Origin of the sequence: Flectobacillus sp. BAB-3569 (genome assembly GCF_002270355.1) — a bacterium.
Lineage (GTDB): Bacteria > Bacteroidota > Bacteroidia > Cytophagales > Spirosomataceae > Flectobacillus > Flectobacillus roseus.
In genome coordinates, this window is sequence record NZ_NJFZ01000013.1 from 115,344 (window position 1) to 161,267 (window position 45,924).

The 45,924-nt window shown below is 37.4% G+C and carries 32 protein-coding genes (1 of these 32 cut by a window edge); 9 read left to right on the forward strand and 23 right to left on the reverse strand.

The annotated features are described in order from the left end of the window. Both BWI92_RS13805 and BWI92_RS13810 read right to left on the reverse strand, forming a co-directional pair. On the reverse strand, positions 1-578 hold the 5' portion of the coding sequence (locus tag BWI92_RS13805) for a sialate O-acetylesterase (protein WP_095163876.1). The gene continues 298 nt to the left of window position 1, outside the view; 578 of the gene's 876 nt are visible here — the first part of the coding sequence; it begins with the start codon at positions 576-578; its stop codon lies off the left edge, out of view. Between the two features lie 101 nt (positions 579-679). Then, positions 680-2,611, reverse strand: a complete 1,932-nt coding sequence (locus BWI92_RS13810) for a family 43 glycosylhydrolase (RefSeq protein WP_095163843.1) — start codon at positions 2,609-2,611, stop codon at positions 680-682. Positions 2,612-3,394: 783 nt separating this feature from the next. Between BWI92_RS13810 and BWI92_RS13815 the strand changes: the two genes are divergently transcribed. The 3 genes from BWI92_RS13815 to BWI92_RS13825 all read left to right on the forward strand — a co-directional run bounded on the left by BWI92_RS13815 (position 3,395) and on the right by BWI92_RS13825 (position 8,090). Then, positions 3,395-3,991, forward strand: a complete 597-nt coding sequence (locus BWI92_RS13815; protein ID WP_095163844.1) for a redoxin domain-containing protein — start codon at positions 3,395-3,397, stop codon at positions 3,989-3,991. A 410-nt stretch (positions 3,992-4,401) separates the two neighbouring features. Further along, positions 4,402-5,115, forward strand: a complete 714-nt coding sequence (locus BWI92_RS13820; RefSeq protein WP_229363095.1) for a sulfite exporter TauE/SafE family protein — start codon at positions 4,402-4,404, stop codon at positions 5,113-5,115. A gap of 410 nt (positions 5,116-5,525) precedes the next feature. Beyond that, entirely contained in the window at positions 5,526-8,090 is a 2,565-nt protein-coding gene (locus tag BWI92_RS13825; protein WP_095163846.1) for a TonB-dependent receptor, read from the forward strand. Between the two features lie 124 nt (positions 8,091-8,214). Here BWI92_RS13825 and BWI92_RS13830 read toward each other — a convergent pair whose 3' ends face one another. The 7 genes from BWI92_RS13830 to BWI92_RS13860 form a co-directional block, all read right to left on the reverse strand. Further along, complete coding sequence (locus tag BWI92_RS13830) at positions 8,215-9,492, reverse strand: PAS domain-containing sensor histidine kinase (protein ID WP_095163847.1); 1,278 nt, start codon at positions 9,490-9,492, stop codon at positions 8,215-8,217. 40 nt (positions 9,493-9,532) lie between these two features. Beyond that, a complete protein-coding gene (locus BWI92_RS13835; protein WP_095163848.1) occupies positions 9,533-10,903 on the reverse strand; it encodes a sigma-54 dependent transcriptional regulator in 1,371 nt (456 codons plus the stop codon). 104 nt (positions 10,904-11,007) lie between these two features. After that, complete coding sequence (locus BWI92_RS13840; protein ID WP_095163849.1) at positions 11,008-12,159, reverse strand: ABC transporter permease; 1,152 nt, start codon at positions 12,157-12,159, stop codon at positions 11,008-11,010. A gap of 40 nt (positions 12,160-12,199) precedes the next feature. Continuing rightward, positions 12,200-13,444 (reverse strand): ABC transporter permease, encoded by a 1,245-nt coding sequence (locus BWI92_RS13845; RefSeq protein ID WP_095163850.1) that lies wholly within the window; start codon positions 13,442-13,444, stop codon positions 12,200-12,202. A 202-nt stretch (positions 13,445-13,646) separates the two neighbouring features. Further along, entirely contained in the window at positions 13,647-14,309 is a 663-nt protein-coding gene (locus BWI92_RS13850; RefSeq protein ID WP_095163851.1) for an ABC transporter ATP-binding protein, read from the reverse strand. A gap of 47 nt (positions 14,310-14,356) precedes the next feature. Next, a complete protein-coding gene (locus BWI92_RS13855; RefSeq protein ID WP_095163852.1) occupies positions 14,357-15,796 on the reverse strand; it encodes a TolC family protein in 1,440 nt (479 codons plus the stop codon). Beyond that, complete coding sequence (locus tag BWI92_RS13860; RefSeq protein ID WP_095163853.1) at positions 15,793-17,043, reverse strand: efflux RND transporter periplasmic adaptor subunit; 1,251 nt, start codon at positions 17,041-17,043, stop codon at positions 15,793-15,795. Before BWI92_RS13860 ends, BWI92_RS13855 begins: the two co-directional genes overlap by 4 nt. 335 nt (positions 17,044-17,378) lie before the next feature. Between BWI92_RS13860 and BWI92_RS13865 the strand changes: the two genes are divergently transcribed. The 4 genes from BWI92_RS13865 to BWI92_RS13880 all read left to right on the forward strand — a co-directional run bounded on the left by BWI92_RS13865 (position 17,379) and on the right by BWI92_RS13880 (position 20,811). After that, positions 17,379-17,999, forward strand: a complete 621-nt coding sequence (locus BWI92_RS13865; protein WP_095163854.1) for a recombinase family protein — start codon at positions 17,379-17,381, stop codon at positions 17,997-17,999. 285 nt (positions 18,000-18,284) lie between these two features. Next, positions 18,285-18,974: a response regulator transcription factor gene (locus BWI92_RS13870; protein WP_095163855.1), complete on the forward strand. Its 690-nt coding sequence runs from the start codon at positions 18,285-18,287 to the stop codon at positions 18,972-18,974. 2 nt (positions 18,975-18,976) lie between these two features. Continuing rightward, a complete protein-coding gene (locus BWI92_RS13875) occupies positions 18,977-20,350 on the forward strand; it encodes a HAMP domain-containing sensor histidine kinase (RefSeq protein WP_095163856.1) in 1,374 nt (457 codons plus the stop codon). 92 nt (positions 20,351-20,442) lie between these two features. Then, a complete protein-coding gene (locus BWI92_RS13880) occupies positions 20,443-20,811 on the forward strand; it encodes a hypothetical protein (protein ID WP_095163857.1) in 369 nt (122 codons plus the stop codon). A gap of 674 nt (positions 20,812-21,485) precedes the next feature. Here BWI92_RS13880 and BWI92_RS13885 read toward each other — a convergent pair. Beyond that, positions 21,486-22,217, reverse strand: a complete 732-nt coding sequence (locus BWI92_RS13885) for an NrtR DNA-binding winged helix domain-containing protein (protein ID WP_095163858.1) — start codon at positions 22,215-22,217, stop codon at positions 21,486-21,488. A gap of 103 nt (positions 22,218-22,320) precedes the next feature. On the opposite strand from BWI92_RS13885, the gene BWI92_RS13890 reads away from it, so the two are divergent. After that, a complete protein-coding gene (locus BWI92_RS13890) occupies positions 22,321-23,949 on the forward strand; it encodes a carboxylesterase/lipase family protein (RefSeq protein ID WP_095163859.1) in 1,629 nt (542 codons plus the stop codon). Between the two features lie 198 nt (positions 23,950-24,147). Here the strand turns inward: BWI92_RS13890 and BWI92_RS13895 are convergent, their stop codons facing one another. From BWI92_RS13895 to uxuA, 10 genes are all read right to left on the reverse strand, one after another. Then, positions 24,148-25,119, reverse strand: coding sequence for a hypothetical protein (locus tag BWI92_RS13895; RefSeq protein ID WP_095163860.1), 972 nt, complete (start codon positions 25,117-25,119; stop codon positions 24,148-24,150). A gap of 8 nt (positions 25,120-25,127) precedes the next feature. Continuing rightward, positions 25,128-26,105 (reverse strand): ParA family protein, encoded by a 978-nt coding sequence (locus tag BWI92_RS13900; protein ID WP_095163861.1) that lies wholly within the window; start codon positions 26,103-26,105, stop codon positions 25,128-25,130. Positions 26,106-26,155: 50 nt separating this feature from the next. Continuing rightward, a complete protein-coding gene (locus BWI92_RS13905; protein ID WP_095163862.1) occupies positions 26,156-27,616 on the reverse strand; it encodes a replication initiation protein in 1,461 nt (486 codons plus the stop codon). A gap of 1,439 nt (positions 27,617-29,055) precedes the next feature. Further along, positions 29,056-29,886, reverse strand: coding sequence for an endonuclease/exonuclease/phosphatase family protein (locus BWI92_RS13910; RefSeq protein WP_095163863.1), 831 nt, complete (start codon positions 29,884-29,886; stop codon positions 29,056-29,058). 69 nt (positions 29,887-29,955) lie between these two features. Then, on the reverse strand, positions 29,956-32,373 hold the full coding sequence (locus BWI92_RS13915) for an outer membrane beta-barrel family protein (RefSeq protein ID WP_095163864.1): 2,418 nt from the start codon (positions 32,371-32,373) through the stop codon (positions 29,956-29,958). 444 nt (positions 32,374-32,817) lie between these two features. Continuing rightward, positions 32,818-33,861 (reverse strand): glycoside hydrolase family 43 protein, encoded by a 1,044-nt coding sequence (locus tag BWI92_RS13920; protein ID WP_095163865.1) that lies wholly within the window; start codon positions 33,859-33,861, stop codon positions 32,818-32,820. Positions 33,862-33,944: 83 nt separating this feature from the next. Then, positions 33,945-34,697 (reverse strand): SDR family NAD(P)-dependent oxidoreductase, encoded by a 753-nt coding sequence (locus tag BWI92_RS13925; protein ID WP_095163866.1) that lies wholly within the window; start codon positions 34,695-34,697, stop codon positions 33,945-33,947. Positions 34,698-34,844: 147 nt separating this feature from the next. After that, positions 34,845-36,689 (reverse strand): alpha-glucuronidase family glycosyl hydrolase, encoded by a 1,845-nt coding sequence (locus BWI92_RS13930; RefSeq protein ID WP_310588904.1) that lies wholly within the window; start codon positions 36,687-36,689, stop codon positions 34,845-34,847. Next, positions 36,686-36,958 carry an alpha-glucuronidase family glycosyl hydrolase gene (locus BWI92_RS28680; RefSeq protein ID WP_310588903.1) on the reverse strand — a complete coding sequence of 91 codons (273 nt, stop codon included), beginning with the start codon at positions 36,956-36,958 and terminating at the stop codon, positions 36,686-36,688. Before BWI92_RS28680 ends, BWI92_RS13930 begins: the two co-directional genes overlap by 4 nt. Positions 36,959-37,074: 116 nt before the next feature. Next, positions 37,075-38,268, reverse strand: coding sequence for a mannonate dehydratase (gene uxuA, locus BWI92_RS13935; protein ID WP_229363097.1), 1,194 nt, complete (start codon positions 38,266-38,268; stop codon positions 37,075-37,077). Positions 38,269-38,660: 392 nt separating this feature from the next. On the opposite strand from uxuA, the gene BWI92_RS13940 reads away from it, so the two are divergent. Continuing rightward, complete coding sequence (locus BWI92_RS13940) at positions 38,661-39,812, forward strand: LacI family DNA-binding transcriptional regulator (RefSeq protein ID WP_095163868.1); 1,152 nt, start codon at positions 38,661-38,663, stop codon at positions 39,810-39,812. Positions 39,813-39,994: 182 nt separating this feature from the next. Here the strand turns inward: BWI92_RS13940 and BWI92_RS13945 are convergent, their stop codons facing one another. The 3 genes from BWI92_RS13945 to BWI92_RS13955 form a co-directional block, all read right to left on the reverse strand. Next, complete coding sequence (locus BWI92_RS13945) at positions 39,995-43,132, reverse strand: efflux RND transporter permease subunit (protein WP_095163869.1); 3,138 nt, start codon at positions 43,130-43,132, stop codon at positions 39,995-39,997. A 294-nt stretch (positions 43,133-43,426) separates the two neighbouring features. Continuing rightward, positions 43,427-44,560, reverse strand: coding sequence for an efflux RND transporter periplasmic adaptor subunit (locus BWI92_RS13950; protein WP_229363100.1), 1,134 nt, complete (start codon positions 44,558-44,560; stop codon positions 43,427-43,429). Between the two features lie 54 nt (positions 44,561-44,614). Continuing rightward, positions 44,615-45,924: TolC family protein (locus BWI92_RS13955; protein ID WP_141234780.1), on the reverse strand; the 1,310-nt coding region annotated here is incomplete at its 5' end.

Here is a 45,924-nt window from a genome sequence, read left to right on the forward strand (position 1 = left end):
TCATACACAATTTTAACTTTCTTTGTCCAAGTAGTATCATTCGTATTCGATTCCCCTTGATGTAACAAAATGCCTTTGATAACACCTTCTTTTTGTGCCAATTTCGCCATTTCTACCAATCTTCTGTAAGGATTTCCGTCATACTCCTTAATCATATTTTTCATCCAATTCGGAGCCACAGTTGCTACGTAAGAATCAGTTTTATCTTTATCAAAAAGTTCTATTTTACAGCCTCCAATAGATACATTTATTACCCCAACATTGACAGATGATGGCAAGTATTCTAACATGGTTCTTCCAAAATAATCAACTGGGGTCAACCCTGTATTGCAACGACAAAGCGGTGGTACTGCGGTGTACCATTGTCCCATTTTCCTGTTTAGATTTGGACAATCCAAAGCTTCCAATACCTTAAATCTTGGATTGACTCCAACGGTATCTTGTGGCTCAAACTTGGCATTTCCTTCCATATTTGATTGTCCTAAACTGAGGTAAATATGAAAATTAGGGTTTTGAGCAAAAGTTTTACCCAACACACAAACCATACATAATAAGATAAAAGCAATTTTCTTGTTCATAGTCATAAGTTGTTATTAGTTATTGCTTCAGTTGCAATACTGTTTAAAAAAGAAGTTCAAGACCTCGTCTTGAACTAGTAATAAGTAAGTAATTGGCTGAGCTAAGGTAAAAACTGAAGGGAGTTTATCTGCAAATCATGAGATTTACCTACAGGGAATTTTACAAAAATATCATGATGTCCAGCTATCGACTTAAGGCTTTTACGCACACTATTTTTACTGGCTGAATATGGGATTTTTGCCACTAATTTACCAGTTTTCAAATCATCTACCCAAAGCTCTACGACACCATCTGTTTTTGCATTGTATTGGATTTCAATTCCTTTAGCATTCTTTTTTTGGATGCCCAAATCCACGCCTGAAATCATTAGCCAACCACCGTTCTCAGAAGTATTAGTCACAGATTCTTGGTTGATTTTTTCGACTCCATAGAAATTACTCATCCCTACAGTAGGCAATTTTGAAAAACCATCTTTACAAATAAACCAATCAAAATCAGCACTTTGGTGTTCAGTAAATAATCCTATACTTGTCCCAACCCATGAGTTATAATTAGGTTGTACTTTATCCAAATTCTGTACCTGAATGGCATTTCCAACAGCTGTCCAACTGTTTCCATCACCACTGGCATACGCCTTTAGTTCATGAAGGTTTCTTTCGATTTTTAGCCAAACTACCTCGCCAAAGTTATTAGGAATACTCTGTGTATTGTTTTCAAAACTAAAGATAATCTTCTTGCCATTTTCAAATCCACTGTATAGTCGAACAATGACCGTTTGAGCACCATTGCTTAGATATAATCCTGCTTTTTCATTTTCGTTCTGGGCCTTAAAATCGAGCTTTGTAACCGCTGAGTAATAGTGATCTGTTTCTTTTTGCACAATACTTGTACGCAGTGAGTCTGGTGATAGCCTCAACCAACCTTTTCGAGCAGTTAAATTGTATAAATCTGCATGCTTCTTTTTCAAAAAATGCCAATTCAGAGAAAGATTCTTTGTCTCAAAATCATCCGAAGCCACGCTACGCCATGCAATACCCGATTTGGGTAAATTTGGTTTAGCAATAGGCTCGGTAGTTGGTGCCATACCCCACGGACGGTCACCTTCCCAAATAACAGGATAAAGCGCTGTTTGGCGACCAGTACCCGACCAATCATCTTGTCCATATTTTTCATAGCTTTGCCCAATAGTCCACCAAGTTCCATCGGCTAGTTGTACTGGTGCGGCAATATGATTAGGTCTTCTAAAGCCAACTTTATCATCAGTAATAGGTTTAAAAAATTCACCAAGACGCTCCCACTGCGTCGAATCACTCGTTAGTGACTTCCCCCTAAGTACATATTGTCCTCCCGAAACATCTCCTGCTGGGAAATAATAGTAATAACCATTGCGCTTACACATTACTGGTCCCTCTGCCCAACTATATTGGAGTTTGGCATTAACCCAATCAAGGTCAATTACAGAAGAGGTTAGTTGTCCATCTTTTCCTAGCTCCTGTAAACGGTTTGTTTTTTGACCGTTCTTAATGACCATATAAGGTTTTCCATCATCGTCTACAAAAATAGAATTATCATAACCCAATGGACCAGTTTTTGGATTTGACTTTACTTGAACTGGCTCTGACCAAGGACCCAAGGGAGAATCTGCCTTGCTAAACCATTGTCCATTGGCTGAAAAATAAATCCAGTAAGAACCATAGAAATAAGTAATAGCCCCTTGCCAAGTACCTGCCGAAGGGCGGTCGGTTACCCAATGCGCTTTTTGCGGGGGCAACACCCTGCTAATAACACGCCAATGTACCAAGTCTTTAGAGTGATAAATAGGCATATACGGTGTAAAATGAAAGCTTGAACCGCAATGATAGAAATCATCTCCAACTTTCAACAAAGTCGGATCTGGGTGATCACCAGGCAATACGGGGTTGACATAGGTTTTTACTTCGTGATAAAAGGAATTGTCATTTTGTGAAAAAGTAGGTGTAATTCCACCAAGAATTAATCCAATGAGTAATGTAACGAAGCTTAATTTTTTCATTTGTTATTTTATTAAAAACGTTTTAACAAGCGAGCATCATCTACATCCTTTACAATTGACAAAGCTTGACCATACCCTTACAAGGAGGCATGTTCAATGACATCATCTCTATTTATTTTCATAGTTATAGGCATGTAATTTTCAGTTAAAAGGTCTTCGCTTGAGGTTGTAAAATAAGTTGATGACTAAAAATTAGATTAGCACATTTTACTCGTTTTGTGTACTTAATGTTTAACACCATAAAAAAATACCCCAATTCTACCAAATGACACAAAAAGGTCAGAGTTTGGCAAGCATCACAATATGCGACTTACAAGATAAAATGTAGCAAGTAATGTTACTATCAAAGCCACATACAACTGGCTATCTATTATAATTTTTTTCAGCACTGATATTCAATATTTAGAAATGTTCATCTATTAGAGTAGAGTTGTACTTGTTTGTTTAAATGACTAGAAGACTTAGAAATACTATGAAGGAAACTATTTCTAAAGTTTGAATCTAATATTCACAAGCTATTCCAAGCTATTAACATTAGCTACTAAGCTCGGCTATTGGAAAAGTACAAACTCAACTCCAACAATCTATTGCTCTTCATTTAAACTTCTCACCTTCCTGAAACCTTCGAATAATAATGTCTACATTCGTATCATACTATAATACTCAAAAATTCATTTTGCATAATTCCTAGAATATAAAATCATAAGAAAAACAAATTTGTGTAGTTTTTACGAATAAAAATCTTTTATATTTATCTACTAAAACTATAGATTAAATATTAATATGATTCATTTCATCAAAACACGAAAAACACAACTCAACAAACTACTATCGAAAATATTAGGAGCAAGTAAGCAATTTCCATCATTCCATTTTACCAAAGAAAATGGAGATTGGAGTATTGATTTTCCTGAAGACAAACAACAATTTAGTCTCGAAGAAATTGCTCAAGGCAAGCCAATCTTGATTACTTATTATGTGCCAGAGTGGAAGGAATATGCCGAACAACAACTTTGGCTATTACAAAAATCTGTTAGACGATTGTCAGAGCTTGGCGTTCAAATACTTACGATTACCAACTTGAGTATTCCTAAAATAAAAGAACTAAAAAGCAGTGAAAAGCTCAACTTTTCTATCTATCATGATGATAATCAAGAGATTGCAAAAGCTATTGGGTTGTTGTCAGAACAAACGCCTTGTACTCATTTTTATGCGGGTATCTCCGAAAATATACCCCTACCAGCAAGCTTTTTAGTATTACCTAATGGGCTTATTATTCATCACTTTATCGATATCGAACTAAAATCCTATCTATCTTATAAAGAAATCGAGGTTTTTGTGAACAATTACAAGAATTTTGAATTTTCTTACAAATATTAGTCTATAAAGTATATAGATTTAATATTTATAATAATATTTTTGCACAACCAAACAGATTATATCAACTGACGCTGTAATGGGGTCCTTTGTTTGAACTAATGGTAGTCTATTTAATCAATCTAATGCAGCTAAGGGTGAAAGCGATGCTTTCACTCTTTCTTTAAAGCTCATAAATGTTTAAATGACTCTAGATATATAAATTGAATTCTTTGGAGTTTATTATTCTAACACTAGAACCCAAAAACAATCGTGCAAAAAATTCTTTCAAATCGCGCCGTATGGTATATCGCCCCTACAGTATTACTATTCAGTAGTTTTATTGTATTGATATATAGTGGAAATATCCATTTTCATGGTCTGCCATTCAAGATGGTTTTAACAGTGATTTCGGATTCTATGTACTTGTGGGATTGGGGGCACAATTAGTAGATGGAACTTTAGGAATGGCTTATGGTGTAACTTCTACTTCATTTCTATTGAGTTTAGGGGTGCCACCTGCCGTAAGTAGTACGAGCGTACACGTAGCCGAAATGTTTACAACAGGTGCTTCTGCCATTTCACATTTCAAGTTTGGTAATATCAACAAAAAGTTATTTCGCAACTTATTAATTCCGGGCGTATTAGCCTCTGTTACAGGTGCTTATTTACTGACCGATTTCATTGATGGAAATGTCATAAAACCTTACATTTCTATTTACATGATTATTTTGGGAATTATTATTATCAGAAAAGCACTTCAAAAAAATATTGTAAAACAACGTACGAAGCGTTTGGGATTGTTGGCTGTCTTCGGTGGTTTTATGGATTCTATTGGTGGTGGTGGTTGGGGACCAATCGTAACTTCATCGCTCTTGGGTAGAGGTCGCGACCCACGCTATACCATCGGTTCGGTTAACGCAGCAGAGTTTGCCGTTTCATTTGCCAGCGGTATTACTTTCTTACTTTTTGAAGGCGTCAATTCTTGGCAGGTAGTGTTGGGGTTGATTGTCGGTGGTACAATTGCCTCTCCACTAGGAGCAATTTTTGTTAACAAGGTAAAACGCAAACCTATGATGATTTTGGTTGGAACCTTAGTTATCATCATTAGCTTAAGAACAATTACCAAAGGTTTTCATCTAATCTAAATTTAAAACTGATATAAGTTTTAGGCTGTAAGCATTAAGCGAAAAAATTTCTATTTTGTCACTTTTGCTCTTTTAGCTTAAAGCACATTGCCTAAGGCATAAAACGGAGTAGTTCACTAGAATACTCCTTTTATTTTACCATAAAAGTATACAAATATCATATACTAAATAGACTTATAAAAATAAATTAACTATGTATTCTAAACCAAATGTATCACATTCAAATGCTTGTTTATCAATCCATTTGAATCAAATAGAAAGGCAGTATTTATTTTGTTGAAGCATAAAAAAGACCAAGAGGCGGCAACCTCATTGGTCTAGTTCAACTAAAGTAATCTCTATCACAGGATTTTGACAGCGAGCTTGGAACCGAGCTGTCGAGATATTTTTTAATTAAACAGTTAAATTTAATGAAAAAACTTTTATTTGTCATTATCGCCGTGGTGGCGGTAAGTGTATCGCATATTGTATCTGCTCAAAACAAACCAATTATCAATGCTACAGTATCAGGCAAAATTGTAGATTCAAAAACGAATGAACCACTCGTTGGTGCAGCCGTACAAATCAAAGGAACAACCAATGGTTCCACAACCGACGTAAACGGTGATTTCTCATTGATTACAGGTCAAAAACTTCCTTTCTCAGTGATTATTTCTTTCGTAGGTTATTTGAAAAAAGAAGTAGTTATCACAGCAGATAAAGCTGAAATCAAATTGGATGAAGATGTAAGTCAATTGGCAGATGTAGTAGTATATTCTCGTCGTCGCCAAGAGGCCGTTCAGGATATTCCTATTCCTATCGCGGTAATCCGTGGTGCAGCGGCAGAAGATGCAGGCGCATTTAACGTAAACCGTTTAAAGGAATTAGTACCAACAGTTCAACTTTATGCCTCAAATGCAAGAAATACAACCTTGAATATCAGAGGATTAGGCTCAACTTTCGGTTTAACAAATGATGGTATTGACCCGGGTGTTGGTTTTTATGTAGATGGTGTGTACTATGCTCGTCCAGCAGCTACAGCATTAGACTTTGTTGACATTGAGCGTGTTGAGGTTTTGCGTGGACCACAAGGAACCTTGTTTGGTAAAAACACTACAGCGGGTGCATTCAATATTACAACTCGTGAAGCTAGCTTTACGCCAAGTGCAAGTTTTGAATTGAGCTATGGTAACTACGGGTATATCCAAGCTAAAGGTTCTATTTCTGGACCAATCAACAAGCAATTGGCAGCAAGACTATCTTTTTCAGGTACACAAAGAGACGGTCTTCTTTACAATACAAAGACACAACAAAACATGAACGATATTAACAACTTAGGTACTAGAGGCCAGTTGTTATATACGCCTTCAGAAAAAGTAAAAATCACCTTGATTGGTGACTATACAGCTCAAAAACCTAACGGTTACGGCTGGCCAGTGGCTGGTGTAGTGACGACAAAACGCGCAGCCTATCGTCAATTCAACGCAATTATTGCTGATTTGAACTATAAATTACCTTATTCAAGTGCGTTTGAAAGAGTGTTAGATTTGGATACTCCTTCAAAAGCAGACAACAGTTTAGGTGGTGTATCTGCCAATGCAGATATTAAAATTGGTAACGGTACTTTGACTTCGACGACAGCATGGCGTTTTTGGAAATGGGTACCTTTGAATGACCGTGATTATACAGGTTTGCCAATTTTCACTATTTCTTCGGGTAATTCAGTACACGACCAATGGTCTCAAGAGTTACGTTACTCAGGAAAAGTTGCTGACAATTTGAGTGGTGTGATTGGCGTGTTTGGTTTATGGCAAGATTTGAAATCAGACCCTGTTCAAACAGAAGAAGCTGGTTCGGCACAATGGCGTTTTGCTCAAAGCTCAACAAGTGCGCTTTGGAAAACACCAGGCTTATTTGATAACTTCGGTATTCGTACAACTAACCGTATCCAAAGCACAAGTTTGGCAGCATTTGCTCAAGTAGACTGGGCGATAAACGATAAATTGCACGTATTGCCAGGTTTGCGTTACAATTATGACAAAAAGGTAGCCAACTACAAAAGAGAAACTTACGGTGGTTTGCAAACGACGGATGCGGCTTTATTAGCCTTGAAAAATGCAGTATATACCAATCAAGCATTTAATACAGATGTAAGTGAAAGTAATGTTTCAGGTCAGTTGACCTTACAATATAAAGCCTCTAAAAATATCAACGCTTACGGTACATACGCCATCAGTTACAAACCAGTAGGTATTAATATTGGTGGTTTGCCAACGGCAAATGGTCAAATCCTACTAGATCTAGCAAAAGTAAAGCCAGAAGGTGTAACTCACTATGAATTAGGCGTTAAAACTCGTCCTACAGCCAATTCATTCTTGAACATTGTTGTGTTTAATGACGATATTAAGGATTACCAAACACAAGTACAAACACCAGAACCAGGTGTAAACAGAGGTTATTTGGCTAATGCAGAGAAGGTTAGAGTGAGAGGTGTTGAAGTGGAAGGAAATGTAAGATTAACACACTTTACCTTCAACGGCTCGATTGCTTATACAGATGGTAAATACGTTTCATTCACAAATGCTCCAGTACCTTTGGAAGAAGTAGGTGGTACTCTAGCTTTTAAAGATGTTTCGGGAGGTGATCTTCCAGGTATTTCAAAATGGACAGGTTCATTTGGTGCTGAAGCTACAACTAAAGGTGTATTCTTTGGATTGAAAGGTAACTATTTCGTAGCGGCTGACGTTTATTTCCGTTCGAAATTCTCTTCAAGTCCATCACCTTCTCAGTATTTGAACATTGAAGGGTATTCATTATTGAATGGTCGTTTAGGTTTCAGAGCATCAAACGGTATCTCTATCTATGTTTGGGGAAGAAACCTTGCTAACACCGACTATTACGAGCAATTACTAGCAGCACCAGGTAGTGCAGGGCAATACGCAGGTATCCTTGTCGACCCTCGCACGTATGGCGTAACATTGAGATACTCGTTCTAGGTATTTAGTGAGTTAGTGAATGGTGAGTTAGTGAATTTTGAATTATTAACTAATGAAGACGCAAAGTATTGCGTTTCTACTGATAAGGAAAAAATCATCATTCACCAATTCACAACTAACTAATTCACTCAATACTAAAGCACGTCCAGCCGTCTTCATGGGTTTTTAGGGAGAATTGAAAATGATGATTCATTAATATTTCACGACATAACATGAGTCCAATTCCTTGTCCATCAGGTTTATTACTAAAGAATGGCGTGAATAATAAATGGGCTTGTTCGGGCGGAATGGGTATTCCATTATTTTTTATTTGTATTCCCTTTTCTGACAAAGTCACGATAATCTGATTTCCAGAATCACAAGCTTCAATTGCATTTTTTAATACATTCACCAGTACTTGCTCAATTTGCCCACGGTCAATCATCATCCATTTTTCTTTTTCTGGCGCTTTCCAAATCAACTCTATTCCTTTTTCGCTAGCACGACTTCTCCAGAGTTCCACCATATTTTCTAAGACTTCATTCAACGATTGTCTTTCGAGATGGGGCTGTGGCAAACGAACAACATCAGCAAACCTTCGCATAAACACACACAGTCGCTCGTTGCGGTCATACGCTACTTCTAAAGCATGTAGCAAATGAGGTTCCTCAACCATCTGTTGCGCTACATTCAAAATCGAGTTTACTGCTCCTATCGAATTATTTACCTCATGTGCCATCATTCTGATTACCTTGCCATAAGCCTTCTTTTCTGTAGCCAAAATTTCTGAAGTAAGTTCTTCAATCATCAAAAATGGTCTTGAAAATCCTTTATCCATAAAAAATGAACGCTGAATTTTGAACGTCGACAAGCCATTAATCTGAACAGTTTTTGATTCACCATCTTGCAATTCTTGTAAGGCATTCACAATTGGGTGACCAAGTACCGAAAGAGATTGATGAATAAATTGACCTTCTGAAATACCAAATAAATATTGTGCTTTAGGATTGATTTTCAATAAATTTCCATCAAAATCCAACACCAATATGGCAATTGGAGACGCTTGAATAAGTTTTTCTAGGAAAAAATGCTGTTCCGTTAACTGTATTCGTTCTGTCCTGAGCTGCACAATCATCTGGTTATATACTTCCACAAGCTGATCTAGCTCAGGCGTACCCGTAGGACGAAGTTTGATTGAAAAATCCTGATCACGCATAGCCTCAGTACCCATCAACAATAACTTAAAAGGTCGGTGAATAGCTTGGTAAAGTGCAACAGAAATTATCAATGAAAGTAACACAAGCACTTCCGAAATGATAAAGTACAATTTATTGGCAGATAAAACCTTAAAGGCTAACAACATGATAATGGCATGAAGAAAGCCCAAGTAAAGCAAATATCTTACTCGTAACGAAATACGCATCAGCTAAAGAAGTTGAAAAGGCTGTAATAGATTTTTTAAATTACTCTTCCGAATAAGGAATACCAAATTTTTCTAACCTACGATACAATGCAAACCGTGTAATACCCAACGACCGAGCTACTCGACTTATATTATTTTGATGGAAAGACATCGCTTTTCGTATCATCAAAAGCTCCATTTCTTCTAGTGTCAGTGTTCCTACTTCAGGAAACGCATTTTTGGGTGCAGAGTTAACCTGTGTGATGTTTTTCTGAAAATCGCTTATTTCCAACTGGTCATTTGGACTTAACAAAATCGTTTTTTCAACCAGATTTTTCAACTGACGAATATTCCCTGGCAACACCAATGTTTGTAACCATTGTAGGGCTTTTGATGAAATCTTAAGTTGCGGTCTTTCGTAAATAACTTTCAGATTATCAGCAAAATACATAGCTAAAGAAGCAATATCAGTAGGACGCTCTCGCAAAGCAGGGAGCTTAACAGAAATCAGGTTGATACGATAAAATAAGTCTTCTCTGAAAGTACCTTGAGCTACCATTTCTTCCAAATTGCGATTAGTTGCACAAATCACCCGAACGTCGACGGTTTTGGATTTACTACTTCCTAATGGCTCAAAGGTTCTATCTTGTAATACCCGCAGCAATTTTACCTGACTTGATAAATCTAAATCTCCAATTTCATCTAAAAATAAAGTACCACGATTAGCTAGTTCAAAACGTCCAATTCTGTCCGACTTGGCATCTGTAAATGCCCCACGCACGTGTCCAAAAAGTTCACTTTCAAACAGCGTAGCAGATATTCCTCCCAAATTTACTTTGACAAATGGGCGAATTCTTCTTTTACTATTTTGGTGAATAGCCTCAGCAATCAACTCTTTTCCTGTACCACTTTCGCCAGTTATCAGAACAGGAGCGTCAGTTGGCGCTACTCTTCCGATAGTTTCGAGAATAGATAAAAGTTGCGAATCTTCACCGACAATATGCTCAAAATCGAATTTTTGGTCTAACTTTTTTCGGGTAGAAATACTTTCCGTTTTTTCCTCTAAATCTAAAATCGTTCTGACAGATTGGAGTAAATGGTCATTTTTCCAAGGTTTGGTCAAGAAATCTTTTGCTCCTAATTTCATCCCCTCTACAGCCAAATCGATTGTCCCCCAGCCCGTTAGCAAAATAATCAAAACCTCAGGAAATTCGGCACGAAGCATTTTTAAGGCCTTCATTCCTTCCTCGCCAGAAGTTTCGATAGAAAAGTTAAGATCAAGAATAACTAAAACAGGTTTAAAAATAGGAATCAACTCCCTAGCCACAGCAGGAGAATCACAGGTTTTTACCTGAAATCCCGCCTGCTGTAGAAGGAGTTGTAAAGAGGTTTGAACAGCAAAATCGTCGTCGATGATGAGTATTTTATTCATTGAAAAGGTAAAAATTAGTATATAAGTTGTCAGGCATTAGGCAAAGAGTTTTAAATTATTTAGATATATTTTGCTTAATGCCCACAGCTGATAGCCTATTGCTGTTACGATTCGTGTAATACAATGGCTGGTTGGATTTTGGCAGCCTGTCGACTTGGATAAAAAGCACAAATCGTGACTAATCCGTATATAATTAAAATCGCCAAAACAATCGCCACCCAATATACTCCTGAAGCCAAATCAAAAACTTTCAGTGTGGGAAATTGTACGGCAAAGAGCAAGCCCACCAGTATAGCAAAGGTAGCAATAACCCACATTTCGGCAACAAACTGCTTTTGAATATCTGTCTCGGTAGCTCCCATCGCACGACGCACGCCAATTTCTTCACGGCGTTTGGCAATGTTTACTTTTAGTATTCCGAAAAGTCCCATAGCCACATTGAGCAACAAAAACCCTGCAATAATTGTAAATACAATCATTGGTACCAAGGCAAGATTATGTTGGTTTTGTCGCTGGTCTGTTAAATAACTCACTTCCACAGTCCAACCTACCAACATACTTCCGAGGTCTTTTACCAATTTTGCCTCAAAATTAGCGTCGGTTCCAGATTTGAGTTTTAAAACAATTTTTCCTTCCTCAGAGCGTGGCCACATCAATTGGAAGAAAGCAGGCTCATTTTTGGTAAACTCGCCTTTTGCTTTAAAATTATCAATTACACCAACCACAACTTTATTATCATCTAGCGTTTTTCCGATGGGATTTTCAGTGCCAAAAAGTGCATCAGCAGTCTTTTGATTAATCACCACAGGCTTATTTTTTGCCACAGAATCAGAGGATTGATACCAGCGCCCAGATTTCATTTTTATGTCAAAAACGTCTTCAAAATTTTCATCTGTGTAATAAATATCTGACAACGTACTAGTCTTTTTACGACTAATAGAACTATTCATTTGACTAAAAGAAAAAGGCGAATTAGAAGACATTTGACTTACTTTTTCTACCTCAGGATAAGCTTTTATTCTTTGTAAAACTTGAGCAAGCTTTTCCGCAGTCTGTACCGTATCTTGGTTACGAGACAAATCTATTGCCCACACTTGCTCATATTCAAAACCTAAGGATTCTCTATAATTATCAAGGTTAAAGGTTACCAAAGACATTACTCCGAATAGCACCATAAAAGATGCCCAAATTTCGATAATCAAAAGGAGATGACTTCCTTTTCGATTCCATATTAGTTTAATTAAATGCTGTATCATGATGTTTGAGTTTTGAGGATGATTTCGGTTTTATTAAAATCTATTGTCTTTTAAGTGCATCTATGACTTTCATTTTAGCCATTCTAAAAGCAGGTGCTACTCCAGAAAGTAAACCAAACACCAAACACACTAACAGACTTACTCCAAAAACAGGCAAATTGATGGTTAAATCAGAATACAGAATCAAGCCACTTCTATTAAACAAATAAATTCCGACACTTGTAATAATCAAGGCAATAGCTCCGCCAATAAATGTGATAAAGATGTTTTCGACAATAAACTGAAACGCCAATGTACGAGTTGGTGCGCCAAAGGCCTTACGTACACCTATTTCGGATGCTCTTTCCAAAATTCTACTTACATTGAGATTGACCAAGTTGATAGCAGGTAATCCCATGAGCATCAACAATACCAAACCTACTACTATATAAAATTTATTACCTATTTCTTGATGAAAAACACCATACAACATTGTATCCGTATAGGTTTGAGCATGGGTATCAATAATGGTGTACTTAGTATTTCCTATATTTATAGGTACTGGAATTTTGGATACATTATTATCAAACTCAGATTTTATTTCTGGAAAATCAGAAGAGCTATTTGCCTCTATAATTGCGACAAAAGTGCCTTGTAAGCCTGTTCTTTGATAATTGCTTTTGGGTAAATTATAAGGAAAAAACATATCCGAAAACGTCAGAATACGAGTAACTGGACCAGCTTTCACCACGCCAATTACCTTATATTTTTCATTATCGACTTCAACCATTTTTCCAATAACAGACTCAGATGAGCTATCAAAAAATTGTTCTCTCATTGCATCCGTAATAACAACCACATGGTCGCCATTGGCAATATTGGTTTGATTGAAGGGCTTTCCTTCCAAAAATTCATAATTCGTTATTTCCCAAAAATTAGTATCGCAATATTTTGTACTAACCTTTATCCGCTTGCCATTGATGTAGGAATTGGCAGAGGTAATCATGGAAGAAACACTTGTTCGCTTGGGGGTTTTGAGTGTTTCTATGTATTTTTTGTAAAAATCATAAGAGATAGGCCCTCCCATCTGAGAAGTTCTCGCAGAATCTTCCAAGAACAAATTCATGATATACAATGATTTATCACGATTTTGCTCTGGATAGTGGCTTCCTACCAAATGGTCAAGAAAAGAAGTAATCATCATCAACACCGTAAGGGTAATACTTATCCCAAACAAGGTAATGAAAGTATAGAAAGGATGCCTTAACAACACTTTCCATGCAATTTTGATATAGTTGAGTAACATATTTTTTGCGTTTTAAAAAGTATAACTTGATTTTAGTCTAAAGAATATTGGAGTACAAACTGCTATGTTTTTAAATAGAAAATCTAACCCCAACTATTGAATAAAGGATGGGATTGTGGTAAAAAAAGCATGTCAATACTTAATTAAAGTATTGATTATTAAAATTTTACACTCACAATTCAGCACTCAAAACTCAACACTCTTAATAAACTTGTGTTCCATCAAACAAACGAATCAAACGATGGGTTTTCTTTGCCATACTTTCGTCGTGCGTTACCATCACAATGGTGCAACCTTCGGCGTTGAGCTGTAGAAGAATATTCAAGATTTCGTTACCCATCGCACTATCCAAGTTACCCGTAGGTTCATCCGCCAAGATAATATCTGGCTTGCCTACAATGGCACGTGCAATAGCCACACGCTGTTTTTGTCCACCTGAAAGTTGATTCGGGAAGTGCTTCATACGATTGCTCAAGCCTACTTTTTCGAGTGCTTCTCGAGCGGCCTCTCTTCTGAATTGGGCAGAAGAGTTACGGTATAAAAGCGGAATTTCTACATTATCAAGCACAGACAAATCATTAATCAAATGAAAACTTTGGAAAATAAAACCAATTTTTTGATTGCGAAGGCTCGCTAAGGCTTTGTCTGTATATTGTTCAACATGCTTTTGATCGATGAGAATATCGCCTTTAGTAGGCTCATCCAAAAGCCCCATGATATTGAGCAAGGTACTCTTTCCGCAACCCGACGGACCCATAATGGAGACAAATTCTCCCTTCTTAATATCAATGTTGATGTTATTTAAGGCTAATGTTTCGATGGTACTCGTCTGGTACACTTTTTCGATGTTGTTTAATGTAATCATAGAGGATTTGTTGTTTAATGTCCTAAGAATAAATAGGCTTAGGTCGGTTATTTGACTAATAATTTTTGATTGAGTTCAAAATCGTATAATGTGTAAAGTCTTAGCTTGAAATAGGCTTGCCAATAGTCTCTCAAAGCCTGAATATAGTCACGTTTGGCACGGTCTTTTTCTTGTAAAGCAATCCCTAAATCTGTAATGCTTAAGTCACTAAGGATAAATCGATCTTGTGCAATCTGGTAACGATTTGTAGCAATATCATCGGTTTCCTTGGTCAGAGTTACTTGCTTTTGGAGCATTTCGAACAAAGTTACTTGGGTATAAATTTCTTGTTGAAATGTAAGTTTGTCTTGTTCTACACTTTGCTGAGCATATTGCAAGTTAGCTTTTGCCGTTTCAACTCTTGCCTTAGAGCGCCCCCAGTCCATTATAGGGAGGGTAAACTGAATTTCTACAAACTGTCTATCCTGTGGTTTTTTGTAAACATCCAAAGGCGTATCTCCCCTATTGGATAAGCCTAAGGCTAAATTCAAATTGGCATTCAAACCATTTTCCTTTTTAGCTTTTTCCATATCTCGTTCCGCTTCTAGCATTCTTCTTCTAAAAGCAATAGCATCCGAGCGATTTCCCAAAGCTTCTGATAAAGCTTTTTTTTCATCTACCTCAAACAAACGAATCTGAGCAGGAATCAACAAATCAAACGATGCTTCGTCGCGATAGCCAATAAATGTTTTGAGTTTCAGACGAGCTACTTCTGCTTGCTGTTTGGCAGAAGCTAAATCCTTTTGAGCATTCAATACAGATAGACGAATTTGTAATAAATCATTTTCAGATATTTTGCCGAGACTCAACCGCTGTTCGGCAATCTTCATGAGCACCTCATTATTTTCAAGATTCTTGTGAGCAATTTGCAAATTTACCTGCGCCAATAACAAGTCAAAATAATACTCTGAGGTCGCCAAGGAGATTTTCTCCATATTTTCAATTAACTGTTGTTCACTTTCGGCGTATTTGAGTGGTTCTATTAGTTTGTCCCATTTCATCAAATTAAATCGAAAAAGGGGTTGGTTCAAACCAAAAGCCAGAGGAACACCATTGTAAAGTGTCAATTTATTTTGAAAATCATCGAATCGTTGTAATTGATTCTGAACATAAATCACACCACCTGTTTTGGCAATACTTTGGCTCAAGGACAAAGTCAGCGTTGAGTTGTTGTTGGAAACAGACTGAAAAGCAATGGCTCCATCGGGTTGTTGTACTTGAATAAACGAGCGAGTAAAACTAGGTAATGTGCCTCCTAGGCTTAACTGTGGCTTATAATCTGCCAAAAAGGTTTTGTATTGCCAATAATTCGTGGCCTTTTGCGTATGAGCTTGGGTCGCAGAAATGGATTTTTCTCTTGCTAATAAAATCGCACCATCCAAACTCAAGGCTGGTTGTTGAGCCCAAGTATTCCAACTAATCAGCCATAAAAAAAGTATCTTTCTCATGGTTCAATCTGAATTTGGTCTAGGTGTTTGTATTGACTCATATCGGTAATAATCACTTTTTCGCCAGGTTTTAGTCCTTGTTTTATTTCTACAAAATCAAAATTACTTAACCCCGTTTCGATTTCTCTTCGTCTGGCAGTTTTCGAATTTTCTAGTACAAAAACAGGCAGTTTTCTTTTTCCATTAAATGCTGGACCATTAGCAATTCTAATCACATGAGATACCTTTTGAGTAATAACATATACTTCCACTTTCATATTGGGTCTTAGCAAAGCACTTCGATTGTCGTCTAGGCTGATCGCAAATTGTATCACGCCATTCGAAACAGCTGGTTTGATTTGCACAACCATTCCTCTCAAAGCTTGATCGTTGATTCTCACGATTACTGGTAAGCCTATTTTGAGTTGCTCCGCATAGACATCCGAACACGAGCCTTCCACTCTAAAACTTCCCAAATCTGCAAGTTTTGCTAGCATTTCGCCCTCATTGACAGCCGTACCAATTTTGTCATTTACCCAAGTCAATACACCCGCACGGTCGGCAACGATATCTGCCATTTTAATTTTGTGCTTCAATTCTTGCAAGTTTTTTTCTTCGATGGAAGCTTGTAATGTGTAGTCTTTTAGATTGGCACCAACCGATTTTTTGTTATATCCCAACTCATTTTCCAATTGAGATTTTTCCAGTTCTGCAATTCTCAAGGCATTTTCGGCTTTTGTTACATCTTCTTGTGTGCGACCTCCTACTTTCTGGAGTCGTTTGGTATCTTCAAGTTCTGCTTTCAGACGGTTAATATTGAGCTGTTTGACTTTATCGTTGATGTCAGAATCGAAAATCTTTTTATTCAAATCCATCTTCAATTTCTCTATACTATTTTGTTTGAGCGCCAACTGGTCTTTAAGTTTTTCTAGCTCTATCATCGTCAAGGATTTATCCAACTCCACAATGGGTTGCCCTTTCTGAATTTTGGCACCCACCGTAAAATATACCTGCTTCACACTAGCCTTGATAGGTGTAGTAATGATTTGCTCAAAAGCAGGAATCACTTCTCCTGTAGCGGTTAAGGTGTTCTCAACATCTCCCATTTCAGTAGTAGCAATCCGAATTTTATTGGCCTTAATAGATGATTGTAAAGTATTGTTTAAAAAGTACACCGCAATACCCAAACCACCTGCAAGGAGTGCCACGGTAGTCCAACGTTTGTATTGCTTACGCTTGACTAGGTCTTTAGAGATTTCTTTGTCCATAATTGTAATGATTATTTGTATATAGTGATTCCAAACACAATGCCAAAGCATAAGCACCTAAAAATCAATAGATTACAATAGGGCATGAATATAAAAACTGTGCGATTTCGAACACCTTGTGCGGATATGAACGTAGGTGAGTATATGTTCAGGACAAAAAAAGGAAAGCTGAGTATTCAGAACAGAAATTGACTATATTTACCAAAATGATTTACCTGATTTGGGTAGAAAAATCTGACTTCAGAAAACTTTAGCAAACAAAAACTCAATGGATAAATTTTTGTTGAAAGATTATCCTCTTTCAATCAGAGCTTTATCAAGATACTTTATACAATATGAAAATCGGTTATGCACGTGTAAGTACACAAGAACAAACGCTCGACCTACAAATTGATGCATTAAAAAAATATGGCTGTGAAAATATTTTTACAGACAAAGTTTCTGGTCTGAAGGCACACAAACCAGAGTTTGAAGAAATGATGAAATTTGTTCGAGAAGGAGATACGGTTGTAATCTGGAAACTCGATCGTTTGGGGCGGTCGACCAAGCATTTGATTGATTTGGTAGCAGAGTTGGAAAGACGTAAAATCAACCTTGTTTCACTCAATGACCCTATTGATACTACTTCACCAAGTGGAATTTTAGTGTTCCAAATTTTCTGTGCATTAGCAGAACACGAAAGAAATATCATTGTGCAAAGAACGAAAGCAGGATTGGCTTCGGCGCGTGCCCGTGGACGCATGGGTGGTCGTCCCAAAGGTTTGTTGCCTAAATACCAAGATATTGCTCCTGCCGTAAAAGAACTTTATGATGCTCAAAAACTTTCGACTACGCAAATTATGAAGTTCTTCAAAATTGGAAGTCGTCGTACTTTTTACAAAATTTTGGCACATGCAGGGGTTAAGGTTCAGGGCTTTACCAAAAAACGAACTCGTCGCAAAGAAGATCCTCAATAATCTAATCTCGTTCTAATGCACTTTATACCAATGTATTAAAGCCTCTGCCTTACTTTTGTATTCAAGTAATTAGGGTTGGGATTAAGATTTAGGAAATTAAGCCATTAGTACATTTTCATGCATCAGTTATAGTCTCAAACTCATGGCTTAATTCCTAAACTTCTTTGACAATACAGGTTTAAGTCTTTTACGCATCGAAAATTTGACGGGTTTGGTCTTTATTGTTTAACCCTCAAACCAAAATAAACAGACGAAACAAAACCAATTACTGATTAAAATTATCTCATGGAGAAACAGCACATTTTGATTGTAGAGGATGAGCAGAAGGTCGCTAATTTCATCAAAAAAGGATTAGAAACTCAGTCCTTTGAAGCATTAATCGCCGAGGATGGTCAAACTGCCATCGACACTTTTTCGAAACATACATTTGATTTAGTAATACTTGATATAGGCCTGCCAGGGATAAGTGGTCTTGAAGTTTGTGCCAAAATTAGAGAATCTAATACCCAAGTTCCCATTTTGATGCTCACAGCTTTAGGAAGTATGGCAGACAAACTTAGTGGTTTTGAGGTTGGTACAGACGACTATCTAGTGAAACCATTTGACTTTATGGAACTATTGGTTCGAGTGAAAGCACTTCTTAAACGAAGTACACCAAGCCTCACTCAGCCCAACGAAATTTTAAAAGTAGCTGATTTAGAACTTGACTTAGCTCAAAAATTAGCCTTTCGCGGTGGTAGACAAATAGAATTAACCGCCAAAGAATATAGCTTGCTCGAATATCTGATGCGTAATCGTGGTCGTGTAATCTCAAAAGTTGACATTGCCGAAAACGTTTGGGATATCAATTTTGATACAGGTACCAACTTTATTGAAGTATATATCAATTACCTCAGAAATAAAGTGGACAAAGGCTTCGAAAACAAGCTCATTCACACAGTTGTAGGTATGGGATATGTTCTAAAAGCAAAATAGTTATGACGATTCGCACTCGACTCATCGTGATGTTTAGTAGCATTGTGGTGGCTTTGCTCGTTCTTTTTAGCACTTTTTTATATTGGGAAGAAGAATTACATCGACAAACAGTATTCAGTAATCGTCTTAAACATGAGGGACTTACTTCTGCTGAAGCACTTTTTGGTAACGAAAAACTAAGTCCTCAGTTATTAAAGTTATTAGATAAAAACCAAATGACAGTTCTCGATAAAGAAGAGGTAGTCATTTTTGATAAAAATAAAAAAATTCTTTACGAAAGTGGTACAGACTACTTTGATATTCCTGCTGAGCGCTTAGATGAAGTTATTAAAAATGATGAAATCTATTGGCAGGTAGGTCAAGGTGAGATCTTTGGATTTCGATACCATGTAGGAACAAAAGAATTACTGATTTTTTCGTCGGCAGTAGATGTTTATGGTCTTAGCAAACAGCGAAATTTAGCCATCATGCTCATCACAGGATGCTTATTGACAACATTAGTGGTGTTTTTGGCAGGATGGTTTTTTGCAGGACGAGCACTACAACCTATCAATCGTATTATCAAACAACTTGATACTATTACAGCATCAAACATGGATTTGCGATTGGATGAAGGAAATAGGACTGACGAAATTGCACAATTGTCTCTGCGTTTTAACCAGATGTTGGAGCGTTTGCAAGAAGCATTTCGTCTACAGAAATCATTTGTGGCACACGCCTCACATGAATTAAGAACGCCTCTAACAGCTATTACAGGACAAATTCAGGTGTCTTTATTGGCAAATGATTCTCCTGAAGAGTTAAAAGCGATGATACAGTCAGTTTTGGAAGACGTTCAACAACTCAACAAACTGGCAAACGGTCTTTTAGATATTGCTGGCATGGATTCTAATCAAACGCCACTCAAACACAATTTGGTTAATTTGACCGAATTACTTTGGGGTGTTCGTCAGGAGCTAAGCGAAAAAAAGCCAGAATATGAGGTCTTATTATTGTTAGAACAAGAAAAAGATTTCATGCCTGAGCTTTATGCACACGAAGCCCTGCTATACACTGCGCTAATTAATTTAATTGAAAATGGTGCTAAGTTTTCAGATAATAATACCGTTAGCGTGAAAATAGAGTGTATCGAAAATGGAGCGCGTGTAACTATTCATAATTCAGGCAAACCAATTCCTGAAAATGAAATTCTAGAAATTTTTGAACCATTCAAACGAGGCTCTAATTCAAGAAATACCCCTGGGCATGGTGTTGGTTTGTCTTTAGTAAAAAAAATAGTAGAACTACATCAGGGTCAAATCACCGTACAATCTGCCGAAAATATTGGCACAACTTTCACGGTGATATTACCTTACAAAGCTCAAACAAAAATCTAATTTCGTTCTAAGCTGAGTCTGAAGTTATCCTAATGTCGAGGTTGCATCTTTGTATCAGAAACAAAAACAAAGAACCATTAAACAATCTCGTCATGAAAACTTGGATATATGCACTCGCTTTAATTTTAACTGCCAACTTAGCAGCAGAAGCACAAAATACTTGGACCAGCGACCCTGGTTATAGTACACACAACTACAAACACCCAAATAAAGCTGCGGCTGCCAAAAAACAAGCCGAAAAAAATCATAACACAGCCTTTGTGATTGTTGGAAAAACAAACAGAGATTACAAAAAAGTTGCTAATGAAGCTATAGAGAAAAAACTCTTGCTTGATTATGGTAAAAATCCCGAAGAATTAGCCAATGTAAAAAACTATAAAATGCCACATACAAACACTACCAACTCTGCTTCGGTTGAGAATGGGCTTGCGGTAAAAGCAGAGGGGGTAGATAAAAACTAAAATCATTGTATAGAGTTAGTTGATTTAAAGGCTTGTTGGTGCTGCAAAGTATTTCGACAAGCCTTTTTCCTCAATATCATTTATACAAATCCACTAGCAATATTGATTTTTATCTCATTAAAAGATGCTAATTAACCTGTTCAGTATAGTTCTGCACCCATTTTAAACAATATTATTGATAGAAAGTTCACTTAAATGATACCAGTGGTTAAATCTAAACCTCGGTGACATATCACGAATTACGAAACTAAAAATATTCATATTAAATTGTTGGTAAAAAGCACTGTTAGACCGCTTGGCTCGAAACAGTGCATCTTTTTTATACCCACTTCAAACCAACTTTATTCGGCTGTATTTTTCCAACAAATTTTCTGAATGCTATATCTTCTTGTGAGAGGCATATATTTGAACAGGGTAAAACCATCATAAAAAAAGAAGGTGACCTAATTGCTTAAGTCACCTTTTTTCCGACTTCGCTTGAAGTCTAGAATTACTAACCCGATATTAACGAATTACTCTGAGGCATTTGTTCTCATTGAGAACTTCATGATCCTAATAAACCTATCTTTGACAGTACAAAGATGGAAAATCTATTTTATATATTTTTATTTATATTTTTCAGCATTATCATAAATAAAATTTATAATAAAACTAATATCTTGTATGACAAACTATTAAGCATCCTTTTTGAAACTATATACAAAAGGTGCTTTATGGGATTTGCCCGAAAACTGCTTTTCATGTCTATTCAAAATCCCTTTTGCTAACATAGAACGCTGAAAAGTTGTTCTTCTAATTTCTTGTCCTAGGATTGATTCATAGACAGTTTGTAATTCTTTCATCGTAAACCTTTCAGGTAAAAGATTCATTCCCACCAGTTTTTTATCTAAATTATCTCTCAGCGTCTCAAGTGCCTTTGCTACAATCATAGTGTGATCTTGCATAAGCGTAGGAAGTTGGTCGATATTATACCAGCAACAACTATCCGACAATTCATCTGGTTGTGGATTTACGCTTTCATAATTTATCAGGGCATAATATCCTACCGAAATAAACCTATCTAATAGCCAGCAATCCTCTACAGGATTATGTCCTCCCCCTTTCATAATCATTTCCATCGTCTCAGGGATATATCTTTCGAGACTTCCAAATACATGAAACTGCTCCAAATAAATATTGTCTAAGCCTGTACGCTCTCGAAGACCACGACGAACTGCATCGTCAAGACTCTCGTTGATTTTGACAAAACCGCCGGGTAAGGCAAACAATTTTGTATTATGATATTCAGAAATTAAAATCTTTAACTGTTTTCCATCAAATCCAAAAATGACTGAATCATAGGCAATATGAGCTAAATATCCAGCTTCTTTTGCCGTTGCAACCTGAGTAATATCTACTTTATCCATTTTCGAATATAAAAAAATCTATGAAAATATTGTATTTTTTAGTTTTTCAACCTACTATTGTCAGTCAATGAGACAATAGTAAAAACATTCAGAACAATATCCAATGAAAACCCTCAAATCTAGTATTGCTGCGATTGCACTATGTATTTCGAGCATTTCAATGGCACAACATGCCGAGAATAGCTATGCATTTCCTGTTCAAATCAATGTTGAGCAAGGAGTTATCGAAGGCGAATTTGATGTTCGCTCAAATATTCAGAGTTTTAAAGGTATTCCATTTGCCAAACCACCCGTTGGTGACCTACGTTGGAAAGCTCCTCAAGCACCAGATAAGTGGTCTGGAATACGCCAAACCAAGAAATTCGGTCCAAGAGCAGTACAACCTGCTTTATTTGGCGACATGGGTTTCCGTAGCGATGGCATGAGCGAAGATTGCCTATACCTCAATGTCTGGTCTCCTGCCAAGTCAAACGATGAAAAACTACCCGTTTTGGTATATTTCTACGGTGGTGGTTTTGCGGCTGGCGATGGTTCCGAATATCGTTATGACGGCGAAAATATGGCAAAAAAAGGAATTGTAACAGTAACTGTCAATTATCGTTTGAATATTTTCGGATTTTTCTCTCACCCTGAGCTAAGTAAAGAAACCTCATATAAAGGTTCGGGCAATTATGGCTTGTTAGACCAAAACGCTGCCTTGAAATGGGTACAAGCGAATATTGCTAAATTTGGAGGTGATCCAAAACGTGTTACCATTGCTGGGGAATCAGCAGGTTCGGCTTCGGTGAGTGCTCAAATGGCCTCGCCCCTATCCAAAAATCTAATTGCTGGCGCTATTGGCGAAAGTGGTTCTTTGCTAACAGCTACTCCGCTAGCTGATGCCGAAAAATTAGGGGTTGATTTTGCTACCAAAGCAGGCGCAAAATCCCTAAAAGATTTACGAGCATTATCTACTTTTGAGCTTTACCAAAAATACAGAGCACAAAATGCAGGGTTCAGAACAACGCTTGATGGTTATTTTTTCCCAAAAACTTTTACCGAAATTTTTGAATCAAAACAACAAGCAATGGTACCACTTATGCTAGGTTGGAACTCGGAAGAAATGAACTATCGTGCCATTATGGCTGGCAAAGAGTTGAATAATGAAAATTATGTCCAGCGTGTAAAAGAATTATACGGTGCTAAAGCTGAAGAAGTGTTAAAACTATATCCAGCGGGAGCTCCAGAAGTAACTGAGCAATCTGCCACTGATTTGGCTGGTGACCGTTTTATCGGTTTTAGTACTTGGAAATGGTTTGATTTGCACCGTAAAAATAGTGATCAGCCTGTTTATCGCTATTATTATGCGCAACCTCGTCCAGATATGCGTGAAAGTGATTTGGAGGCTGGTTTAGCAGGTGGTGTTATCAAAAAAGATAAGAATGCACCAAAAGCTCCTAAACCAAAAGGAGCTGTTCACTCGGCTGAAATTGAATATGCGATGGGAAATCTAGCGACCAACAAGGTATATGCTTGGACAGAAGACGACTACAAAGTATCGGATACAATGATGAATTATTTTGCCAATTTCATCAAAACAGGAAATCCGAATGGTGAGAAATTACCTAGCTGGCCAGCAGCCAAAAATGAAGAAAAGCCAGAAGTATTAATCATCAATGCCAATACAAAGGCAGTTCGTTCGGAAAATGAAGCGAGATATTTCTTTTTGGATAAAGATATTCTGAAGAAATAATATTTCATGATTTCGCTTTAGGCAGTAAGCCGTAGGCATTGTGCTGAAAAACTTCCATATTCCACAAGAAAGACTTTCCAGTTTTTAGTTTATGGCATAAAGCCCAGATTTTTTACCCAATAACCGAACAAAGTGATAGAGGCACAAAGTGAATAAAACTCACTTTGTGCCTCTATCACTTTGCCCCTGTTCACTCATTTACAATTTTATCAAACCCAATGCTATTGCTTCAGGAAATGAAATTTCATCTTGAAAATCTGGCTCTATGATTACACCTTCACCTAGTTCGCGTAAGTGTCTCCATTCGGCTTCTAGTCCATTTTCTAGAATAAAACTTCCTCTTACAATCAGGCTCAAATGTGAGGCATTTGCTTTTTTCAAACTAGCACTCACTTTTTTCAAGGCCTCTGTTTGCTTAATAGAATTGGTTTGAGCTATTTCTTGAGATTTATTTGAGACTACCGCCTGAAGTTCTTCTAGCGATTCAACGGGCTTCTCAACGGTTGCTTTGGCTAGTTGTTGAATCAGTTTTTTCTCAATCTTTTTGCTTCCTTCCAACACCTGCTGTTTCAAAGCTCCTTGCATTTTGTCAATACCTTGTGCAAAAACAGCATCACGCTTGATAGTAGCAGGACTTACTTTAAATTCTTCTGCCAATACCGATGCGGTATCAACGATATCGGTGTAGGTGCCACGTAAGCCCCCCTGACGATTTTTCATGCGTTGATATTTCAAGCCTCTAAAATATGACAATTGTTCCACAGTCATATTTCGGCGACCTACCTGAAAATCAATCATAAAATCCTTTACTTCGTCAATCGAAGGAAAAGTCATCAAGTCAATCTGAAAATCAACTCTATTTTTCTGACAAATTTCATAACGGTGATGGCCATCAAACAAGACAAAAGCAGGCTCACTAGGCGTAGGATAGCTTGGATTTATTACTCCTTGCGTTGTATCCCAAACCAAAAGAGGTGTACGACAGCCGTTTGCAATAATGCTATCTTCTAAAGACTTATACTCTTCGGCACTCAAACTCGGAATAAATTCTTTGAGTTCTGGTAAAACCAAAAGGTTCTTCTTTACATTTTCCGATGAAATTAACTTATTGTTTTTGAGTGTATTAGCAGTATTAATAGCTACCTGTTTTTTAAAATCTATCCCTTTCATACCACTTTTTAGTTATTAATCACTTGCAAATATTCCACATATTCATCACAAAAATCTTTGTAGCACTTGTAGGCTTCCGACGAAGCATTTAACGTTCCTAAAGTAGCTTGTAACGCTTGAGATTTTTGGAAATCGATTAAATGTCTTATTTCGGTATTAAACACCCTAAAATCACTTCCCATGTTTGCTCTCAATGCCTCTTTGAAGCCATCATGAACCGTGTTCTTTTTAACCATCGTAAACACAATTCCATCCAAAGTTAAATCACGGTTGGTATGTGTTTTAACTTCACTGATACGGTTTAGCAAGGAGTTTAATCCCTTCAAAGATGACGATTCAGGAAGCATTGCAATCAGAGTAGAATTGGATGCATTCAGCGCTGATACCGTCAACTTACTCAAACTTGGTGGACAATCGATAAGGATATAGTCGTATTCCTCCAAAAGAGGTTCAATCTTATGCTTTAATCGAACATCACCTCCTACTTTAGACAATAAATCAACCTCGATTTCTGCTAACGTAATATCGGATGGAGCCAACCAAAGGTTTTCCAAAATTTGTACGGTAGGTAACTGAATATCGGTAAATAGGCAATCTGCAATTTGCAATTCCGGATTTTCTATACCCAAAATTTGAGATAAGTTTCCTTGTGGGTCAAAATCAATTAATAATACCTTAAAGCCTTTTCTGACCAATGTTTCGCCCAAACATGCTGTCGTAGTAGTTTTTCCGACACCACCTTTATGGTTTACAATCGAAATCACACGAGCACTTTGATAGAGGTATTCGTTGTAGCCATATTTGCGCAAAATAGGCTCTAATTTTGCCAAATCGTCCTCGCTTAGTTTTCGAGAACCATTTGAATTGAACACTAAATCTAATTTGCGTTTGGGTAATCCTGCTTCGTCATTAACTCCATTGACACTAAGGGATGGATTGTGACGAAAAAAAGAGACTATTTTCTCTAAAGTCAGGTTGCTTCTCATAAATATTGTTTCGTAAACTTGAAATTCAATTCAAATAATGTGTTGATTTTTTAGAAATAATTTAAGCCTAATGCTTTGGCTTGGGCGCCGTAATGCTTGATCAAACCCTCAAATAAATTCAAATCTTGGTAATGTTCGAGCGTTGTGATGACTATCGCTTCAAAGCCTGTATTTTCGTTAAAATAGGCTAAAAAGCTTTCCAGGCTAATTTCCGTACCTACTTTGGACACATAGCTATCATAGTAAATGGCTGAAAAAGCTGAAGTATTAAGCGAATTCAACACTCTTTGATACAACTGTTGATTTTGTTGGAGTACTTCTAGCACCAATTTTTTCTTTTGCTTGTATACTTCATGTAAAAAATCATCCTGTTGCTGCTTTAATTGCTCAAGTTGAAGTTTTTCATTTTCTGACTTTTTCAACACGGCTTTCAATACTCGCTTCTCCTCTTCCACAGCCTTTTGGCGCTCTACCAATTGCGATGAACTAACGATGGTTTTAAGGTACGCAGGAATATTCTTGATTTTCTTGGGTTCTTTTTCCAATTCTGCTTGTACATATTCCACCCCCAAAATCACCTGCTCGACTGGATATAGCTCCAGCCAATTTTGAATGGTTGAGGAATCTATTCCCCAAACTTGCACAATACCAGAAAGTCTCAGTAACGTACTCGACTCAAAATTGGGCTGGGTATTCGACTCCAGCACTTCAAAATGCGAATCCTCAGCTTCTTGACTTGTTGGGGTAGTTTCTATTTCTAGTTGAGCTTGTGTTTTATGAGGATTTTTACGAATCACAAACTGCAGAGCTACTACTTTTTTGCCTTCCTTGATTTCATTAAAATCAAAAATCAAATCAGAGTTTTTAATTAGCTCGTCTTGCGCTTTGACAACCACTTTTTGTTTGAACAAACCGTACAGCTCATATTTGTTTTCGAGATTAAACATCCGACGCATTTCTTCTACAGTAAATTGGAACTTACCGAAACGCTCAAATTCTTTACAAAAACCATAAAACCGAATGGCATACACGCTATCCATCGACACGATGTTGCGCACATCGATATAGGTAAAATTCTTTTTGAGTTGCAACAAATAGGCATCCAACATAGGCGGAAACAAAAAACTAAATGCGCCTTCTTTTTTATGGTATTCGATTTGTGCTAAAATGTTGGCCACTTTCCAACCCCGCTCATCTTCCAAGAAGATTTCTTTCTTCATCAACTTCCGTGACTCCTTTTCCAACAGGTTGTAGAGATAATCACTAGTTTTTGTTTTTAGAAACTGAGAAACTTCCGAAACCTTCACTTTGGTCACCTTAAAACCAGAAGAAGTCTGGTCTGTATTTAAAACCAAAAAGTGAAAAATCTTCATTTGAAAGGCTGTTAGGTCAAATCTTGCATTGAGCAATGGATTTCCCAACACTACCATATAAGAACTACTGGAGATTCGCTCCAATGCTTCTATTTCTTTGTTTTCTTGGGTAGTTCTCTTTTTAATACCTTGCTTCATAGTTAATCTCTCATCATCATCTTTTCAAATTTATATATATCCCTAATAGTGATTCAAATTTGTATCAAAATTACAAGAATATTTTATTATTACAAGCAAAATAGATTCAAAATTGTATCAATATTGAAGTTTATTAATATCTATAAAAATTGTATTTTTCCGATATCAAAAAAGGCACTCTAAAAGTTATACTTGACACTTCAAAAGTTATATTAACACACTCTAAAAGTTATATTAACACACTCTAAAAGTTATACTTGACACTTCAAAAGTTATATTAAGCACTCTAAAAGTTATATTAACACTATATAAAGCATTGAAAATCAAATAGTTGCGAAAGAGGAAATATTAGGAAATACTTAAGGAAATAAAAAAGAAATACTCTCAAATGTAAAAAGTGAGATTTTTTTGATTGTTTTTTGAAGAAAAAAATTGGATAAAAATAGAGGAAACTTTTAAAGTCAGAATCCACTTTTTTTGTAAAACTTTTACTTTGTATGAAATTAGGAATCTTACGCCGACACTTTAAAAGTTATATTTAGGAGATTTTGGCGAAATAGTTTCTTTTCCGTCAACACTCTAAAAGTTATGGTTAAAAGTACATTATATCATGTCATCTGTAGAGTCATGATATAATTGGCGCTTTTTTGCCTCGAAATCTTCGATTTAAGACACTTTTATTACTTCTGTGGGTAAATACCTCACTTAAACTTAAAATGTCGCTAAAAAACGTGGTTTTTGGAAGCCGAGCTTTTTTGACTTGAGTAAAAATGCTAGAAAGAGCGTTCAACCATTATTTTGAGAATTTCAATATTCTTAATTTCAATGTGCATGATATTTGAGCAAAGTGTCACAGTGATACTTTGCTTCTAAGTGGGGTCTTGGCAAAATTGAAAAGATGAGTCGTAGCGAAAGCCTCAACGTTGAGTTGCTTAGATGTACAAATGTGTAACCTTCTACTTGGTTTGAATGACAGTTTGTTTAAGATTCGAAAGTCTATGAGACAATAGAGAATTCATCTGTGAGTTTTAGGATACGGCACGTGGCTGTTGAACGCTGAGTCTTAGAGGGATTACTTTTAACAAATAGGTTCTCAAACAATTATGCTTTGAAGTGTGTAATAAAACTTGGCAAGATGAAGTATAATTATTGATATTTTATTTTGAAAGTTTTAAAAAGTAGGGAAATGGAGTATTTCATAAAAAGTGCGTTTTTATGAAAATTTGCCAGAAAAGCAAAGTGTCACAGTGATACTTTGCCCCTCTTTCACACTTCAAAAGTTATATTTAGAGGCCTTTATAATATAACTTTTGAAGTGTGTTGTTTTTTAAATCGCATTGATTTTTACTGAGCAAAATGAATAAATTAGTTAAGATTTTGGGGCAAATATTGGAAAAAAAATAGCCCATCAAAGGGCTATTTTTGACGGGTTTTGGATATTATTTGAAGACAGTTTTTATCACGACAGGTTGATGATCTGAGGGATATTTGTTGTCATAAGCATCCGTTAAAACGGCATATTTTAATACCTCAAAATGCTTGTCGACAAAAATATAATCGATTCTATCCTTGAGTGGAGCATCATGTTTGAAGCCATTAAAGGTGCCAACTGGACCATAAGGAGGCATTTTTGTCACCAAATACGAATCGCCCAATGACGCTTGCATGATCTTGATTTGCTCCGTGTCTGGAGTAGAATTGAAGTCTCCCACACAAATTGCTGGCGTATTTTTGGCGATTTCTTTAATCTTTTGAACCATCAAGAAACCAGATTGACGACGAGCCTCAACACCTTGGTGATCGAAGTGAACACTAAAGAAGTAGAACGTTTTTCCTGATTTTATCTCTTTAAACCTACCCCAAGAGCAAATACGGTTACAACAGGTAGCATCCCATCCTTTTGAGGGTTTATCTGGCGTTTGGCTCAACCAAAAATCGCCATGTTCTAACAACTTGAATTTGTCTTTGCGGTAAACAATCGCAGAGTGTTCTCCTGCCTCTTTACCATCGTCACGACCTACGCCAGTGTAGGTATATTCTGGCATTTCGACCAAATCTTTTAATTGGCCAGCAAATCCTTCTTGCGTTCCGAAAATATCAAATTCATGATAACGAATTAGTTTTTTTACTTCCTCCTTGCGATTTGGCCAAGCATTGATACCATCACCAGACGTGTTAAGTCTTAAATTATAAGTGGCAACATTGAGTGTTTGAGAGGACGCTTCTTGCATCAAAAGCAAGCCTGCGATAAGTCCTAGGATTTTTTTCATAAGCTGAGATTTGTTTTAGTTGATATAAAAATTGAGTGTTGAGGGCAAAGTATCACAATGAGCTTTTGCCTAATTGGTTTCATCACTGATGATACTCTTTACTTTTTTAGCATTTTTAATTCTGTAATTGAGTGTAAGATTAATTTGTCTTCTTCTAAATTGCGAACTACCATCGGTAATAAAATTGACTCCTTCTGTCACAAAACGAGAAACTCGCGTATTGAATATGTCCATGATATTCAAATTAAGTGTTCCTTTTCCTTGAAAAACCTCCTTGCTTATCGAAAAGTCGATATAATACATGGAGAGTCGTCGGCCTTGTACCGTCTTTTGCGGTGCTTCATAATTGGCTCTTACCTGAATATCTAGGCGGTTGGGCAAACTAAATTTTGAGGTATGTCTTGCAAACCAGCTTTGCGTATTTCGTTTATAGTTCTCATCGATATTACTGCCATCGATATCGGCGTTGAAGATACTGAAACTAAAATCACTTTTCCACCATTGGTAAAAATTGACCTGCGAAGCAATATCCAAACCAAATGATTTTTCACCAGTGAGGTTTTCGGGTCTTGTAGTGGCGAAACCTAAGTCATTGACGCTTCTAATCGTTTGAATTTTGTCTTTGGTATCTCGATAGAATATAGATGAACTTAACGACCCAAATTTAAAATATTTAATATGACCAATTTCAAATGCGTTTGTAAACTCTGGATTAAGATTTGGATTACCCCCAAAAAAGTTACGACTATCTGAGAAGGTTGCAAAAGGACTTAAATCATTATAAAATGGTCTTCTTACACGACGACTAAAGCTAAGTTGTAGAGAGTTTTCGTTGGGCATTTCCCAAGCAATATGGGCGCTAGGAAATAGATTTGAGTAATTTCTAGGGTTTACCTCATTGGTCTCTCGCAAGGTGGTTTTTACATTAGTCCATTCAGCTCTCAAGCCAATCTGATAGGATAATTTTTTGTATTTGTCACCTACGATTCCGTACACAGCGTTGATATTTTCGGTATAAATAAAATAGTTTTTTAATCCAGGCAATGGGACAAAGACGCCATTTTCATTTTGCTGATTTACCACATAGTCGTTGACCATATCTCTAAAATTGGCTCTTGCTCCTACTTCTACTTTTCCTTCTTTGCGGATTGGTTTTGAATAATCTGTCTGAAATAACCACTGCTTTTCGTATTCGTCATTCAAGGAGTTTTGTAATAAAGTTTGGGCTTGATCAACCGAGCCATTGGGTTTAAATGCATTTTGTGTAAATAATTGGTCAGAGCGTTCCCAGTTATCGATATAGCGTACTTCGGCAGAAAAATTATGATTTTTTTTGTCAAAATCTCGACGATATGTTAAAGCATATTCAGAGTTTGGTTCGGTTTCTTTTTCGTCTTGTTGGCGATAGGTCGTTCTAACAAGATTGTTTAAGGAGTTTACATAATCTTTATAGACCAAATCTGTGATTCGACGAGCATCCGAGCGACGAAATAGATAGGAGGCAGTCAAATAGCTTTTTTCCGAAAAGAAATAATCCAAGCCACCTTGAATGTTGTTATTAAAACCCTTCAAATTTCCATTACGATTTTGGTCTGAAAGCAGGGTAGTATCTCCGTCAAAAACACGTTGAAAATTATGAGCAATATTGGGTGTAATACGATAAGCGATACCATAATTCAGAAAAAAGTTTAGTTTTTGGTGACGGTAATTCATGTTAATTCCCAAACCTTCATTGACAGGATAGCCCGTAATCACATCAAAGGAACCATTGAAACCTTGTTTTTTGTCTTTTTTCAGAACGATATTAATAATGCCAGCCATACCTTCTGCCTCGTATCTAGCCGAAGGGTTCGTGATTACTTCTACTCGCTCAATCATGCTTGCCTGTAGTGATTGTAGTCCTGCACCACCTTTAAAGCTGACTAGCCCAGATGGTTTACCATCGATTAAGATGCGGACATTATCGCTTCCTCTTAGTTTGATACCACCGTCGGGTTCAACAGATACCGAAGGAATATTCGTCAGTATATCACTGGCTGTACCGCCTGCATTCGCCAAATCCTTGCCTACGTTGAATACCTTTTTATCCAAGGCCATTTCCATAGTACTTTTTTCAGACCTAACTTCAACCTCTGTAAGTTGCTGGCTTTGTGATTCGAGAGAAATATTACCAAGGTCAATAGCGGAATTCGATTTATTGAGTGTTAAAATATCAGATTTCCAGATTTTATAACCCATAAATTCGACAGCCAATCTATAAACTCCCAAAGGAACTTGGAGTGAAAAAATGCCCTTTTCGGTAGTGATTCCACCTGTAATTAATTTTTCGGTTTTAGCATCGAGTACACGGATGCTGGCGTAGGACATGACTTCAGAAGTCTTGGCGTCAATCACTTTCCCGCTGATGGTGGCCTTATTCTGTGAATAGAGCGGAATACTTGCAAGCATAGCAATGAAAGCAAAAAGATAAGTAAAGGTTAATTTCATAAGTTAAATAGTATTTTAATTGGATGCACAAAAGTATGAATCATAATAAGACATTCTATCCTTAGATAAAGGGCAAAGTATCACAATGAGCTTTTGCCTAGTATTAAGAAATCTTCAGACTAGTTCAAGACTTCGTCTTGGACTCTCAATTTTAAACAGTTTAAAAACTGAAGCAATAGCTAGTCTGAGACAAAGTCTCGAACTAGGTAGCAAAGTGTCATAATGATCTTTTGCCTAGAAGAAAAATCTTACTAGTTCAAGACTTAGTCTTGGACTAGTAATTTTATACAGTTTTATAAACTGAAGCAATAGCTTGTCCGAGACACAGTCTCGAACTAGTGATCAAAGTATCACAATGAGCTTTTGCTCATTGATAATGGGAAAAATAAAGGGCAAAGTATCACTCTGATACTTTGCCCTTTAAACTGTAAACGGAGTATGTAATTATTTATATGCCGAAATAGTCTGAATTGTACCATCTGGATTATGGTGTAATTCAGTGACTTTTACATTTCTCAAATGTGTTTGTCCTGAAATTTGCACATCATGATAGAATAAATACCATTTGCCTTTAACTTCAACTATTGAATGGTGATTTGTCCAGCCTTCAACGGGATTTAACACAACTCCTTTGTAAGTAAATGGTCCATAAGGAGAATCTCCTGTAGCATAACTGATAAAATGAGTATCACCAGTAGAGTAGGAGAAATAGTATTTTCCACGGTATTTGTGCATCCAAGCTGCCTCAAAAAATCGCTTGTCATTATTTCCTTCCAATAGTAAGTTCCCTTGTTCGTCCAAGATTTGAATATCCTTTGGACTTTCTGAAAAGCTTTTTAAATCAGAGGATAGTTTGGCGATTTTAGGTAATAAAGCCTTTTCATTAGATTTCTGAAGCGCTCCATTCTCCTCGTATTTACCTGTTTTCCAACGTTGCAATTGTCCGCCCCAGATACCGCCAAAATACATATAATAACTTCCATCTGAATCTTTAAAAACAGCAGGGTCTATGCTAAAACTGCCTTCGATGGGTTTTTTCTCTGCTCTAAACGGACCAGAAGGCTTTTTACTGGTGGCAACACCTATTCTAAAAATTCCTTCTTGGTCTTTGGCTGGGAAAAATAGATAGTAAGTGCCATTTTTGTAGGCTGCATCTGGTGCCCAAAGTTGCTTACTTGCCCAAGGTACATCTTTTAAATCGAGCGCAACACCATGGTCGATAACTTTTCCACCGATTTTGTCCATTGAGAGGATATGAAAATCTTTCATATCAAACTTCGCACCATCGGCATCTCTACTAACATTCGTTTCAATATCGTGTGAAGGATAGATATAAATTTTACCTTCAAAAACATGAGCCGAGGGATCTGCCGTATAGATATGCTTTACGAGTGGTTGTGAAATTGGCTGTTTTTTCTGTTGAGCAATAGAGATTTGCGAAAGCAGAAAAAGAGCAGAGGCATATATACTGAAGTTTCTTTTTTTCATATTAATAATACAAAGTAATTTTACTTGAAATTATTGTAAAATGCTATTTAATAATAATTTATGTAAAATAGTGTTAAAATTATTTAGAATCCAATAGAGTTCCCTCCATCAACTGGGAGTGAGGCACCTGTAATATATTTTGCTGCATCTGAAGCTAAAAACACCACAGCCATTCCAATATCTTCAGGTTTGCCAAAAAAGCCCATAGGCGTACGATCAAGCGCTTTATTCATACGCGCAGGGTCACTGCTCATGGCTGTTTGCATCATAGCCGTTTCGATAAAACCTGGCGCAACTGCATTGACCCTAACTCGGCTTGGCGACAAATCCATCGCCAAGGATTTCACTAATCCTTCAACGCCATGTTTTGAAGCAGAATAAGCAGGTACGCGGTCGATACCATAATAGGCAGCCATAGACGAAATCATAATAATATTTCCCGACTTACGACCCACCATTCGTTGAGCAACGGTACGTGTTAGCGAAAAAACTGCATTAAGATTCGTATGAATAATTCTCTGGAAATCTTCGTCTGTTACTTCTAACGCAGGTTTTTTCATATTGATACCAGCATTATTAACAAGAATATCAATGGCTCCGATTTGTGTTTCGATATGCTCAACTAAGTTTTCTAACTGGTCAAGTAAAGTCACATCGTTTACTACATATTTGGCTTTATCGCCTAGTTGTTGAACGGCTTCTTGAAGTGCATGTTCACGACGTCCTGTAATCACAACCGTCGCACCAGAGTTAATCATACATTGAGCTATGGCAAAACCAATACCGCTTCCGCCGCCTGTTATTAAGGCAATTTTGTTATCAAGTCTAAAATTCATAAGGTAATTAAGTTTTGGTGTCGAGCCAATATTTTGATTTAAAGTATTGATTTACAGATTATTAGCTCGATATTTTAATTGAATGCTATGCCGTAAGAATATGACCCTTTGTGGAGCTATTTCCACAAAGGGTAAATGAATTCCAACTTACTTAAGTTGATAAATTCGTACAATTTCCTTCATTTCGTCAAGCGTTCTGGTTGGCACTTGGTACTGAGTTGGGATTGGCTGCTTTGAGTATTGTTGAAAGTACAATACGCAGGCATCACGCCAATTGAGCGCTTCACGGTGCTGTGCGGCTAATCGACCAGATACATCGGCAAATATTTGTGGGTCAATAGAGGATTGAACAGAATTCCATTGTTTTTGCATCCATTCTACTGATTTTACACCTTCATAATAGCGACTAGCGAACTCATTCCAAAGCGTTTTGCCAGAACTAAGTTTTTTATTCCATGAAACATGGTGAAACCACAATAAATAGGGGAGAGGACAAGTCTCAGGATTTCCCCATAGAGCTTGAACTTCCTTGCTATATAAACCAAGGGCATTACTTCCTTGTGCGGTTCTATCAAAACCAAGTCCAACAGAATCGGCGCGATGGTAATAAATGGCTGTCCAGTCGGGGCGGGCACTTTTTTCGAGCCAAGGTTCTGGACCAAAGTGAATATTTTGTCCCATGACATGATGCAAGCCGAGAGGAGTGGTAAAATCCACATAAATTTCACGAGATTTTATCATCAAATCTTGAATCGTCGTAACGGCTTTAGGCTCTTGGGTTAGAGTCATTTTTATCCATTCCGAAGCTATTTGCTCTGAACTTAAACTATGATTCCATGCCAATCGACCAAAGGCATACCAGTTGGCTTGAGACATCAGATGTCCAGTCCAGTTGCGGTCTGACCCCGTATTGGCTACGCCAGCCATAGCCGTAAGTGAATGATTATCAACGCTTCCATCAACTATTTTAGCGACGGTTGAGCCTTTCCCATTTGAATAAGTATCACTTTCGAGACATTCTTTGAAAAGAGGCGCTTCGTACACAAGGTTAGTACTAAAACCCAAATATTCTTGTGTAAGCTGGAATTCCATAGCCAGCGGCGTTTTGGGCATAGCACCAAAAAGCGGATGAAACGGCTCACGTGATTGAAAATCAATTGGTCCATTTTTTACTTGAACCAGTACGTTTGAAGCAAAAGTCCCATCTAGCGGTTTAAAATCCTTGTATGCCTCTTTGAAACGGTCGCCTTTAGGGTCGGCAGCATAGACAAAAGCACGCCAAATGACAATTCCTTTGTAAGGAGCTATTGCTTCGGCAAGCATATTAGCGCCATCGGCATGGGTTCTACCGAAGTCTTGAGGGCCTGGTTCGCCTTCAGAATTGGCTTTTACCAAATATCCTCCAAAATCTGGAATAGCACTGTAAATATCTTTGGTAACATTTTTCCACCAATTTCTTACTTCTGGAGCCATTGGGTCTGAGTTTTTGGCACCACCCAAGAGTTTCGGCGCAGCAAAATTTAGGGAAAGAAATACCTTGATTCCGTAAGGACGAAAAACATCTGCTAAGGCTTTTACTTTTACGATATATTCTTTGGTCAAAAATCTAGCGCTGGCATTGACATTATTTAAAACTACCGCATTGATACCGATTGAGGCATTTGCACGCGCATAATCAATGTATCGTTGGTCGATTACTTCTGGCAATTCGTACCATTTCCAAAGTGAAGAACCCGCATAACCACGCTCGATAGTACCGAGTGGGTTATCCCAGTGGTTGAGCATGCGGTATTTGATTTTTGGTGAGTCCGTAATATTGATTTGAGCAATTGAGCTACCACTTTGTATTTGTCTTAAAAAAGCAAAAGAACCATATAATACGCCAGAGGCTGAATGAGAACGGATAACGATATTCTGATTTTCTTCACGAATAATAAAACCATCTTCCGCAAGTTGATTCGTTTGCTCATTTTGAATAATTTGAAGAATTATTCCCCCTTTTTTCCTGCTGGATTAGTTAAAATCAAAATCTTTTTCCCTAATAATCCAGACAAACCAGCTTGCAGTTCTTTTTGAGCTGTTTTTATGATAACTTCTTGATTATCAGAATAAATAAACTGACATTTTTGAGCATAACTATTTCTTTGCTGAACATTAGCAATAGGGTCAAATTTCAACCAAAGTCGATAACCATCATCGGCATGAGCCAATTGAGTTATGCTCAAAAGTAGGATGAAAAGTAGTTTTTGAAAATATCTCATACGTGGTAAGTTAGTGGGCAAAATTATGTGTCTTAGGGAACAGGCAACAGGCAAAAGGCAAAGAGTGTTACAATGTTTTATGTTAACAATCTTTGCCTTGTGCCTTCTGTTGCCTTTTACTTCAACAGGCTCTTTTTGATTCCTAATTCCAGTCCTCTAAGTTCAGCGAGCCCTTTTAATCGACCAATGGCAGAATAGCCAGGGTAGGTTTTTTTACCATTTGTCAAATCATCAAGCATCAAATGACCATGATCGGGGCGCATTGGAATTTGTCGTTCGGCCCCCTTTTTGTTTTCTTCCAAAACAACTGCTTTTACGACCTCATACATATCTACATCGCCAGTGAGATGAGCTGCTTCATGAAAATTCAATGGATTTTCTTCTCTTTTGGTCGTGCGTAAATGCAGAAAATGAATACGATGTCCCCAACGAGTTATCATTCCTGCTAAGTCATTATCTTCTCTAACTCCCAGAGAACCAGTACAAAAGGCAATTCCGTTGGCAGTGACGTCACAAGCTTGCATCAATTGCACCAAATCTGATTCGGTACTCACAACACGTGGTAAACCCAACAAGGATTTAGGAGGATCATCGGGGTGAATACATAGATTGAGACCTAGTTCTTGGGCTAATGGTGCAATTTGCTGAATAAAATAATACAGATTAGCACGCAGTTCGGCATCGCCGATGTGTGAATAATTATCCAACAATCCTTGAAAAGTAGTGAGACTAAATGCTTCTTCAGAACCGGGTAAACCCAACAAAACCGTGTTGGTTAGTTCTTTGAGTTCATCCGCTGTCATTTGTTCGAATTTAGCTTTTGCGGCCTCCTGAACTTCCTGTGTATAGTCATTTTTGGCTTTGGGACGTTGAAGAATGTACAAATCGAACAAAGCAAAATCTTGCCAAACAAAGCGTAGTGCTTGCGAACCATCGGGCATGGTGTAATTGAGCTTGGTGCGTGACCAATCCAACACAGGCATAAAATTGTAACACACAATATTTACCCCACAGTCTGCCAAGTTGCGCATTGAGGTTTTATAGTTCTCAATATATAAGTCACGAGAAGGAAGTCCTTTTTTGATATCCTCATGCACGGGGAGACTTTCTACAACGAGCCACTTTAGTGTTGAATACTGTTGATTATCTGCTTCAATGATTTGAATTCTTTCTTGAATGGCCTCCTTAGACCATATTTCGCCGACAGGAATTTGATGGAGAGCGGAAACAACCCCCGTACACCCTGCCTGGCGAATATCCATGAGCGAGACAGGGTCTTTAGGGCCAAACCAACGCATAGTATGTATCATACTGAGTAGTTTTTGGAAAATATGCTTCTTAAAAAAGTTCAAGAATTTCGGAAATCATTTCCGATACTTGATATTAATTTGGGGAGATTTGAACTAAATGTAAGGCTATATTTTTATATTAAACAAAGTTTTTCTTGATATATTTTTATAAAAATACCGCAAACGTTTTCGAAAACGAATCCGATATATGTCGGTATTTTCAATAAAAAGTTCTACTTTTATCCTTAGGAATCAATGTGTAGATTTGAAATTAAAGTAGATAGGAACGACATATAAAAAAATACAAAAATGAGATTTAAGATTAGGAGTGAACATATCAAGTGATAAAAAAATGATTCAGACCATTATTCACAACTCGCTTAAATGCTCAGACATAATCAAGCATACATTATATGATACAATGTACTAATTGTCAAGAAACACAAAATTTGGTAAAGGCAGGCTTTGTAAGAGGCAAGCAGCGATTTCTTTGTAAATCTTGCGAAAGTTATTTCACTGTACAAACTACACCAGTTACGCCAGCTAAGAAAAACCACCAAACGACCATCGTCGATATTGCAAAGGCCTTGGGCGTGGCACCGTCAACTGTTTCGAGAGCACTGAATAATAGCAAGGAGATAAATGAAAATACCCGTCAGGAAATACTAAGAGTGGCTCAAGAACTTGATTATCGCCCTAATTTGTTAGCTCAAAGTCTTAACAGAGGAGCCACAAATACCATTGGTGTGGTGATTCCAGATATTCAAAGACCATTTTTTGCTGGAGTATTAGCTGGTATTCAACAAGTGGCAAGTAATGCGGGTTATCGGGTGATGATTTGCCAGTCAAACGAATCTCATTCTACCGAAACGCTCAATGTTCAGGCGTTAATGAGTAGTCAGGTGGATGGTCTGCTGATTAGTCATTCTGTCGAAACAACTTCTTTTGAGCATATCAAACTACATCTAAATCGGGGTATTCCGATAGTTCATTTTGATAGGGTTGCTTATGAATTGCCAACAGCAAAGGTGATTCTCGATAATTTTCGGGGTTCGTTTTTATTGGTAGAACACCTCATAAAGCAAGGTTGTAAGCGAATTGCTATTTGTGCTGGTCCGAAAGAGCTATTGATTAGTCAGGAGAGATTTGAAGGTTATAAATCTGCTTTGCGAGAATATGGGCTAACTTTTGACTCTGATTTGGTTTATCATATAGGTTTTAGAAAAAACGAAGCTGTTGATGCGCTAAATCAATGGTTATCTCTGGAATCGCCACCAGATGCCATTTTTGCGGTTCATCATGGCAATGCGATCGAGCTTATGGTAGAGTTGAAAAAGAGAGGAATCAAAATTCCAGCTCAAATTGCTGTAGCAGGTTTTGGTGATGATCAAATTGCTGAATTAATAGAGCCAGCTTTAACTGTTTTTCATCAATTTCCTTTACAAGTGGGCGAAATAGCGGCTAATACCCTCATCAATAATATTATCGATGGTGATAATTTCGTACCAGAAGATATTATTGTTCAAGGAAAATTGGTTGTGAGAAAGTCTTCGTTGAAGATTTGAAGATTTGAAGATTTTTTAAAAGAGATAAACAGCAAGTTAGTTAGAAAATAGTAGATTTCTGATAAGCCTTAAGTTTAAATAAAAAAGGAATCCCGCATGCAGGATTCCTTTTTATTAGCCTAAAATATCGGAAGATTCTACATTTTCAAATCTTCAAATTACCAAATCTCCAAATTGAAAAATTACGCTTTTGTGTGTTTTTTGCGGTTAGCGATTTTCTCGATAACTACGAATAAAACAGGCACAATGAAGATTGCTAATGAAGTAGCTGATAACATACCTCCAAATACGGTCCAACCAATGGTTTTACGAGATTCTGCTGCGGCACCACTTGCAAATGCCAATGGTAATACCCCTAGGATAAAGGCTAGCGATGTCATAATAATTGGACGCAAACGTAGTTGAACAGCTTCTAGCGTGGCAGAAACAAGTTCCATGCCGTGGTCTACACGTTCTTTGGCAAATTCTACAATCAAAATGGCGTTTTTGGCCGCTAGACCAATCAAGGTAATCAAACCAATTTGTGCGTAGATATTGTTTGAAAGGTTTGGTAAAAGGGTCAATGTCAAAATTGAACCAAATGCACCAACTGGTACAGCAAAAAGTACCGAGAATGGAATTGACCAACTTTCGTACAAGGCTGCCAAGAACAAGAATACAAAGACAATCGAAATGGCAAAGATGAGTACTGTACTATCTCCCGCTTTGATTTCCTCGCGGCTCATACCAGAGAATTCATATGAATATCCCACAGGTAATGTTCTTGCTGCAACTTCTTCCAAAGCTTTGATAGCTTGTCCACTACTAAAACCAGGTTTTGGTGTCCCGTTGATTTCGATAGCACGATACACGTTATAGTGCGAAATCAATGCCGCATTTTCGATAACTTTAGCGTTTACCAACGTCTTCAAAGGAACCATGTTACCAGCAGAGTTACGTACATAATACTGTTGGATTTTGTCCAAAGAAGAACGGAAACTACTATCTGCTTGCACCATTACACGGAAGTTACGACCATACAAGGTAAAATCGTTGACATACGAACTACCTAATAGCGTAGAAAGTGTACCAAATATATCGTTGATATTGACACCTTGCTTTTTGGCTTGGTCACGGTTTACATCTATCTGATAACCAGGTGTTCTGGCGCTAAAGAATGTATAAGCCATACCAATTTCTGGACGTTTGTTAAGTTCGGCCAAGAAAGTACGAGCTACTTTTTCAAACTGCTGAATATTGTCAGGACTTGTAGTTTGTTGTAATTCAAAAGTAAAACCAGCCGTTTGACCCAAACCTGGGATAGCAGGAGGGGCAATTGGTAAAACACGAGCTTCTTTGATGTCAGAAGTGATTTTCTTGATATTATCAATCACACTTTGTACATGATGTTCTTTTCCTTTACGGTCCGACCAAGGTTTTAAGTTTACGAAGAAAGTACCAACGTTTGATTTGTTTGAGAAACTTACTACGTTCAAACCAGCAATACCACCCACAACACGAACTTCAGGGATACGCTCCAAACGACTCATGATATTTTGGAACATCTCTACGTTACGAGCGGTTGAAGTAGCTTCAGGCATTTCGTAAGTCACGTACATACGACCTTCATCTTCGGTAGGAATAAAACCTGTTGGTTTATTTTTGAATAAGAAGAAAAGACCTACAAACAAACAAACCATCATTACCAATACCAAAGGCGTAGCTTTAATCCACTTGGCAACGCCACGAGTGTATGCAAATGAGAGTTTTTCAAAACGATTGTTAAACCATTTAAAAAATTTGTCCAATAAACCTGTACGCTCACTATCACTAGGAGTTGGTTTAAGCATAATGGTACACAATGCTGGAGTCAATGACAAGGCTACAAATGCCGAAAGAATCACTGAAACCGCAATAGTAATGGCAAATTGCTGATACAAACGACCTACAATACCCGGTACAAAACTCACGGGTACGAATACCGCCGCCAAAATCAAGGCGATTGCAATTACAGGGCCAGAAATTTCTTTCATGGCTTTTTGTGTCGCTTCTTTTGGTGTTAAACCATGCTCGTCCATATTATGCTGAACGGCTTCAACAACCACAATGGCGTCATCCACTACGATACCAATGGCCAATACAAAGGCAAACAAAGTCAAGGTATTGATGGTAAATCCAAACGGAATGAAAAAGATAAATGTCCCAATCAAGGATACGGGAATGGCCAAAATTGGAATCAAAGTAGCTCTCCAACTTTGTAAGAATAAGAAAACTACGATAATTACCAAAATCAAGGCTTCCACCAAAGTATGAACTACTTCTTCGATAGATACTTTTACGACTGAAGCAGATTCTAGTGGCACTACATAGTCAAGGTCTTTCGGGAAAGTCTTTTTCATTTCTGCCAAAGCTTTCGTTACGCCTTCATATGTTTCCAAGGTATTTCCTCCTGGTGCCAAATAAATAATCACAAACGCCGCTGGACGTTTTCCTACAAAGGCATTTACACCGTAGTCAAAACGACCTAATTCAACACGAGCAACATCTTTGAGATATACGATACTTCCGATTGTTGGAGAGCTTCTTACAACAATATCTTCAAATTGCTCTTTGGTATTTAAACGGCTGTTTGTCAATACACTATATTCAAATGCTTGATTCTGTGGTTGTGGGTTACCACCAATTACCCCAGCCGCAACTTGTAGGTTTTGTTCTGCCAAAGCTGCTGAAACATCCGATGGTGTCATGCGTAGAGCCGCCAATTTTTCAGGATCCAACCAAATACGCATCCCAAAGTCATCAGCACGAGACACAATATCCCCTACACCTTTGATACGTTGAAGGGCATCCTTCAAATAGATGTTGGCGTAGTTACCAATAAATTTCGCATCGTGAGTACCATTTGGCGAGTACAATGCCAATGCCATCATGATACTTGGGTTACGTTTACGAACCGTCAAACCCAAACGTTTTACCGCATCAGGAAGTGTTGGCTGTGCTACCGATACACGGTTTTGTACGTCTAGCGCAGCAATGTTAACGTCGGTACCAATATCGAAAGTTACGTTGATACTACTCTGACCGCTACTAGTACTATTTGATGACATATAACTCATGCCAGGCGTACCGTTAATTTGGGTTTCGATAGGAGTAGTGGTGGTTTGTTCTACCGTTTGAGCATCTGCCCCTGTGAATATACCCGATACAGTAACGGTAGGAGGGGTAATATCAGGATATTGGGAAACAGGCAGTGTCGCCATAGCAATAGCTCCCACAATTACAATCACAATGGATGTAACGATGGCAGTTATGGGGCGTTTTATAAAAACATCAGCTATCATAAGTAACAGATTTGTTGAATAGCTATGTGTGTTTTCAAGTAAAAGTGCTGAATAATGAGTGTAATTGTATGATTACTAATATTTTATCTCATTAATTTCCTCAGCTTAATTTTACACGATTACTTAGATAAATAAAAAGGCTATTGTGCGGGTAATGGATGGCTTAATTTTATTACCAGTACAAAATATTTTTATTCAAAAACACCAATAGCAGAGATACTTAAAAAATATCTATGAATAATTTGGGATGAGTGATGTAATATCAATCTCATCGATTTAGATTCTGCTCAAAAATTATTTTTTAGCAGGAGCGGCAGGAGCAGGTGCTTCTGTAGTGAATACAGAACCTTCTCTGAGGTTTTGAATACCTTCCACGATAATTTTTTCGCCAGAAGACAAACCTTTTTTCACAATAACTTTTTTGCCAATTGTTGTTCCAAGTTCTACACGGCGTTGTGTTGCTTTACTGCTATCACCAGGAACATAAACAAAGAATTCGCCTAATTGCTCTGATATAGCTTTGTAAGGAATCACAACTGCAGCATTACTTTTAGTCAAAACTCGTACGGTTCCTGTCATGCCTGCACGAAGGATATTTTGTGGATTTGGAAAAATCAAACGAGTTTTAATCGTTCCAGTTTGAGCATCAACTGCACGGTCTAAAAGCGCGATTTTACCATTGTATGGGTATTTTTCGCCATTAAATGCTAAAGTAAAAGTTGAGTCAGAAGCAGAAGTTTTTTGTTGAAGCATTTTTGAGAATTTAAAAATCTCTTTTTGGTCTACATTAAAATCAACTGCCAACTGGCGGTCAGTCGAAACGGTATTCATAATCGTCTGACCTGCTGTTACTGCTGTACCTTTTTTCACTAAAGAAATACCAATGGTTCCATCGAATGGCGCAAAAATTTTGGTATATCTCACATTCGTTTGAACACTACGAATATTTGCTTTGGATGCGTCCACTTGTCTTTGTGCTGCTTCCAAAGCGGCATCAGCATTGTCGACTAGTTGTTTGGCTACGGCATCGTTTTTGGCTAACTCATGATAACGATTAGCGTCTTTTTGAGCTTTTCCTAAATTAGCTTCCTGTACTTTCAGATTGGCAACTGCTTGGTCGTAGTTTGCTTCATACAATTGAGTATCAATAGTATACAACAACTGGCCTTTTCTAACACGAGCACCATCAGCAAAATGAACTCCAGAAACATAGCCACTTACTTGAGGACGAAGTTCTACCATATCTAGCGCATTTACTGTGGCAGGATATTCATCAAAAAACGCTGCGTCAGTCGTTTCAACTGGCTCGATGCTCACCGAAACTGGTGGGGGAGTTAGTGCAGCTGAATCAGTTTTTTTTCCGCCACAAGCACTGAGTAAAATAATACCCATCATCGCGGCAAAAGTGTTTGTTTTATGCATTAACATAGGATTCAATGTTTATTAGATAATCGGACAAGTCCGATGCGAATATTTTTAATACTAGTAATTTAGTTGACCAAGTGCTTTTTGCACATCTATTTTGCTCGAAAGAACCAAATACAAAGTATTGTAGTAATTGATTCGAGCTGAGCGTAAATCTGTTTCAGCAGTAATTACCTCCAAATACGTTTTGATACCCGAACGGTACTGCATTTGCACCAAATCATACACCTCTTTGGCTAGCTCCATATTTTCTTTTTGAGAAAGAAAAACGCCTAAATTGCTTTTATAGGTGGCCAATGCCTGTTGGTATTCGTTGTTGACTGTATTCTTCAGATTTACGATATCCAAATTCAAACGCTTGATTTGCCACTCAGCAGTATTGGTATTAATCTTACGTTTTCCACCTTGAAAAATAGGCAAAGCTAAGGTCAAGTTAGCGAAGGAGTTGGGATAATTTCTATTATATAAATCTCCTAAATTGTTGTTCAAAAAGTTGAGATTATAGGCGCCATTCAAAGATACACTTGGGAGATATGCCCATTTGCTGTAATTCAAATCTGCTTCTCTCAAGCGTTTCAGGGTTTGTAATTGCTGATACTCAATTCTATTTTGTACCTCTACTTTTTGCGCAGTATCTAGGGCAATTTCATTCTCCATCTGAGTGGGTTCGTAGGCAATTTCCAAAGGCTTATCGACTGGATAACCCATCAAAGATTTGAGTGCTTGTAATCTGGCTTTCAACAATTCTTCGTTGCTTGCCTTTGTCGCCATGGTGTTATTCAAGGTAATGGTAACACGTTTGTAGTCGATTTTGTCGGCTGTACCTGCATCGTAGTTACTTTTGGCATCTTTCAAGCTCTTTTTCAAACGAATAATGTCGCCTTCTGCAACACTAATTTGTTGTTTGGTCGAAAGAACTGCATAAAATGCTTTTGCTACATTGGCTGCAACAGTAATTTTATTGTTGGTAACACTTTGTGAAGCTTGTTGACGAACATCGTTTTGGGAGCGATTTGCCAATAATAAATCACGATTAAAAATACTTTGTGTCAAACTAAACTGGGCTGCTGAGGTATTATCTACGCCTAGTTTTACAGGATTTCCTCCAATAATATTTGTTTGAACAATAAAGTTGTGTTGTAAATTGTAGTTAAAATTAATCTGAGGATACCAATCTGCGAGTTTACTCTTGATGGTATTTTCAACAACGCGCTGGTCTATAACCGATTGTTGGATTAAGGGTTGATGTTTTAGTGCATATTGAATCACATTATCGAGTGTGGCTTTGTCCAAAGTTGGGGATTCTGCCGCAAGATTCTCTGCACTAGTACCCTGAATAGCAGTGGTATTCTGCGTGGTTTGGGAAA

Excerpts from the sequence above, each read along its gene's own strand:
- BWI92_RS13810 (WP_095163843.1), bottom strand. The coding sequence starts at position 2,611 with ATGAAAAAATTAAGCTTCGTTACATTACTCATTGGATTAATTCTTGGT.
- BWI92_RS13815 (WP_095163844.1), top strand. The coding sequence starts at position 3,395 with ATGATTCATTTCATCAAAACACGAAAAACACAACTCAACAAACTACTA.
- BWI92_RS13825 (WP_095163846.1), top strand. The coding sequence starts at position 5,526 with ATGAAAAAACTTTTATTTGTCATTATCGCCGTGGTGGCGGTAAGTGTA.
- BWI92_RS13830 (WP_095163847.1), bottom strand. The coding sequence starts at position 9,492 with ATGCGTATTTCGTTACGAGTAAGATATTTGCTTTACTTGGGCTTTCTT.
- BWI92_RS13835 (WP_095163848.1), bottom strand. The coding sequence starts at position 10,903 with ATGAATAAAATACTCATCATCGACGACGATTTTGCTGTTCAAACCTCT.
- BWI92_RS13840 (WP_095163849.1), bottom strand. The coding sequence starts at position 12,159 with ATGATACAGCATTTAATTAAACTAATATGGAATCGAAAAGGAAGTCAT.
- BWI92_RS13845 (WP_095163850.1), bottom strand. The coding sequence starts at position 13,444 with ATGTTACTCAACTATATCAAAATTGCATGGAAAGTGTTGTTAAGGCAT.
- BWI92_RS13850 (WP_095163851.1), bottom strand. The coding sequence starts at position 14,309 with ATGATTACATTAAACAACATCGAAAAAGTGTACCAGACGAGTACCATC.
- BWI92_RS13855 (WP_095163852.1), bottom strand. The coding sequence starts at position 15,796 with ATGAGAAAGATACTTTTTTTATGGCTGATTAGTTGGAATACTTGGGCT.
- BWI92_RS13860 (WP_095163853.1), bottom strand. The coding sequence starts at position 17,043 with ATGGACAAAGAAATCTCTAAAGACCTAGTCAAGCGTAAGCAATACAAA.
- BWI92_RS13865 (WP_095163854.1), top strand. The coding sequence starts at position 17,379 with ATGAAAATCGGTTATGCACGTGTAAGTACACAAGAACAAACGCTCGAC.
- BWI92_RS13870 (WP_095163855.1), top strand. The coding sequence starts at position 18,285 with ATGGAGAAACAGCACATTTTGATTGTAGAGGATGAGCAGAAGGTCGCT.
- BWI92_RS13875 (WP_095163856.1), top strand. The coding sequence starts at position 18,977 with ATGACGATTCGCACTCGACTCATCGTGATGTTTAGTAGCATTGTGGTG.
- BWI92_RS13880 (WP_095163857.1), top strand. The coding sequence starts at position 20,443 with ATGAAAACTTGGATATATGCACTCGCTTTAATTTTAACTGCCAACTTA.
- BWI92_RS13885 (WP_095163858.1), bottom strand. The coding sequence starts at position 22,217 with ATGGATAAAGTAGATATTACTCAGGTTGCAACGGCAAAAGAAGCTGGA.
- BWI92_RS13890 (WP_095163859.1), top strand. The coding sequence starts at position 22,321 with ATGAAAACCCTCAAATCTAGTATTGCTGCGATTGCACTATGTATTTCG.
- BWI92_RS13895 (WP_095163860.1), bottom strand. The coding sequence starts at position 25,119 with ATGAAAGGGATAGATTTTAAAAAACAGGTAGCTATTAATACTGCTAAT.
- BWI92_RS13900 (WP_095163861.1), bottom strand. The coding sequence starts at position 26,105 with ATGAGAAGCAACCTGACTTTAGAGAAAATAGTCTCTTTTTTTCGTCAC.
- BWI92_RS13905 (WP_095163862.1), bottom strand. The coding sequence starts at position 27,616 with ATGAAGCAAGGTATTAAAAAGAGAACTACCCAAGAAAACAAAGAAATA.
- BWI92_RS13910 (WP_095163863.1), bottom strand. The coding sequence starts at position 29,886 with ATGAAAAAAATCCTAGGACTTATCGCAGGCTTGCTTTTGATGCAAGAA.
- BWI92_RS13915 (WP_095163864.1), bottom strand. The coding sequence starts at position 32,373 with ATGAAATTAACCTTTACTTATCTTTTTGCTTTCATTGCTATGCTTGCA.
- BWI92_RS13920 (WP_095163865.1), bottom strand. The coding sequence starts at position 33,861 with ATGAAAAAAAGAAACTTCAGTATATATGCCTCTGCTCTTTTTCTGCTT.
- BWI92_RS13925 (WP_095163866.1), bottom strand. The coding sequence starts at position 34,697 with ATGAATTTTAGACTTGATAACAAAATTGCCTTAATAACAGGCGGCGGA.
- BWI92_RS28680 (WP_310588903.1), bottom strand. The coding sequence starts at position 36,958 with ATGAGATATTTTCAAAAACTACTTTTCATCCTACTTTTGAGCATAACT.
- uxuA (WP_229363097.1), bottom strand. The coding sequence starts at position 38,268 with ATGATACATACTATGCGTTGGTTTGGCCCTAAAGACCCTGTCTCGCTC.
- BWI92_RS13940 (WP_095163868.1), top strand. The coding sequence starts at position 38,661 with ATGATACAATGTACTAATTGTCAAGAAACACAAAATTTGGTAAAGGCA.
- BWI92_RS13945 (WP_095163869.1), bottom strand. The coding sequence starts at position 43,132 with ATGATAGCTGATGTTTTTATAAAACGCCCCATAACTGCCATCGTTACA.
- BWI92_RS13950 (WP_229363100.1), bottom strand. The coding sequence starts at position 44,560 with ATGTTAATGCATAAAACAAACACTTTTGCCGCGATGATGGGTATTATT.